The organism is Lentzea sp., from assembly GCF_036380075.1.
In the GTDB taxonomy this organism is placed as follows: domain Bacteria; phylum Actinomycetota; class Actinomycetes; order Mycobacteriales; family Pseudonocardiaceae; genus Lentzea.
Window position 1 is genome coordinate 55,608 of the sequence record NZ_DASVFL010000100.1, and the last position, 42,252, is coordinate 97,859.

Annotated in this window: 41 protein-coding genes and 1 pseudogene (1 of these 42 cut by a window edge); 31 read left to right on the forward strand and 11 right to left on the reverse strand. The window is 71.3% G+C overall.

The window, feature by feature from the left end:
- Together efp and nusB are read left to right on the forward strand one after the other, a co-directional pair.
- Window positions 1-171, forward strand: the final stretch of a protein-coding gene (efp, locus tag VF330_RS12090; protein ID WP_330851641.1) for an elongation factor P. 399 nt of this gene lie to the left of the window's left edge; the window shows 171 of its 570 coding nt (coding positions 400-570); its start codon lies off the left edge, out of view; the stop codon is at window positions 169-171.
- Window positions 171-590, forward strand: a complete 420-nt coding sequence (gene nusB / locus VF330_RS12095; protein WP_330851642.1) for a transcription antitermination factor NusB — start codon at window positions 171-173, stop codon at window positions 588-590. The genes efp and nusB overlap by 1 nt, the downstream gene beginning before the upstream one ends.
- 52 nt (window positions 591-642) lie before the next feature.
- Here the strand turns inward: nusB and VF330_RS12100 are convergent, their stop codons facing one another.
- Window positions 643-1,290, reverse strand: coding sequence for an HD domain-containing protein (locus VF330_RS12100; protein ID WP_330851643.1), 648 nt, complete (start codon window positions 1,288-1,290; stop codon window positions 643-645).
- A 121-nt stretch (window positions 1,291-1,411) separates the two neighbouring features.
- Here VF330_RS12100 and VF330_RS12105 point away from each other — a divergent pair, with 121 nt between their 5' ends.
- Entirely contained in the window at window positions 1,412-2,161 is a 750-nt protein-coding gene (locus VF330_RS12105) for an RNA polymerase subunit sigma-70 (RefSeq protein ID WP_330851644.1), read from the forward strand.
- 100 nt (window positions 2,162-2,261) lie between these two features.
- Here the strand turns inward: VF330_RS12105 and VF330_RS12110 are convergent, their stop codons facing one another.
- Window positions 2,262-2,750: a transcriptional regulator gene (locus VF330_RS12110; RefSeq protein WP_030471611.1), complete on the reverse strand. Its 489-nt coding sequence runs from the start codon at window positions 2,748-2,750 to the stop codon at window positions 2,262-2,264.
- Between the two features lie 257 nt (window positions 2,751-3,007).
- Here VF330_RS12110 and pyrR point away from each other — a divergent pair, with 257 nt between their 5' ends.
- From pyrR to VF330_RS12175, 13 genes are all read left to right on the forward strand, one after another.
- On the forward strand, window positions 3,008-3,580 hold the full coding sequence (gene pyrR, locus VF330_RS12115) for a bifunctional pyr operon transcriptional regulator/uracil phosphoribosyltransferase PyrR (RefSeq protein WP_285642317.1): 573 nt from the start codon (window positions 3,008-3,010) through the stop codon (window positions 3,578-3,580).
- Window positions 3,577-4,509, forward strand: a complete 933-nt coding sequence (locus tag VF330_RS12120; protein ID WP_330851645.1) for an aspartate carbamoyltransferase catalytic subunit — start codon at window positions 3,577-3,579, stop codon at window positions 4,507-4,509. Before pyrR ends, VF330_RS12120 begins: the two co-directional genes overlap by 4 nt.
- Entirely contained in the window at window positions 4,506-5,786 is a 1,281-nt protein-coding gene (locus VF330_RS12125) for a dihydroorotase (RefSeq protein ID WP_330851646.1), read from the forward strand. Before VF330_RS12120 ends, VF330_RS12125 begins: the two co-directional genes overlap by 4 nt.
- Complete coding sequence (locus VF330_RS12130) at window positions 5,783-6,289, forward strand: transporter (protein ID WP_330851647.1); 507 nt, start codon at window positions 5,783-5,785, stop codon at window positions 6,287-6,289. Before VF330_RS12125 ends, VF330_RS12130 begins: the two co-directional genes overlap by 4 nt.
- Window positions 6,286-7,398 (forward strand): glutamine-hydrolyzing carbamoyl-phosphate synthase small subunit, encoded by a 1,113-nt coding sequence (gene carA, locus VF330_RS12135; protein ID WP_330851648.1) that lies wholly within the window; start codon window positions 6,286-6,288, stop codon window positions 7,396-7,398. The genes VF330_RS12130 and carA overlap by 4 nt, the downstream gene beginning before the upstream one ends.
- A 1-nt stretch (window position 7,399) precedes the next feature.
- Window positions 7,400-10,702 carry a carbamoyl-phosphate synthase large subunit gene (gene carB / locus VF330_RS12140; RefSeq protein WP_330851649.1) on the forward strand — a complete coding sequence of 1,101 codons (3,303 nt, stop codon included), beginning with the start codon at window positions 7,400-7,402 and terminating at the stop codon, window positions 10,700-10,702.
- Window positions 10,699-11,511 carry an orotidine-5'-phosphate decarboxylase gene (pyrF, locus tag VF330_RS12145; RefSeq protein WP_330851650.1) on the forward strand — a complete coding sequence of 271 codons (813 nt, stop codon included), beginning with the start codon at window positions 10,699-10,701 and terminating at the stop codon, window positions 11,509-11,511. The genes carB and pyrF overlap by 4 nt, the downstream gene beginning before the upstream one ends.
- A gap of 294 nt (window positions 11,512-11,805) precedes the next feature.
- Entirely contained in the window at window positions 11,806-12,123 is a 318-nt protein-coding gene (gene mihF, locus VF330_RS12150) for an integration host factor, actinobacterial type (protein WP_030471603.1), read from the forward strand.
- Window positions 12,120-12,716: a guanylate kinase gene (gmk, locus tag VF330_RS12155; RefSeq protein ID WP_414675369.1), complete on the forward strand. Its 597-nt coding sequence runs from the start codon at window positions 12,120-12,122 to the stop codon at window positions 12,714-12,716. Before mihF ends, gmk begins: the two co-directional genes overlap by 4 nt.
- A gap of 2 nt (window positions 12,717-12,718) precedes the next feature.
- A complete protein-coding gene (gene rpoZ, locus VF330_RS12160) occupies window positions 12,719-12,997 on the forward strand; it encodes a DNA-directed RNA polymerase subunit omega (protein WP_045313812.1) in 279 nt (92 codons plus the stop codon).
- A 215-nt stretch (window positions 12,998-13,212) separates the two neighbouring features.
- Window positions 13,213-14,421 carry a bifunctional phosphopantothenoylcysteine decarboxylase/phosphopantothenate--cysteine ligase CoaBC gene (coaBC, locus tag VF330_RS12165; RefSeq protein WP_330851677.1) on the forward strand — a complete coding sequence of 403 codons (1,209 nt, stop codon included), beginning with the start codon at window positions 13,213-13,215 and terminating at the stop codon, window positions 14,419-14,421.
- Window positions 14,422-14,458: 37 nt separating this feature from the next.
- Window positions 14,459-15,661, forward strand: coding sequence for a methionine adenosyltransferase (gene metK, locus VF330_RS12170; protein WP_330851651.1), 1,203 nt, complete (start codon window positions 14,459-14,461; stop codon window positions 15,659-15,661).
- Window positions 15,662-15,746: 85 nt separating this feature from the next.
- Window positions 15,747-18,638 carry a hypothetical protein gene (locus VF330_RS12175; protein WP_330851652.1) on the forward strand — a complete coding sequence of 964 codons (2,892 nt, stop codon included), beginning with the start codon at window positions 15,747-15,749 and terminating at the stop codon, window positions 18,636-18,638.
- On the opposite strand, the gene VF330_RS12180 is transcribed toward VF330_RS12175, so the two are convergent.
- Window positions 18,625-19,110 (reverse strand): calcium-binding protein, encoded by a 486-nt coding sequence (locus VF330_RS12180; protein WP_330851653.1) that lies wholly within the window; start codon window positions 19,108-19,110, stop codon window positions 18,625-18,627. The two genes, VF330_RS12175 and VF330_RS12180, sit on opposite strands and share 14 nt — an antisense overlap.
- Window positions 19,111-19,492: 382 nt before the next feature.
- Between VF330_RS12180 and VF330_RS12185 the strand changes: the two genes are divergently transcribed.
- Genes VF330_RS12185 through VF330_RS12195 form a run of 3 tightly spaced genes read left to right on the forward strand, consistent with a single transcriptional unit; the run spans window position 19,493 to window position 24,962 of the window.
- A complete protein-coding gene (locus tag VF330_RS12185) occupies window positions 19,493-21,439 on the forward strand; it encodes a phosphocholine-specific phospholipase C (protein ID WP_330851654.1) in 1,947 nt (648 codons plus the stop codon).
- A 10-nt stretch (window positions 21,440-21,449) separates the two neighbouring features.
- Window positions 21,450-22,655, forward strand: coding sequence for a hypothetical protein (locus tag VF330_RS12190; protein WP_330851655.1), 1,206 nt, complete (start codon window positions 21,450-21,452; stop codon window positions 22,653-22,655).
- A 30-nt stretch (window positions 22,656-22,685) separates the two neighbouring features.
- Window positions 22,686-24,962, forward strand: coding sequence for a primosome assembly protein PriA (locus VF330_RS12195; protein ID WP_330851656.1), 2,277 nt, complete (start codon window positions 22,686-22,688; stop codon window positions 24,960-24,962).
- Window positions 24,963-24,986: 24 nt separating this feature from the next.
- On the opposite strand, the gene VF330_RS12200 is transcribed toward VF330_RS12195, so the two are convergent.
- Window positions 24,987-25,454 carry a hypothetical protein gene (locus VF330_RS12200; protein WP_330851657.1) on the reverse strand — a complete coding sequence of 156 codons (468 nt, stop codon included), beginning with the start codon at window positions 25,452-25,454 and terminating at the stop codon, window positions 24,987-24,989.
- 65 nt (window positions 25,455-25,519) lie between these two features.
- Here VF330_RS12200 and ggt point away from each other — a divergent pair, with 65 nt between their 5' ends.
- Window positions 25,520-27,289 (forward strand): gamma-glutamyltransferase, encoded by a 1,770-nt coding sequence (gene ggt / locus VF330_RS12205; protein ID WP_330851658.1) that lies wholly within the window; start codon window positions 25,520-25,522, stop codon window positions 27,287-27,289.
- A gap of 13 nt (window positions 27,290-27,302) precedes the next feature.
- Here ggt and VF330_RS12210 read toward each other — a convergent pair whose 3' ends face one another.
- From VF330_RS12210 to VF330_RS12220, 3 genes are read right to left on the reverse strand one after another with little or no spacing between them, the layout of a single operon-like run.
- The gene (locus tag VF330_RS12210) at window positions 27,303-27,821 is read right to left on the reverse strand and encodes a DUF664 domain-containing protein (protein ID WP_330851659.1); all 519 of its coding nucleotides are present in this window, start codon (window positions 27,819-27,821) and stop codon (window positions 27,303-27,305) included.
- Between the two features lie 10 nt (window positions 27,822-27,831).
- Window positions 27,832-28,959: a hypothetical protein gene (locus tag VF330_RS12215; RefSeq protein WP_330851660.1), complete on the reverse strand. Its 1,128-nt coding sequence runs from the start codon at window positions 28,957-28,959 to the stop codon at window positions 27,832-27,834.
- Window positions 28,959-29,552, reverse strand: a complete 594-nt coding sequence (locus VF330_RS12220; protein WP_330851678.1) for an RNA polymerase sigma factor — start codon at window positions 29,550-29,552, stop codon at window positions 28,959-28,961. The genes VF330_RS12215 and VF330_RS12220 overlap by 1 nt, the downstream gene beginning before the upstream one ends.
- Window positions 29,553-29,681: 129 nt before the next feature.
- On the opposite strand from VF330_RS12220, the gene VF330_RS12225 reads away from it, so the two are divergent.
- The 4 genes from VF330_RS12225 to VF330_RS12240 are packed head-to-tail and all read left to right on the forward strand — an operon-like array spanning window position 29,682 to window position 32,851.
- Window positions 29,682-29,831, forward strand: a complete 150-nt coding sequence (locus VF330_RS12225) for a hypothetical protein (RefSeq protein ID WP_330851661.1) — start codon at window positions 29,682-29,684, stop codon at window positions 29,829-29,831.
- A 47-nt stretch (window positions 29,832-29,878) separates the two neighbouring features.
- A complete protein-coding gene (gene def, locus VF330_RS12230) occupies window positions 29,879-30,427 on the forward strand; it encodes a peptide deformylase (protein WP_330851662.1) in 549 nt (182 codons plus the stop codon).
- 2 nt (window positions 30,428-30,429) lie between these two features.
- On the forward strand, window positions 30,430-31,356 hold the full coding sequence (fmt, locus tag VF330_RS12235) for a methionyl-tRNA formyltransferase (protein WP_330851663.1): 927 nt from the start codon (window positions 30,430-30,432) through the stop codon (window positions 31,354-31,356).
- Window positions 31,357-31,414: 58 nt separating this feature from the next.
- A complete protein-coding gene (locus tag VF330_RS12240; protein ID WP_330851664.1) occupies window positions 31,415-32,851 on the forward strand; it encodes an RsmB/NOP family class I SAM-dependent RNA methyltransferase in 1,437 nt (478 codons plus the stop codon).
- Window positions 32,852-33,065: 214 nt separating this feature from the next.
- On the opposite strand, the gene VF330_RS12245 is transcribed toward VF330_RS12240, so the two are convergent.
- Complete coding sequence (locus tag VF330_RS12245) at window positions 33,066-34,061, reverse strand: hypothetical protein (protein ID WP_330851665.1); 996 nt, start codon at window positions 34,059-34,061, stop codon at window positions 33,066-33,068.
- Window positions 34,062-34,148: 87 nt separating this feature from the next.
- Between VF330_RS12245 and VF330_RS12250 the strand changes: the two genes are divergently transcribed.
- Genes VF330_RS12250 through VF330_RS12280 form a run of 7 tightly spaced genes read left to right on the forward strand, consistent with a single transcriptional unit; the run spans window position 34,149 to window position 39,140 of the window.
- A complete protein-coding gene (locus VF330_RS12250) occupies window positions 34,149-34,649 on the forward strand; it encodes a flavoprotein (RefSeq protein WP_330851666.1) in 501 nt (166 codons plus the stop codon).
- 26 nt (window positions 34,650-34,675) lie between these two features.
- Window positions 34,676-35,335 carry a ribulose-phosphate 3-epimerase gene (rpe, locus tag VF330_RS12255; protein WP_414675371.1) on the forward strand — a complete coding sequence of 220 codons (660 nt, stop codon included), beginning with the start codon at window positions 34,676-34,678 and terminating at the stop codon, window positions 35,333-35,335.
- A 14-nt stretch (window positions 35,336-35,349) separates the two neighbouring features.
- Window positions 35,350-36,333, forward strand: a complete 984-nt coding sequence (gene ribD, locus VF330_RS12260) for a bifunctional diaminohydroxyphosphoribosylaminopyrimidine deaminase/5-amino-6-(5-phosphoribosylamino)uracil reductase RibD (RefSeq protein ID WP_330851679.1) — start codon at window positions 35,350-35,352, stop codon at window positions 36,331-36,333.
- A gap of 8 nt (window positions 36,334-36,341) precedes the next feature.
- Window positions 36,342-36,962, forward strand: coding sequence for a riboflavin synthase (locus VF330_RS12265; RefSeq protein ID WP_330851668.1), 621 nt, complete (start codon window positions 36,342-36,344; stop codon window positions 36,960-36,962).
- Window positions 36,959-38,221: a bifunctional 3,4-dihydroxy-2-butanone-4-phosphate synthase/GTP cyclohydrolase II gene (locus VF330_RS12270; RefSeq protein ID WP_330851669.1), complete on the forward strand. Its 1,263-nt coding sequence runs from the start codon at window positions 36,959-36,961 to the stop codon at window positions 38,219-38,221. The genes VF330_RS12265 and VF330_RS12270 overlap by 4 nt, the downstream gene beginning before the upstream one ends.
- On the forward strand, window positions 38,218-38,715 hold the full coding sequence (ribH, locus tag VF330_RS12275) for a 6,7-dimethyl-8-ribityllumazine synthase (RefSeq protein ID WP_236219976.1): 498 nt from the start codon (window positions 38,218-38,220) through the stop codon (window positions 38,713-38,715). The genes VF330_RS12270 and ribH overlap by 4 nt, the downstream gene beginning before the upstream one ends.
- A complete protein-coding gene (locus VF330_RS12280; RefSeq protein WP_330851670.1) occupies window positions 38,712-39,140 on the forward strand; it encodes a PH domain-containing protein in 429 nt (142 codons plus the stop codon). Before ribH ends, VF330_RS12280 begins: the two co-directional genes overlap by 4 nt.
- On the opposite strand, the gene VF330_RS12285 is transcribed toward VF330_RS12280, so the two are convergent.
- The 3 genes and pseudogenes from VF330_RS12285 to acnA all read right to left on the reverse strand — a co-directional run.
- Window positions 39,141-39,566 (reverse strand): DUF1761 domain-containing protein, encoded by a 426-nt coding sequence (locus VF330_RS12285; RefSeq protein WP_330851671.1) that lies wholly within the window; start codon window positions 39,564-39,566, stop codon window positions 39,141-39,143.
- Window positions 39,567-39,699: 133 nt separating this feature from the next.
- Window positions 39,700-41,409 carry a VWA domain-containing protein gene (locus VF330_RS12290; RefSeq protein WP_330851672.1) on the reverse strand — a complete coding sequence of 570 codons (1,710 nt, stop codon included), beginning with the start codon at window positions 41,407-41,409 and terminating at the stop codon, window positions 39,700-39,702.
- A 176-nt stretch (window positions 41,410-41,585) separates the two neighbouring features.
- Window positions 41,586-42,252: pseudogene (acnA, locus tag VF330_RS12295) on the reverse strand (aconitate hydratase); the annotation flags it as partial.

Below are 42,252 nucleotides of genomic sequence, written 5' to 3' on the forward strand. Positions count from 1 at the left end.
CAGCACACCGACCCGGGCCTGCAGGGCGACCGCTCCACCGGCGGCACCAAGCCCGCGACGCTGGAGACCGGCGCCGAGATCCAGGTTCCGCTGTTCGTGACGACCGGCGAGAAGATCAAGGTCGACACCCGCGACGGCCGCTACCTCGGCCGCATCAGCGACAAGTCCTGATGGGTGCTCGGAGCAAGGCCCGCAAGCGCGCGGTCGACTTCCTCTACGAGGCCGACCTGCTGGGCACCGACCCGGTGACGCTGCTGGCCGAACGAGTCGGCTCGCCGGACGTCCCGCCGGTGAACGACTACACCGTCTCCCTGGTCGAGGGCGTCACCGCGCACCGCTCGCGCATCGACGACCTGATCTCGGAGCACGCCGAGGGCTGGACCCTGCAGCGCATGCCGGCGGTCGACCGCGCGGTCCTGCGCATCGGTCTCTACGAGCTGCTGTGGGCGGCCGACGTGCCGGACGCGGTGGCCATCGACGAGGCCGTGGAGCTCGCCAAGGGCCTCTCGACGGACGACTCGCCGAGGTTCGTCAACGGCGTGCTCGGCCGGATCGCGGTCATCGCGGACCAGCTGCGCGCCGTCCTGTAGTTTCGACCGGACGGCCGCTCCTCCCGCAACGGGAGGGGCGGCCGTCCGTCACCTAGCGCGTGGTGCGCGCCCAGCCCCGCCGTTCGCCCTCGTCGATCAACCGCTGAGCCGCCTCCCACAACGGCGCCGAAGCGTCACCGATCACCGCCTTGCGCGCCCGCACGTCGTCCGCCGTCACGCCGGGCGTCCGCCAGGTCCCGCCGCGCGCCATCCAGTTGAGCAACAACGGCTGGAGCCGGTCCATCGCCTTGGCGAACCGCGCTTCCGGCGTCTCGCGCGCCTCGAACTCGTCGAACAACGCCCGCATCGCGCGTCCCGCGTCCTCGGGCAGCAGGCCGAACAACCGGTCCGCGGCGGCGTCCTCGCGTTCCTGCTGGCTCACGCCCGCCTCGGTGTCGTAGAGCGGTGTGTCGCCCGCGTAGATCTCGACGAGGTCGTGGACGACGACGAGCTTGACCGTGTGGCCGACGTCGATCGGCTCGTCGGCGTACTCGGCGAGGGTCATCACCATCAATGCGAGGTGCCAGGAGTGCTCCGCGTCGTTCTCGCGCCGGTCGGCCGCGGCGAGAGGTGACTGGCGCAGCACCGTCTTGAGCTTGTCGACCTCGATCAGGAACGTGAGGTGGTCGAGCAGCCGGGCGTCCAGACCGGACGGCAGCGGGTTCGAGTCGGCGAGGAGTTCCGTGTCGGAGGTGGTCACGGTGCCGGGAGACTACCTGGCCGCGCTTATTCCGTGAGGATCACCACCGCCGTTCCGGGCACATCCCCAGCCTGCCGGGTGTCGTACTGAACGGGCGCTCGGACGAAGGGGGACCAGCGGCGTGGACCAGGAGGACAGGCTCGCCTACCGCATGCTCGGCCGATTCAGCGAGGCCGCCGACGCCGTGCGGGAGGCCAGGCGCAAGATCGAGAAGACCGGGGAGCCGGGCTGGCTGAGCACCGTGGTGGCGCGGGTGAGCCTCACGATGCTGCGCGTGCGGGCCCGGCGCGGCTTCGAGATGCCGGACCCGGTGGTGAGCCCCGGCCCGAACGACGAGGTGGGCCTGGGGGTGCTGACGGCGCTCGACGCGCTGACGCCGGACGAACGCGTGGCCTACGTGCTGCACGACATGTTCGGCGAGGGGTTCGAGCGGGTCGCGCCGCTGATCGGCCGCACGCCGCTGGGCGCGTCGCAGGTCGAGGCTCGGGCGCGGCAGCGGGTGGCGGGCCGGCCGGTGTCCGATGTGGACCTCGACGGCCAGCGCGGCGTCGTGGACGCGTTCGTGGCGGGAGCCGAGGTGCTGGACGCGGACGTGACGCTGCGGTCGGAGGACCTGTGGCTGCGCGGCGCCGAGATGGTCGCGCCCAAGGCGCGGCTGCTGCAGGCGCCGTGCATGGTGCCCGCGGTGGTCGGCGGCGAGGCCGGGCTGATGTCGGTGGTCGACGGCAAACCGGTCGCGCTGGTGTCGTTCACGGTGCGCGAGGGGCGTATCGCGGCGATCCACGCGATCACGGACCGAGAGCACGTCCGCAGGCTGACGGCAGCGCACCACACACACGCGCCAGCCGGGTTCCCCCAGTTCCGACACTAGTGAGCAGGTCTGACACCAATGGAGCAGTGGCTCCCCCGACGTCCTCAGGGCGACTGGCAGGACGTCGGGGGAGCCACTGCTCCAAGTGGGTGCCGGAAGTTCAGTCTTCCTTCGCGGGCCGCGCCTCGGGAGGCAGCACACCCCAGTCGATGAGCTGCTCGGTGAGCTCGCCCGGCGTCATGTCGTAGATGATCGCGAGCGAACGCAGGTCCTCGGTGCGGATGGAGAGGACCTTGCCGTTGTAGTCACCGCGCTGCGACTGGATGGTCGCCGCGTAGCGGGCGAGCGGGCCGACCTTCTCGACCGGCAGCTGCTGCAGCCGTTCGAGGTTGATCACGATCTTGGTGGCCGGCTCGGCACCCGACGGCACGCGGCCCTCCGGCAGGAGCTCGGCGACGGGAACGCCGTAGAAGTCGGCCAGCTCGGCCAGCTTCTGCACGGTCACCGCGCGGTCACCGCGCTCGTACGAGCCGACGACCACGGCCTTCCAGCGACCGCCGGACTTCTGCTCGACGCCGTGCAGGGACAGGCCCTGCTGCTGGCGGATAGCGCGGAGCTTGGCCCCCAGCGCCTTGGCGTAGTCGCCCATGTGGCGGTTCTCCGTTCATTCGCCCCGTCAGCAGTACTGGCGTGCTGCGGGGAGGCTTAGATCGATACGCAGAGTAATGATTACTCGCCGTGGTCGGCAGGTCAAGCTGATCTCGGGACGAGACGCGCGCCACGCCTGGCCCACCACTCGGATGGTTGACCGTCCACAGGTGATACCGTGCAGGTCAGCCCGGCTATAACCGGGTGTCCGACGTCCTTTAAGGACCCGTCCAGTGAGGCGGGGAAGGAGGTCCAGCCGTGGCGTCACGTCAACGTGGCGCGACGGATCCGGCCGGGGATCGCGAGATCCTGTCGGCCGGTGACGTCGCGCGCACTGTCGCCCGAATGGCCCATCAGATCATCGAGAAGACCGCTCTCGATGCACCCAGCGCACCCGACGTCGTCTTGATGGGTATTCCCAGCCGGGGAGCCCCCCTCGCACGTCGCCTGGCCGCTAAGATCGCCGAATTTTCCGGCCGGACGGTGCACGAGGGCACGCTCGACATCACCCTCTACCGCGACGACCTGCGCCGAGGCCCCACGCGGCCGCTGGAGGCCACGAAGCTGCCCGAGGGCGGCATCGACGACAAGCTGGTCGTGCTCGTCGACGACGTGCTGTTCTCCGGCCGCACCATCCGCGCCGCGCTCGACGCCCTGCGCGACCACGGCCGTCCCCGCGCGGTGCAGCTCGCCGTGCTGGTCGACCGCGGCCACCGGGAGCTGCCGATCCGCGCGGACTACGTCGGCAAGAACCTGCCGACGTCGAAGAACGAGGACGTCGTCGTGAACCTCGAGGAGTTCGACGGCCGCGACGGAGTGGTGCTGAAGTGAAGCACCTGCTCTCCACCGACGGCCTCGACCGCGACCAGGCGATCGCGATCCTCGACACCGCGGACCGGCTGAAGCAGGCGCTGCTCGGCCGCGAGGTCCGCAAGCTGCCGACGCTGCGCGGCCGCACCGTGATCACGATGTTCTACGAGAACAGCACCCGCACGCGGGTGTCGTTCGAGATCGCCGGCAAGTGGATGTCCGCCGACGTGATCAACGTCAGCAGCTCCGGTTCCAGCGTCAGCAAGGGCGAAAGTCTCCGGGACACCGCCCTGACGTTGCAGGCCGCGGGCGCCGACTGCGTCATCGTGCGCCACCCGGCGTCCGGTGCCGCCCACCGGCTCGCGGGCTGGCTCAGGCACACCGGCACGTCCGTGGTGAACGCGGGCGACGGCATGCACGAGCACCCGACGCAGGCGCTGCTCGACGCCGCCACGTTGCGCGACCGCCTCGGCAGCCTCGACGGCCGCCGCGTCGCGATCGTCGGCGACGTCCTGCACAGCCGCGTCGCCCGGTCGAACGTGCACCTGCTCACCACGCTCGGTGCCGAGGTCACCCTGGTGGCCCCGCCGACGCTCCTGCCCACGGGCGTGGAGAAGTGGCCGGTCACCGTCTCGCACGAGATCGACTCCGAGCTCGCCTCGCAGGACGCGGTGATGCTGCTGCGCGTGCAGGCCGAACGCATGACCGGCGGGTTCTTCCCGAGCTCCCGCGAGTACTCGATCGCCTACGGCCTCAACGAGCGGCGCCTGAAGCTGCTGCCCGAGCACGCCGTCGTGCTGCACCCCGGCCCGATGCTGCGCGGCATGGAGATCGCCTCCGTCGTCGCCGACAGCCCGCAGGCCGCCATCACCGAGCAGGTCCGCAACGGTGTCCACGTGCGCATGGCCGTGCTGTACCACTTGCTCGCCCACGAGGAGGAAAACGCGTGAAACCCTTGCTGCTCAAGGGAGTTCGTCCCTATGGCGAGGGGGAACCGATCGACCTGCTGATCCGCGACGGCGTGATCGCGGAGGGCTCGGACTCCGATGCCGAGGTCATCGAGGGCAACGGCGCGATCCTGCTGCCGGGCTTCGTCGACCTGCACACCCACCTGCGCGAACCCGGCCGCGAGGACACCGAGACCATCGAGACGGGTTCCCGGGCCGCCGCTCTCGGTGGCTACACGGCGGTCTTCGCGATGGCCAACACCGACCCGGTCGCCGACAACGCCGTCATCGTCGAGCACGTCGCCCGCCGTGGCCAGGAGGCCGGTCTCGTCGACGTCCACCCCGTCGGCGCCGTCACCGTCGGGCTCAAGGGCGAGAAGCTCGCCGAGCTCGGCACGATGGCCAAGTCCAAGGCGAACGTCCGGGTGTTCTCCGACGACGGCCACTGCGTGTACGACCCGCTGATCATGCGCCGCGCCCTGGAGTACTCGAAGGCGCTGGGCGCCGTCATCGCCCAGCACGCCGAGGAACCGCGCCTCACCATCGGCGCGCAGGCGCACGAGGGCGAGAACGCGTCGCGCCTGGGCCTGCAGGGCTGGCCGGCCGCCGCCGAGGAGTCGATCGTCGCCCGCGACTGCCTGCTCGCCAAGCAGGTCGGCGCGCGGCTGCACGTCTGCCACGTCAGCACCACCGGCACCGCCGACGTCCTGAGGTGGGCCAAGGCCCGCGGCACCCAGGTCAGCGCCGAGGTCACCCCGCACCACCTGATCCTGACCGACGACCGGCTCTCCACCTACGACCCGGTCAACAAGGTCAACCCGCCGCTGCGCACGCAGACCGACGTCGACGCGCTGCGCCAGGCGCTCGCGGACGGCACCATCGACTGCGTCGCCACGGACCACGCCCCGCACGCCGTGCAGGACAAGGACTGCGAGTGGTCGGCCGCGAGGCCGGGCATGCTCGGACTGCAGACCGCGCTGAGCATCGTCGTCGAGACGATGGTCAAGACCGGCCTGCTGGACTGGCGCGGCGTCGCGCGGGTGATGAGCGAGAAGCCCGCCGAGATCGCCGGCCTGACCGACCAGGGCCGTCCGATCGAGGCCGGCGAGCCCGCGAACCTCGTGCTGGTCGATCCGGACGCGACGTGGACCGTGAACGGCGCTCAGCTCGCGAGCATCGCGGGCAACACCCCGTTCGAGGGGATGGAGCTGCCCGGCGCGGTGACGGCCACCATCTTCCGTGGCCGGGTGACCGCCCTGGCGGGAAGGATTGCGGAATGACCCGCGTACTCCTCTCCGTGGCGGTCCTCCTCTTCTTCGCGTTGTGCGTCTACGGCATGTGGCACGGCTGGAAGCGACGCCAGCGCGCGCAGGCCGGCCTGCCGCAGTTCCCCGCGACACCGGAGAACCTCGGCGCGGCGACCCTCGCGACCACGGGTGTCTACATCGGAACGACGAACGCGGGCAACTGGCAGGACCGCGTCCAGGTCGGCGACATCGGCCACCGCGCGGAGGCCACGCTGAGCCTCGTCCCCGAAGGCGTCGCGATCGACCGCGTCGGCGCCACCCCGATCTTCATCCCCGCCGGGTCCATCCGGGACGCCCGCACCGACCGCGGGCTCGCCGGGAAGGTCATGTTCAGCGAGCAGGGACTGCTGGTCCTCCAGTGGGAGAACCAGGGCCACCTCTTCGACACGGGCTTCCGCGGCGACGACAAGGACGTTTACGACGACTGGCTCGCGGCACTCGGCCAGGAGCAACCGAACACGGAGGGCAAGGCGTGACGAACGCGGCATTGGTGCTGGAAGACGGTCGCGTCTTCCGCGGTGAGGCGTACGGAGCGACCGGCGTCTCGCTCGGCGAGGTCGTGTTCTCCACGGCCATGACCGGCTACCAGGAGACCCTGACCGACCCCTCCTACCACCGCCAGATCGTGGTGCAGACCGCGCCGCAGATCGGCAACACCGGCTGGAACGACGAGGACGACGAGTCGTCGAAGATCTGGGTCGCGGGCTACGTCGTCCGCGACCCCGCGCGCACGCCGTCCAACTGGCGGTCCCGCCGCGGCCTCGACGAGGAGCTCGCGAACCAGGGCGTCGTCGGCATCTCCGGCCTCGACACCCGCACCCTGACCCGCCACATCCGCGAGCAGGGCGCGATGCGCGCCGGCGTGTTCTCCGGCGCCGGGCTCACCGACGACGCGTCGATGGTCGAGCAGGTCAAGGCGAGCGCGCAGATGGTCGGCGCGAACCTCGCGGTCGACGTCACCACCGACGAGCCGTACGTCGTCGAGGCCATCGGCGAGAAGAAGTTCACCGTCGCGGCGCTCGACCTGGGCATCAAGTCGAACACCCCGCGGATGATGGCGGCGCGCGGCATCGAGGTGCACGTGCTGCCGTTGACGAGCAGCTTCGACGACATCCTGAAGGTCAGCCCGGACGGAGTGTTCCTGAGCAACGGCCCCGGCGACCCGGCCACGCAGGACCACGCCATCGCGCTCACCAAGGAGGCGCTGGGCCGCAAGCTGCCGCTGTTCGGCATCTGCTTCGGCAACCAGATCCTCGGCCGCGCGGTCGGCCGCGGCACGTACAAGATGCGCTACGGCCACCGCGGCATCAACATCCCGGTCATCGACGTGACCACCGGCAAGGTCGCCATCACCTCGCAGAACCACGGGTTCGCGCTGGAGGGCACGCCGGGGGAGGAGTTCTCCTCGGAGTTCGGCCGCGCCGTGCTGTCGCACTACTGCCCGAACGACGGCACCGTCGAGGGCGTCCGGCTGCTCGACGCGCCGGCGTTCTCCGTGCAGTACCACCCGGAGGCCGCGGCCGGTCCGCACGACGCCGCGCCCCTGTTCGACGAGTTCGTGACCATGATGAACGGCGGCCGCTGACATGCCCAAGAGGACTGATCTCAAGCACATCCTGGTCATCGGCTCCGGCCCGATCGTCATCGGTCAGGCCTGCGAGTTCGACTACTCCGGCACCCAGGCGTGCCGGGTGCTGCGGGAGGAGGGCATCAGGGTCAGCCTGGTGAACTCCAACCCGGCGACGATCATGACCGACCCCGAGTTCGCCGACGCCACCTACATCGAGCCGATCACGGCCGAGTTCGTGGAGAAGGTCATCGCGCAGGAGCGCCCGGACGCGATCCTGGCGACGCTGGGCGGCCAGACCGCGCTCAACACCGCGATCGCGCTGCACGAGCGCGGGGTGCTGGAGAAGTACAACGTCGAGCTGATCGGTGCGAACGTCGACGCGATCCAGCGCGGCGAGGACCGGCAGATCTTCAAGGACCTGGTGCGCAAGATCGGCGCCGAGGTGCCGCGCTCGGCCGTCTGCAACACGATGGACGAGGTCCGCAAGACCGTCGCCGAGCTGGGCCTGCCGGTCGTCATCCGGCCGTCGTTCACCATGGGCGGCCTGGGTTCCGGCATGGCCTACACCGCGGAGGAGCTGGAGCGGCTCGCGGCCATCGGCCTGGAGGAGTCCCCGGTCACCGAGGTGCTGATCGAGGAGAGCGTGCTCGGGTGGAAGGAGTACGAGCTCGAGCTGATGCGCGACCGCAACGACAACGTCGTCGTCATCTGCTCGATCGAGAACATCGACCCGATGGGCGTGCACACCGGTGACTCCGTCACGGTGGCGCCCGCGATGACGCTGACCGACCGCGAGTACCAGCACATGCGCGACGTCGGCATCCAGGTCATCCGCGAGGTCGGCGTCGACACCGGCGGCTGCAACATCCAGTTCGCGATCCACCCCGAGAACGGCCGCATGGTCGTCATCGAGATGAACCCGCGCGTGTCGCGCTCGTCGGCGCTGGCGTCGAAGGCGACGGGCTTCCCGATCGCCAAGATCGCCGCGAAGCTCGCGATCGGCTACACGCTCGACGAGATCACCAACGACATCACCGGCGAGACCCCGGCGTCGTTCGAGCCGACGCTCGACTACGTGGTCGTGAAGGCGCCGCGGTTCGCGTTCGAGAAGTTCCCCGGAGCGGACCCGACCCTGACGACGACGATGAAGTCGGTCGGCGAGGCCATGTCCATCGGCCGCAACTTCGTCGAGGCGCTGGGCAAGGCCCTGCGGTCGCTCGAGACGAAGTCGGTCGGCTTCTGGACCCAGCCCGATCCCGAGGGCGTCACGCTGGAGTCCACGCTCAAGCAGCTGGAGCGCGGTCACGACGGCCGGCTCTACACGGTCGAACGGGCGCTGCGGCTCGGTGCGTCCATCGAGGACGTTCACCAGGCATCGGGCATCGACCCGTGGTTCGTCGAGCAGATCGCCTGGCTCGGCACCCTGCGCACGGAGCTGCTGGACGCGCCGGTGCTCGACGAGGCGTTGCTGCGCAAGGCGAAGCGCGCCGGCCTGTCCGACCGGCAGATCTCCGTGCTGCGGCCGGAGCTGGCCGGCGAGGACGGCGTGCGCGCGCTGCGCCACCGCCTCGGCGTGCGGCCGGTGTACAAGACGGTCGACACGTGCGCGGCGGAGTTCAAGTCCGAGACGCCGTACCACTACTCCGCCTACGAGCTCGACCCCAACGCCGAGTCGGAGGTCGCGGAGCAGCGGGTGAAGCCGAAGGTGCTGATCCTGGGCTCCGGCCCGAACCGCATCGGCCAGGGCATCGAGTTCGACTACTCCTGCGTGCACGCCGCGATGGCGTTGCGGGAGGCCGGCTACGAGACCGTCATGGTCAACTGCAACCCCGAGACCGTGTCGACCGACTACGACACCTCCGACCGCCTCTACTTCGAGCCGCTGACGTTCGAGGACGTCCTGGAGGTCGTGCACTCCGAGCAGCGCTCCGGCGAGGTCGCCGGCGTGATCGTCCAGCTGGGCGGGCAGACGCCGCTGGGCCTCGCGAAGCGCCTCTCGGACGCCGGTGTGCCCGTCGTCGGCACGACCCCGGAGGCGATCCACCTCGCCGAGGACCGCGGCCAGTTCGGCAAGGTGCTCACCGAGGCCGGGCTGCCCGCGCCGAAGTTCGGCACCGCCACCTCGTTCGGCGAGGCCAAGGAGATCGCGGACGAGATCGGCTACCCGGTCCTCGTGCGCCCCTCCTACGTCCTCGGCGGCCGCGGCATGGAGATCGTGTACGACGAGGAGTCGCTGTCCGGGTACATCGCCCGCGCGACCGAGGTCACCCCGGAGCACCCGGTGCTCGTCGACCGGTTCCTCGACGACGCCATCGAGATCGACGTCGACGCCCTGTGCGACGGCGACGAGGTCTTCATCGGCGGTGTCATGGAACACATCGAGGAAGCCGGCGTGCACTCCGGCGACTCGTCGTGTGCTCTGCCGCCGATCACGCTCGGCGCCTCCGACATCGAGAACGTCCGCCGTTCCACCGAGGCCATCGCCCGCGGAATCGGCGTCAAGGGGCTGCTGAACGTCCAGTACGCGCTCAAGGACGACGTCCTCTACGTCCTGGAGGCGAACCCGCGTGCGTCGCGCACGGTGCCGTTCGTGTCCAAGGCCACCGCGGTCTCGATGGCCAAGGCGGCGTCCCGCGTCATGCTGGGCGCCACGATCGCGGAGCTGCGCACCGAGGGCCTGCTGCCCGCCACCGGTGACGGCGCCCGGCTGCCCGAGCACGCGCCGGTCGCGGTCAAGGAGGCGGTCATGCAGTTCCACCGCTTCCGCACGCCCGAGGGCCACGGCGTCGACTCGTTGCTGGGCCCGGAGATGAAGTCCACCGGCGAGGTCATGGGCATCGACTCGTCGTTCGGCAAGGCGTTCGCGAAGTCGCAGACGGCCTCCTACGGCTCGCTTCCCACCGCCGGCAAGGTGTTCGTGTCCTTCGCGAACCGCGACAAGCGCGCGATGATCTTCCCGGTCAAGCGCCTCGCCGACCTCGGCTTCCAGATCCTCGCCACGTCGGGCACCGCGGAGGTGTTGAAGCGCAACGGGATCCCGTGCACCGAGGTGCGCAAGCACTTCGAGGGCGAGGGCAACGTCGTCGACATGATCCTGGCCGGCGAGATCGACATGATCTTCAACACGCCGTACGGCAACAGCGGCCCGCGCGTGGACGGCTACGAGATCCGCACCGCCGCCGTCGCCAAGGACATCCCTTGCGTCACCACGATCCAGGGCGCCGCCGCGGCCGTGCACGGCATCGAGGCGCTCATCCGCGGTGACATCGGCGTCCAGCCGCTGCAGGCGCTCCAGGCCGCGCTGCGGGGTGACGCGTGACGTTCGGGAAGAGGCTGACCGAAGCCGCCGAGGCGCACGGACCGCTGTGCGTCGGGATCGACCCGCACCCCGGCCTGCTCGACGCGTGGGGCCTCTCGCGGACCGCCGAGGGCCTCGAACGGTTCGCCCTGACGGCCGTGGAGGCGTTCGGCGGCAAGGTGTCGATGGTGAAGCCGCAGGCGGCGTTCTTCGAGGCCTACGGGTCGCGGGGCGTCGCCGTGCTGGAGCGGGTGATCGCGGACCTGCGCGACTCCGGCACGCTCGTGCTGGTGGACGCCAAGCGCGGCGACATCGGCTCGACCATGGCCGCCTACGCCGAGGCGTACCTGGGCGAGGGCTCGCCGCTGGCCGGTGACGCGGTGACGGTGTCGCCGTTCCTCGGCTTCGGGTCGCTGCAGCCCGCGCTCGACACGGCCCGGGCGAACGGCCGGGGCGTGTTCGTGCTCGCGCTCACCTCCAACCCCGAGGGAGCGGAGGTCCAGCGGGCCGTTGCTCCGGACGGGCGAACCGTGGCGCAGACGATCATCGATTTCGGAGCCGCCCGGAATTCCGGCATTTCCCCGTGCGGCGATGTCGGTCTCGTCGTAGGGGCCACGATCGGGGAAACGGATGCGGACCTCTCCCGGTTCAACGGACCGGTTCTGGCGCCCGGTTTCGGCGCTCAGGGAGGCTCCGCGGCCGATCTAAAACGGCTCTTCGGACCCGACATGCGCAACGTCTTTCCGACTTCTTCACGAGATGTTCTCAAGCACGGACCGGACGTGTCTTCGCTGGTCAGCGCCGTGCGGAGGGTTCAGGAGAGCCTCTGAGGAGGGGCGCGCCACGACTTTTGGGGTGTGGCGCGCTCACCTGGGGAAACATGTGTTGGTAGGGTCCACGCCACCGGCTGCCCCGCTGGTCACCGGCCTCATAGCACACGTAACGTGGGCGACGAGTTGCCGGAGGCAGTGATCAGGCCGCCGGAGGGTGTTGGTACTACTACCACCCGCCGCCTCACTCATGACCGCTGAAGATTTCTTGACTGGGTCGCGTTGTACTCAGGCAATTGCGGTCGGTACGGTCGCGGCACCGATCCGAAAAGAATCCACACCACGGAGGAAATCGTGGCTCTTCCCCAGCTTACCGAGGAGCAGCGAGCCGCAGCGCTGGAGAAGGCTGCTGCCGCTCGTCGCGCTCGGGCTGAGCTCAAGGAGCGCCTCAAGCGCGGCGGCACGACCCTGACGGACGTGCTCAAGGCCGCCGAGAGCGACGAGGTCCTGGGCAAGATGAAGGTGTCCGCGCTGCTCGAGGCCCTGCCGGGCGTCGGCAAGGTGCGCGCGCAGCAGATCATGGAGCGCCTCGAGATCGCTCCCAGCCGTCGCCTGCGCGGTCTCGGTGACCGTCAGCGCAAGGCCCTGCTCTCCGAGTTCAGCGGAGAGTGATTGGCAGCGAGGCGGGGACGGGCGCTGCCCGTCCCCGCCTCACCGTCTTGTCCGGGCCGTCCGGCGTTGGCAAGTCCAGCGTCCTGGCGGAGCTGCGCAGGCAGCAGCCCGACGTCTACTTCTCCGTCTCGGCGACCACCAGGAAGCCGAGGCCGGGCGAGGTCGACGGGGTGCACTACCACTTCGTAGACCACGCGAAGTTCCAGCGGATGGTGGACGCGGGCGAGTTCCTCGAACACGCCGAGTTCGCCGGGAACCGCTACGGAACGCCTCGCAGGCCCGTCGAAGAAGCTCTGGCCACCGGCCGCCCCGCCCTGCTCGAGATCGAGCTCCAGGGCGCCAGGCAGGTCCGCGTGGCGATGCCGGAAGCCCAGCTGGTCATGCTGATGCCCCCGTCCTGGGAGCACCTGGTCGACCGGCTGACCGGCAGAGGAACCGAACATCCGGACGTCGTCGAACGCCGCCTCGAGATCGCCCGCGAGGAGCTGGCGGCCGAGAAGGAGTTCGACGAGGTCGTCGTGAACGCCGACGTGCAGTCGGCCGCCGCCGACTTGCTATCCTTGATGGTCGGACCACGAATTTCAGGAGTCTGATAGTGATCACCCACACCGAGCTCGGTCACCTGACCGGTTCCCCGGAGGGCATCACCAACCCGCCGATCGACGACCTGCTGGAGCAGGTGAGCTCGAAGTACGCGTTGGTGATCTACGCAGCGAAGCGTGCCCGCCAGATCAACGACTACTACGCGCAGCTCGGCGAGGGCCTGCTCGAGTACGTCGGCCCGCTCGTCGAGCCGGGTCCGCGCGAGAAGCCCCTGTCGATCGCGCTCCGCGAGATCCACGCGGGTCTCCTCGAGCACACCGAGGGCGAGTGACCGACGAAGTCGCCGGGTGAGGTGTGCCTGCGGAAAGCGCAGGCCATCGCGCCTTCGAGTGTCTTGTGGGGGCCGAGCCCCCACACCCCACGCCGGGGCGAGCCCCGGACCCCCAGCGGGTTCCTCCCTAGTGGGCGTGACCTCGCGGTCGTTGCTCACAGGGAGAGGCTTTGAACCCCGCTGCACGTGACACTGATGCCCCCGACAAGCCCAGGATCGTTCTGGGTGTTGGCGGGGGCATCGCCGCGTACAAGGCTTGTGAGGTTCTGCGCCGGCTGACCGAATCCGGCCACTCCGTGCGGGTCGTGCCCACCGAGGGCGCCCTCAAGTTCGTGGGCGCCGCCACGTTCGAGGCGCTGTCCGGTCAGGTCGTGTCCGCGGACCCGTTCGACGACGTGCACGAGGTGCCGCACGTCAAGCTCGGCCAGAACGCCGACCTCGTCGTGGTCGCCCCGGCGACGGCGAACCTCATCGCCAAGGCCGCGCACGGCCTCGCCGACGACCTGCTGACCAACACCCTGCTGACCGCGCGCTGCCCGGTCCTGCTGGTGCCCGCGATGCACACCGAGATGTGGGAGCACCCGGCCACCCGGCACAACGTGGAGCTGCTGCGCTCGCGGGGCGTCGTCGTCGCGGAGCCCGCGTCCGGCCGCCTCACCGGCAAGGACACCGGCAAGGGCCGCCTGCCCGACCCCGCCGAGATCGTGGAGCTGGCCCGGCTGCTGCTCGTCCAGGGCCAGGCCCTGCGGCGCACGCTGGAGGGCGTGCACGTCGCGATCTCGGCCGGCGGCACCCGAGAACCACTCGATCCGGTGCGGTTCATCGGCAACCGGTCGTCCGGCAAGCAGGGCTATGCACTCGCACGGGTGGCGGCGCAACGGGGTGCGAGAGTGACTTTGGTCGCCGGCAACACCGCCGACCTCACCACGCCGGCCGGTGTCGACCTGGTCCGCGTGGGCTCCGCCGTGGAGTTGCGCGACGCGATGCACGAGGTCGCCGCGGACGCCGACGTGGTCGTCATGGCCGCCGCCGTCGCCGACTTCCGGCCCGTGTCGCTCACCGGCCACAAGATCAAGAAGACCGACGCCGACCCCGACCCGATCGCGCTGACGAAGAACCCCGACATCCTCGTGGAGCTCGTTTCCGCACGTCGGGACGGTCAGGTCATCGTCGGGTTCGCCGCGGAGACCGGCGACGAGACGACGTCGGTGCTCGACTACGGCCGCGCCAAGCTCCGGCGCAAGGGCTGCGACCTCCTGGTGGTGAACGCGGTCGGCGACGGCCAAGCGTTCGAGCAGGAGGACAACGCCGGGTGGCTGCTCTCCGCCGAGGGGGCCGAGACGCCTATCCCGCACGGGCCGAAAACACAAGTGGCGTCCGCCGTGTGGGACGCGGTTACCGTTCGCTTGCCCGAGTCTCAGTAGTATTTTCCGGAGTCCAACCCGCAACGAAGGAGTGTCCGTGAGCCAGCACAGCAGCAGGCTGTTCACGAGTGAGTCGGTGACCGAGGGACACCCGGACAAGATCTGCGACGCGATCAGCGACTCGATCCTGGACGCCTTGCTGGCCAAGGACCCCCGCTCCCGGGTGGCCGTGGAGACGCTGGTGACCACGGGCCAGGTCCACGTGGCGGGTGAGGTCACCACCGAGGCCTACGCGGACATCCCCACGATCGTCCGCGAGAAGATCCTGGAGATCGGCTACGACTCGTCCGCGAAGGGCTTCGACGGCCACTCGTGCGGCGTGAACGTGGCGATCGGCGCGCAGTCCCCGGACATCGCGCAGGGCGTCGACACGGCGTTCGAGGAGCGCGTCGAGGGCGCCGCGGACGAGATCGACAAGCAGGGCGCCGGCGACCAGGGCCTGATGTTCGGCTACGCGTGCACCGACACGCCCGAGCTCATGCCGCTGCCGATCGCGCTGGCGCACCGCCTGTCCCGCCGCCTGACCGCGGTCCGCAAGGACGGCACCGTGCCGTACCTGCGCCCGGACGGCAAGACCCAGGTCACCATCGAGTACGCGGGCGACCAGCCCGTGCGCCTCGACACGGTCGTCATCTCCACGCAGCACGCCGACGGCATCGACCTCGAGAAGCTCCTCGGCGTCGACCTGCGCGAGCACGTCGTGGCCCCCGAGCTGGCCGAGCTGAGCCTCGACACCGCGAACGTCCGGCTGCTCACCAACCCGACCGGCCGCTTCGTCATCGGCGGCCCGATGGGTGACGCCGGCCTGACCGGCCGCAAGATCATCGTCGACACCTACGGCGGCATGGCCCGCCACGGCGGCGGCGCGTTCTCCGGCAAGGACCCGTCGAAGGTCGACCGCTCCGCCGCGTACGCCATGCGGTGGGTCGCGAAGAACACCGTCGCCGCGGGTCTTGCCACCCGCGTCGAGGTCCAGGTCGCCTACGCGATCGGCAAGGCGGCCCCGGTGGGCCTGTTCGTCGAGACCTTCGGCACCGAGACCGTCGACCCGCAGAAGATCCAGCAGGCCATCACCGAGGTGTTCGACCTCCGGCCCGCCGCGATCATCCGCGACCTCGACCTGCTGCGCCCGATCTACGCCCCGACCGCCGCGTACGGCCACTTCGGCCGCACCGACGTCGACCTGCCGTGGGAGTCCACGGACCGCGCGGAGGCCCTGCGCAGCGCCGCCGGCGCCTGATCCCGTTCCACGCGCACGGCCCGCTTCCCATCTTGGGGAGGCGGGCCGTGTCGTATTTCAGGACCGGTCGCCGTCTCCGTTCCGCGTGGGGGACAACACGACCGGACTCAGCGCGGTACCGCGACCGCTCGACGTCGAACTGCCGCGCCCGCACCTCGTCGACCGCCTGCGATCCCGCTGGTGCCGCCCGGTCACGCTGGTGACCGCCGGACCGGGCTTCGGCAAGACCACCGCGCTGGCCCAGGCCGTCCGCGCCAACCTCCTCGAGCCGCGCGGCCTCGACGCCTGGGTGAGCTGCGGCCCCGACCACGAGGACGCGACCCGGCTGGCCGGGGCGATCCTGGACGCGCTCGGCGGCGGGAGCCCCGAACCCGGTGCGGCGGACGTCCTCGACGCACTGCGGCGGAAAGCCCCGCTCGACGTCTGCCTGACGCTCGACGACGTCCACGAGATCCCGGACGGCTCACCAGGGGCACTGCTGCTCGAAGCCGTGGTGCGCGCCCTGCCCGGCACCGCGCACCTCGTGCTGTCGGGCAGGTGCGCGCCGCCTCTTCCGCTGGCCAGAAGGGAAGCGGCGGGGGAGGTGGGCTCCGTCGGCACGGACGACCTCGCCTTCACCGGCGCCGAAACCGCCGCGCTGGCACGGAGGTTCGGCCGGGAGCCCACCGAGGACCTGCACGGCTGGCCCGCGCTCGTCAGGCTGTCGCTGACGGCGGGACGCACCGCGTCGTGGCGCTACGCCGCGGAGGAGGTGCTACGCGGTCTCGACGGACCGGCGCGGACGGCGTTGGCCGCCCTGGTGCTGCTGGGATGTGCGACCGAGGACGAGGTCGGCGCGGTCACGGGAGCCCCGGCGGACCTGGAGCGCCTGGTCGAGGAGGTCCCGCTGGTCAACCGGCTCGACGACGGCAGGTACCGCGCTCACGACCTGTGGGCCGGTCTGGCGCCCGCGGACCACCTGCGCGCGAAGGCGGTCGACGTCCTGGTCGCGCGGGGCGAACTGGCGGGAGCCGGGCGGATCGCGTGCCGTGCGCGGGACTGGCCGCTCCTCGGCCGGCTGGCGGTCGAGCTCGTGCGGACCACGTTGTCCGTGCTGCCCTGCACGACGGCCGAGCGGTGGCTGACAGCGGTTCCCGAACACCTGCGCCAGGAACCCGCGTTCCTGTTGCTCGCCGCGGCCGTGGCGCACGCCGGGGACTTCACCGACCCGTCCCTCGACGGCCTGGTCGACCGCGCCTGCGCCGGGATGCTCGAAGCCGGCGACCTCGACGGCGCCGCGGTGGTGCTGGGACAGGCGGTGATCACCGCGCACTCCAGGGGCGACCTGGCCCGGCTTGTCCAGGTGGCGTCGAAGGCCCAGTGGATCGACGCGGAGTCGCCGGTGCTGCGGCTGCTCAGGCACAGCGTCGCCGCGGTGGTCGCCGAGCTCGCGGGAGATCCGGAGGAGGCCCTGGTCCACCTCGCCCAGGCGCCCACCACCGAGGTGCCCCGGGCACTGGCGGTGTCCACCACGCGGTTCCACGTGCACTGCCTGGCGATGTGCGGACGCGGGCAGGACGCCGCCGAGCTCGCCGGACGCAGGCTGAACGACGACCTGGCCCTCCGCCACGTCGCCACCGCGCGGTGGTTCGACGGCGAAGTCGTCGACTTCACCGGGGATGACCCGGACAGCACGGCACGCGACGAGTTCGTGGCGCGCGCTCTGCACACCGTCATCGCCGCGTCGTTCGGGGAGACCACGACCGAACTTCCTGGCGAGCAGGACAATCCGCGCGACGCCGTGCTGGCGTGTGCGTCGCACGCTGCCGTTGCCGTCACGCGCGGAGAGGAGGAGTTGGCGCGGGACGTGTACAAGCGGCACCTGGCGAGGTGGCCGGTGGACGTCAAGGTCGCCGAACGGCACCTGCGCAGGTTCCTGACGCTGGGCTACGTGCTCAGCGACGAGCTGAGAGAACGTTGGGACGCCGCGGATCTGGGGCCGTCGCACCGCAAGGCGCGGGCGGCCGGCCGGGCGTTGCTCCGTGCCAGGCGAGGAGATCTGCGAGCGGACCTGCCGGAAGCACACGCGCTGTGCTTCCTCCCGCTGCCGTGGTCGGTCGAACTCGCGTGCCGCCAAGCGGCGACGGGGAGGACGAAGCTGGGGTCGTGGCTGGCCGAGCGCGTCGGACCCGCGGTGCACCGGCAGTTCCGGGAGCTGGCAGGGGATCCGGACCTCGCCACGGGTGCGGCCCGGCTGCTCGCCACCGTGCCGACGCCGCCGGACCACCCGATCGGCATCGAGGTGCTCGGGCCGATGCGCGTGACCAGGAACGGCATCGCGGTCGACGCCCCGGAGCTGCGGCGCGCACGCGTCCGACAACTGCTGGGACTGCTCGTCCTGCGCCCGGTGGTGACCCGAGACCAGGCGGCGGACCTGCTCTGGCCCGAGCTCGACCCCGCCAGTGCCGCCAGGAACCTGCGGGTGACCACGACGCACCTGCGGCGGCTGCTGGAACCCGGCCGCGCGGCCGGCGAGGCCAGCTACTGCGTGCGCAGCGACGGCGACACGATCAGGCTGGTCCGGGGCGGTCTGCTGACCGCGGACCTGTGGTCGTTCCACGACCTGGGCGACGCGGACCTGCTGGAGCGGGCGGTGGCGTTGTGGCGCGGCGAACCGCTGCCGGACCTGGCGGAGCTGTGCGAGGCCGAGGTCGGCCACATCCGGGCGAGGCACGTCCGGAACCTGGTGGCGCTGGGCGAGTCCAGGCTCGTCACGTCGGACCCGGCCGAGGCGGGCCGGCTGGCCGAACGGGCGCTGGAGCTGGAGCCGTTCGACCCGCGCGGGCACCGCCTGGCGCTGGCCGCCGCACTGCGCGCACGGAACCCGCGGAGAACCGCGGAGGTCCGTGCGCGCGTGCTGGAGTCGTTGCGGGAGCTCGGGGCCGAACCCGACGCCGCGACGCGGATCCTGTTGCGGCAGACCGTCACGGGCAGCTGACGGCGACCTCGGTGGACGGCGGGCACCAGTCGACCCCGGCCTGGCCGTTGCCCCTGTCCCAGCCGGCGTCGCCGGACAGCAGGTCCGTGCCGTCGTCACCCAGCATCCGGTCGTCGCCGGGCTCGCCGTAGACGGTGTCGCGCTGCGGACCGCCCTGGACCTCGTCGTCGCCGCGGCCGGCGCAGACCAGGTCGTCGCCGGGACCGCCGTAGATCACGTCGTCGCCGTCCAAGCCGATGATGACGTCGTCGGCGCCCAACCCGAAGATGGTGTCCGGTCCGGGGCTGCCGAGGATGACGTCCGGGTTCACCGTCCCGACGATCACTCCGGCGCCGACGATCGTGGGCGCGGCGTTGTAGCAGTCCGCCTGGGTGGGTCTGTTCTGGAACTCCGGCGGGACGTCGTCCGCTTGGGCGACACCGGCGGTGCACAGACCGATGGCGAGCGCCGCGGCAGCGATGCGCAGTTTCATGGTGGGTTCCCCTCGTCCGTGTGGTGCTTGCGGATCGAAGAGTTGCAACCGAGCGTTGCCCGAACGCTAACCAGACGACGAGGCCGATGTATCAAGTGCGGCCGTGCGGACTCCGCTCGTGCGTAGGCCACCGCACGTCCGCCTGTCCGGCCCCCCCATGTCACCGGTCAGGCGGCGTGCCGCGCCACGCCGGCACGCGCCAGCACACTCCCTCCTGGCGCTGCCGGTGTCGCGCGGCCCCTCGGTGCCCCACGACGCGGCCGAACCGCCCGTCGTGGGGCACCGAGCCTTCTGTGAGTGTGAAGAAGGCCCTGGTCATCCGGGACCTTTGTTCATACGGGAGTTGGTTCCGCGACACGTCCTGCGACTAGAAACTCGGTTCATGTCGCTCTCTCGTCGTGGGTTCATGGCTGCGGTCGCTGCTGCTGGTGCGGGCACTTTGCTGCCGCCGTCGGTATACGCCACATTGGCTCGTGAGCCTCGCGCGGGAGGATTGCGCGCGATAAAGCACGTAGTGCTGCTGATGCAGGAGAACCGTTCGTTCGACCACTACTACGGAACTCTCCGTGGAGTGCGCGGGTTCTCCGACCGCAACGCACTGAGGGGTGTCTTCAACCAGTCCGGCGTGCTGCCGTTCCCGGTGCGTGAAGCGGCGTCGGGGCGTGACATCCAGTACATCGGCGACCTCGACCACAGCTGGAACGGCGGCCACTCGGCGTTGCGCGGCGGGTGGAACGACAACTGGGTGCCGGCGAAGACCGCGGCGACCATGGCGTTCTACACGCGCCAGGACATCCCGTTCCACCACGAGCTCGCGGACACCTTCACGCTGTGCGACGCCTACCACTGCTCGGTGCCGTCCTCGACCTCGCCGAACCGGAACTACTGGGTGTCCGGGTACACCGGGTTCGAGCCGTCCGGCGGCCGGGCGACCGGCAACGCGGCCTACGACGAGGACAACCACGCCGGGTACACGTGGAAGACCTACCCGGAACGCCTCGAGGCGGCGGGCAAGCCCTGGCGCGTCTACCAGGAGTGGGACAACTTCCAGGACAACAACCTGGAGTTCTACGCGCGGTTCAAGGAGATCGCGCGCAAGGTGCTGCCCGCCGGGTTCCGGTCGCTCGACAGGCTGTACGGGACCGGCGACCCCGCGTTGATCGGGTCGCTGGACCTCTCGCGGTTGTCGGCGGCGGAGAAGTCGTTGTACGACAGGGGACTGCACCGCGTGCGTCCTGGCGGCCTGGGGGAGGCGTTCCGGGCCGACGTGGAGCACGGGCGCCTGCCCGCCGTCTCGTACCTCGTGCCGTCCTCGGTGGACTCCGAGCACCCCGGCGCGTCGTCGCCCGCCGCGTCCGCCTCGATCACCTACCAGGTGCTGGACGCGCTGGCGTCGAACCAGGACGTGTGGGAGTCCACGGTCCTGTTCATCACCTACGACGAGAACGACGGCTTCTACGACCACGTGCCGCCGCCGCGCCCGCCGTTGTCCGTCACCGACGAATACGTGGGCGACCGGCCGTTGGGGCTGGGTGCGCGCGTGCCGATGACCGTCGTCTCGCCGTGGTCCGTGGGCGGTTACGTGTGCTCGCAGGTGTTCGACCACACGTCGATGACGCAGTTCCTGGAGAAGTGGACGGGAGTGCGGTCGGAAGAGATCTCCTCGTGGCGTAGGACCGTCACCGGTGATCTGACTTCCGCGTTCGACTTCGACCGGCGGCGGACATGGCCCGAGGTCGGTGAGCCCGCTGCCGTGCCGCCCGCGACGCCGCGCTGGCGTCCCGCGCCGCCGTCGACGCAGAAGATGCCGGAGCAGGAGGCCGGACGCCGCCGTGCGCGCGCACTGCCGTACCAGCCGGATGCGTCGTTGCGCGGTTCCCGTCTGGAGATGTCGAACTCCGGTGCGTCGTCCGTGCACCTCGCGCTGTACCCGTACTCGGGACAGTTCGACGTACCGCAGCACTTCGACGTCGCGTCGGAAGCGGCGCTCGACGTCGTCGGCGACCACGATCTCGTGTTGCTGGGGCCCAACGGTTTCCGCCGTGAGTTCGCCGGCACGTCATCGGACCGTGCGCGTGTCTCGTCGTCGGTGCGCGGATACAGCCGTGTGCTGACGTTGACGTTCGAGAACACCGGATCTTCGCGGCTGACGTTCATGCTGGGAGGCCGCAAGTACTCCGTGCGTCCGGGACACCGCCACGTCATCCCGTGGCTGACCGCCCTCAACTCCGGCTGGTACGACCTCACCGTGACGGTGGAGGAGGAGCCCGCGTTCCGCCGGCGGCTCTGCGGTCACATCGAGAACGGCCGCGAGTCGATCTCCGGCTAACGTCTTTCCCGTGGAGATCACGGGGGATGAGATCCGGCGGCGGATGATCGATCACGAATCGCTGGACCCGGGAGGCCTGAGGATCGTCGGTGCGACGATCACCGGCCGGCTGGACCTGTCCGACGTCGTGGCGAAGCGCCCGCTGGTGCTGGTGGACTGCAAGGCCGAACTGCCCGTGGTGCTCAGCCGCGCGCACTTCTCCCTGCTGGACCTGAGCGGGCTGGTGGCGCCGTCCCTGCAGGCGCGCGGCCTGACCGTGGACCACCACCTGAAGCTGAGCGGCGCGAGGCTGACCGCCGAGGAGTCGGTGGACGCGCTGCACATGCGCATCGGCGGCAGCGCGTACCTGGACGAGGGGTTCCAGGCGTCGGGGACGGTGACGCTGAGCGGGTCGCAGGTCGCCGGGGTGCTGATGTGCGGTGGCGGGCGGTTCGACAACGGGCTCTTCCTGGTGGACCTGCGGGTCGGCGACGGGATCTTCCTCAACCAGGACTGCCGGATCTCGGGCGGTGGCGTGCACGCGTCCGTGCGCCTGCGCGGCACTCGGGTGGACGGGCAGCTCCTGCTCAGGGGCGTCCGGATCACCTCCGCCGGCGTTGCGCTCGACCTGCGGTACGTGCGCGTGGGCAGGGAGCTCTTCCTGCCGTTCGACGGCATCGAGGGCAAGGCGCAGCTCGAAGGGCTCACCTACGAGGGACTGCCGCGGGACGCCACTGTGGACGAATGGCTGGCGTTCCTCGCGGACCGCACGCTGCGCTACTCGGCCCAGCCCTGGGCCCAGCTCGCCACCGCGCACCAGGCGGCCGGCCACGAACGCGACGTGCGGCGCATCCGCGTCGCCCAGCAACGCGACCTGCGCCGGCGCGGGCAGCTGTCGCGGTGGGGCCGCCTGTGGCACCTGGTGCGCGGCGTGACCGTCGGCCACGGCTACCGGCCCGGCCTGGCCCTGGTGTGGCTGGCCGGCGTGCTCGCGGTGTCGGTCGGGGTGGTGCTGGTCTCCGGCGGCGTCCGCTGCTCGGTCGTCGAACAGGTCGGCTACGCCCTGAACGTGGCGGCACCGCTGCTCAAGGCGGACGCGGCCCGCTGCACGGTCGACGCCGGCTCGGGCGCGGGCAGGCTGGTCCTGGCGTCGACCTGGCTGCTCCAGGTGCTGGCCTGGGCGTTCGCCACCCTGTTCGTGGCGGGCTTCACCGGTTTGGTGAGGCGCAACGCGTGACTGTCGGGGCCGTCTGATACACCAGGAGGCATGAGCGCGAAGACCGGAGCGAGAAAAGGGGAGCGAGTCCCCGCGGCGTCGCTGCCGGTCGCGCGGATCGTGGTGGACGTCCCGCTCGCCCACCTGGACAGGCCCTTCGACTACCAGGTTCCGTCCGAACTGGACGATGCCGCCGTACCGGGCTGCCGCGTCCGCGTGCGCTTCGCTGGCCAGCTGGTCGACGGCTACCTCCTGGAGCGCGCCGAAACCTCCGAGTACGGCAAGAAACTCACCTACATCGAGAAGGTCGTCTCACCGGAACCGGTGCTGGCACCGGAGATCGCGGCGCTGGCCCGCGCCGTCGCCGACAGGTACGCGGGCGGCATGATCGACGTGCTGCGCCTGGCCATCCCACCCCGCCACGCCCGAGCGGAGGCCGCGCCGTCCGGCACCCCGGCCCCGCTGCCGCAGGTGCCCGCGTGGGTGACGTCCGCAGACCCCGGAAGTCCGGCCGCACAGGCGGATTCCGCCGCCGACGCACACGGCACCGCGCTCTACGGCGATGCCGAATCCCCGGGCCCGGCCACGACCTCCGACTCCGCGGCACTCGCAGAACCTCCGGGCTCCGAACCCGATCCCGCCCCCTCGCCTGCCCGACCCGCCACCCAGTCCGCGGATCCCCCGGCGGCGTCCAATCCCGAGACGTCAGCCGCGTCGGTCACCTCGCCGTCGCCGGATCTCCCCGCCCGGTCCGAGCTGCCGCCCGTCCCCGCCGACGCCTGGTCCCGCTACCCCCGCGGCCCCAAGTACCTCGAAGCCCTCCGCGAAGGCCGCCCCGCCCACGCCGTCTGGCAGGCGCTGCCCTCCGAGGACTGGCCCGCCCGCCTCGCCGAGGCCGCGGCCGCCGTCGCCTCCACCGGGCGCGGCGTGGTCATCGTCGTGCCGGACCACCGCGACTCCGCTCGCGTGGCCGAGGCGTGCGGCCGGCTGATCGAAGGCGTGGTGACGCTCGCGGCCGACCTCGGGCCGTCGGAGCGCTACAAGCGTTGGCTGTCGGTGCGCCGTGGCGTGGCGCGGGTGGTGGTGGGCACGCGTGCGACCGCTTTCGCGCCCATCCGCGACCCCGGCCTGCTGATCGTGTGGGACGACGGTGACGACCTTCACGTCGAGCCGCGGTCGCCATACCCCAACGTGCGCGACGTGCTGGTGCAGCGCGCGCACATGACCGGGGCGGCGTTGCTGGTCGCCGGGTTCGCCCGCACCGCGGAGGCGCAGCTGCTGGTCGAGACCGGGTGGGCGCACGAGATCGTGGCGTCGCGCGAGACGCTGCGGGCCGTCGCGCCGCGGGTGGTGTCGGTGGGCGACAACGAGTGGCAGGACGTCAAGGACCCGGCCGCCCGCACGGCACGGTTGCCGTCCATCGCCTTCGACGCCGCCCGGTTCGCCCTCGCCGACTCGCCGGTGCTGATCCAGGTGCCGCGGCGCGGGTACGTGCCGGCGCTCGCGTGCGGGCAGTGCCGCGGGCCCGCGCGGTGCCGGCGGTGTGCCGGGCCGCTGGCGTTGCCCGGCGGCACCGAGGACGGGGCACCCAAGCCCGCCTACTGCCGGTGGTGCGCCGCGACGGAGGCCGGGTTCCGGTGCCCGACGTGCGGGTCGCGGAGATTGCGCGGGCAGATCATCGGTGCCCGGCGCACCGCGGAGGAGCTCGGCAGGGCGTTTCCCGGCTACCCGGTGCGGACCAGCGGCGCGGACGAGGTGCTGGCCGCGGTGCCCGGCAAACCCGCGCTGGTCGTGGCGACGCCCGGTGCCGAGCCCGTGGCCGAGGGCGGGTACGGGGCCGTGCTGCTGCTCGACGGCTGGGCGTTGCTCGGGCGGGCCGACCTCCGGGCGTCCGAGGAGGCGCTGCGGCGGTGGATGACCGCGGCCGGGCTCGTGCGTCCCGGCACCGGGCGCGTGGTCGTCATCGCCGACTCGGCACTCACGCCCGTGCAGGCCCTGGTCCGCTGGGACCCGGTGTGGCACGCCGCCACCGAGCTCGCCGCGCGCACCGAGCTGGGCTTCCCGCCCGCAGTGCGGATGGCGACCGTCGACGGCACCCCCGACGCGGTCAACGCCCTGCTCGACGAGCTGCACCTGCCGCCCACCGGGGAGGTCCTCGGACCGGTGCCGCTCGGGGAGGACGAGTCGAAGGAGCGGGCGCTGGTGCGGGTCGCGCGCGGCGAGGGACGTCAGCTGGCCGCCGTGCTGGCCGAGGCGCAGGCGGTGCGGACGGCGCGCAAGGAACAGGACCTCGTGCGCATCAAGCTCGACCCGCTCGAGGTGCTCTGACCCGGTCGTCCAGGGCGGTGGGCCTCAGCTCTCGTAGTAGGAGCGCAGGCCGGCGAGGTGCTCGCGGATGTTCTCGTCGGTGAGCTTCTCGTAGCCGAGGTACTCGGACATGTACGCCATCAGCTCGGCCCGGTCCGGGTGCTCGGTGGCCGCGATCACGTGCGCCGTCGTGCCCGCGACGCCCGCCGGGAACAGCAGGAAGCCGTCGAGGCCCGCCATCGTGTCGAAGGAAGCGTTCTTGGCCTCCCACAACGTCCAGACGTCCTCCTCGCGGCCGCACTCCGCGAGCAGCAGCGCCGCCAGGCCCAGCGCCTCGCTCAGGCCCCAGCCCTCGCGGTGGGCGGCCGTCTCCTCGGCGAGCAGGTGGCGCAGCAGGTCCGCGTCGCCCTCGCGCCGCTCGCGCAGCAGGAGGTGCAGCGCTTCCTCGCGGTCCGCCTCGTCGAGCGGGGTGTTCGCGAAATCCGTTCGCAACTGGTCAAGATCGATCGACACGCCCGCACCTTAGGCCTTTCTCAAGCAGTGTTGCCATCCGGTCGCAACGGAGTAGAAGTCTTCGCATGTCGCGAACGGTTGCCGTTTTGACGCTCTCCGTCGTACTGGTCGTTCCTGCGCAGGCAGGAGCGGCGGAAACACCACCGCGCGTACCCGAACAGACCGGCTGGGGCGGCGCGGTCACCAGCGTCGACCCCGACGCGTCCCAGATCGGCATCGACGTCCTGCGCCGCGGCGGCAACGCCGTCGACGCCGCCGTCGCCACGGCCGCCGCGCTCGGCGTCACCGACCCGTTCTCCGCGGGCATCGGCGGCGGCGGGTTCCTCGTCCACTACGACGCCCGCACCGGTCGCGTGTCCACTCTGGACGGCCGCGAGACGGCGCCGCGCTCCGCCACCGAGCAGCTCTTCGTCGAGAACGGCAAGCCGTTGCCGTTCGCCGAGGCGATGACGAGCGGCCTGTCCGTCGGCGTCCCCGGCACGCCCAAGACGTGGCAGGTCGCGCTGCGCAAGTGGGGCACGCTGAACCTGCGCGAGGCCATGGCGCCCGCGGAAGCCTTGGCACGGCGCGGTTTCGTCGTCGACCAGACGTTCAACACGCAGATCGCGAACAACGCCGCGCGGTTCGCCGACTTCACCTCGACCCGCGACCTCTACCTGCCCGGCGGGCAGCCTCCCGCGGTCGGCAGCACGTTCCGCAACCCGCAGCTCGCCGACACCTACCGCGAGCTGGCCCGCACCGAGCTCGCGTCCCTCTACGGCGGCGCGGTCGGCCGCGACCTGGTCAACGCCGTCCGCAAACCCCCGGTGGTGCCGGGCTCGACGCGCACCGTCCGCGCCGGCGACCTCAAGATCTCCGACCTGACGCGCTACCAGGTCGAACGCCGCGACCCGACGCGCACGAGCTACCGCGGTCTCGACGTCTACGGCATGGCCGCGCCGTCGTCCGGCGGCACGACCGTCGGCGAGGCGCTCAACATCCTCGAGTCGACCGACCTGGCGAAGGCCTCCGACGTCGAGTACCTGCACCGCTTCATCGAGTCGACGAAGCTCTCCTTCGCCGACCGCACGCGCTGGGTCGGCGACCCGGCCTTCACCCGCGTGCCGACCGAGGGCCTGCTGTCGCAGAAGTTCGCCGACAGCCGCGCGTGCCTGATCAAGCCGGACGCCGTGCTGCCCGCCCCGCAGCCCGCCGCCGACCCGCGGAACCCGCAGCCGTGCCAGGCCACCGCCGGTCTCTCGCCGCTGCGCGAGGACGCCGAACGCACCACGCACCTCACCGTCGCCGACCGCTGGGGCAACGTCGTCTCCTACACCCTGACCATCGAGGCCGAGGGAGGCAGCGGCATCGTGGTGCCCGGCCGCGGCTTCCTGCTGAACAACGAGCTCACCGACTTCGAGTTCGTCGCCCCCACCCCCGGCGTCCCGCACCCGAACCTCCCCGGCCCCGGCAAGCGCCCGCGGTCGTCGATGGCGCCCACCATCGTCCTCGACCACGGCAAGGTCGTGCTGGCCGTCGGCTCACCGGGCGGCGCCACCATCATCACCACGGTCACGCAGATCCTGACCGGGCGCCTGGACCGCAAGCTGTCCCTGCTCGACGCCGTGGCGGCTCCGCGCGCCTCCCAGGGCAACGCCGCGACGACGCCGGCCGAGGCGGAGTTCCTCGCCGCCGCGACGACCGCGGGCCTGCAGGCCATCGGCCACCGGTTCAGCCAGAACGCCGAGATCGGCGCGGCGACCGCCATCGAACGCACCCCCGACGGCCGCTGGCGCGCGGTCGCCGAACCGACCCGCCGCGGAGGTGGTGCCGCCCGCGTGGTGAAGGTGGGCTGACGTCGCCGGCCCCCTACTTGTTCGTGCGTCCGTCGATGCGCTCGCGCAGGAGGTCGGCGTGGCCGTTGTGCTGCGCGTACTCCTCGATCAGGTGGAGGTAGAGCCAGCGCACCGACATGTCTCCCACCCGCTCGTGCACGAAGGTGTCGTCCAGGGCCCGCGTGGCAGCCGCCGCGCGGGCCTCGGCCATCTCGGCGACCAGCTCCACGTACTCGGTCTCGGCCCTGGCGGGGTCGAGGTCCTCGAACTCGGGGTCCCGGTCGCCCTGCGCGCGGTAGCGGGCCTGGACGTCCTGGCCCGCGAGCCGGACGCGGAACCAGACGCGTTCGACGTCGCCGAGGTGGCGGATCAGGCCCAGCAGGCTCAGGTTCGACGGCTCCGCGGAGACCGCGGCGAGCTGCTCGCCGGTGAGGCCGGCGCAGTTCCGCAGGAACATCGCCCGGTGGCGGTCGAGCAGCGCCTCCAGCATCGGCCGCTCGTCTCCGAGGACCGGTTCGTCGGTCAGTTCCACTTCCGGTGCTGTCCACGTCATGGAGTCATGATCAGCGCATCATGTCCTCCCGCACGACCTCTTTGAACGCGTTGCGCGCGACGACTCCCAGTTCGGGCCTTCCGGTGCTGGTCTGCCTCGTGACTGGGACGGTGGCGATGAAGAAGCCGTCGGACACGTCGGCGACGGCCACGCGGACGTTCTCGTCGTAGAGCTCGACGGTCCTCGCGCTCCGCTCGGTCAGCCCCACGAAGGTGTAGTCCGACCCGACGAGGAACCCGCTGAACATCAGCGTCCTGGGCGAGTGGGCGGAGAAGGAGTTGTCCTCGGACAACACGTCGGCGCCGAGCGAGGAGAAGGAGCAGATCCCCCACCCCCGGTGGCTGCGGTGGGCCACCAGCGCCCCGTTGACCCCGCCGGTGTCGGTGGTCATCAGCGGTTCCCACCCGGTCAGCTCACCCGCCGGGCGACCGTGGGTGAAGGAGTTGTCAATGCACCTGGCCAGGAGGTTCACCGGGGTGCGGGGGTTGCTGTCACCGCTCTCGAAGCTGTCGACCGCCGTGGCCGGCTCCGGGGCGGTGCCCGCCGGCACGGGGACCGTGCGGTCGTCGAAGACCATCTCGGTGACCCCGGTGCCGGCCGGGCTGTAGGTGACGAAGAAGTCCTGGGTGACCACGGACGCGGTGGAGCCGCGGTCGGCTTGACCAGGGGCGATCTCACGCGCCACGACGTTGCGGGTGCCGAGCGGAGGCACGCCCGCGGTGATGTTCTCGGAGCGGAAGACGAGGGAGCCGGCTGCCAGCGGGAGCGGGCGCGCGCCGGGTTTCATGACGATCGCCTTGGAACCGGTCAGGACGCAGAAGCGGCCGTCGTCCCCGGCGAGGACCTTGTGCAGACCGAAGACCACCATCCTGGAGGAGGCCCAGCCGGGCGCGCCCAGCGCGGCCCGGCACCGGTCGACGTCCTGGCCGGACGGGCTGACGACGCGGCTCGCCGCCGGTCCGGCGTCGCGGAGCGCCTGCTGGGTGGCGGTGACGCCGCCCGCGACGAGCAGCGCCACGCCCGCGGCCACCGCCAGTGGCGTGCGGGAGCGGCGGGGACGGAACTCGGCGGTGCTCGGGCGCATCCGCTCCTTGACGTCGGCGGGAAGTGCGCGGCGAGGCGGCATCTCGATGGTCATCACCACACCTCCGGGGTGTCGTCGGTCAGTTGCTTGCGCAGCCGGGTGCGGGCACGCGAGATGCGCGAGCGGACGCTCACCTCGGCCACGCCCAGCGCCTGGGCGGCCTCCGCGGTCGTCAGCTCGCCGAGCAGGACCAGCTCCACGGCCTCGCGTTCGGCGCGCGGGAGCCGTTCGACCGCCTCCAGCACCTGGCGCAGGCGGTTCTCGACGTCGACGGACGACGCGACCTCGTCGGCGTGGTCGCGCTCCACGTCGTGCCTCGGGACCCGGTGCAGCAGCCGGCTGAACCTGGCCCTGCGGCGGTACTCGGACCGCGCCAGGTTGCCCGCGACGGTGAACAGCCACGGCAGCGCGCTGTCCCGCACCAGGGTCATCTGGGCGCGGCGGCGCCAGGCCGTCAGGAACGTCGCCGACGTCAGGTCCTCGGCCGTCGACCACGACGCGGTCAGCCGGTAGGCGTGGTTCCACACCGCCTCGGCGTACCGGTCGTACAGCTCGCCGAACGCCCGCTCGTCTCCCCGCGCCCACAGCTCGGCGTCCGGAGGGGCGTCGTCGGGCACGGTGACCGTCCCCTCCCGGCTCGGTCGCATCAGCCTCATGACCTGGAGGTGTCCACCTTCCGGACGACCGTTGCACCCGATCTTCCTACCTCGGGCCGATACGAGGTCAAGACCGCGAGCCGATGTGCGCTGACCTGGGCGAACGGCACAGTGGACACCATGACGACCACCACTGTCCCCCATGCCCCGGCAGCCCACCTCGACTTCCACGCGCTGCTGCGGCCGGTGCTGACGGCCCTGCGCTTCACCGGCCACTTCCTCGTGGCGCTGGCAGGCGTGATCTTCCTCGGCAGCGCGTCCGAGCACTGACCGCGCTGCTCGTAGACTGGCCTCCAGTCCACCACGAGGAGCACTGCGTGACCGTCCAACCCATCCGCCTGTTCGGCGACCCGGTGCTGCGCACCCGCGCCGTCGAGGTCGTCGACTTCGACAAGGAACTGCGCACCCTGGTCAAGGACCTGTGGGACTCGATGCAGGACGCGGCCGGAGCGGGACTCGCCGCACCTCAACTGGGCGTGGGACTTCGCGTGTTCACCTACCACTGCGACGGCTTCGCGGGACACCTCGTCAACCCCACGTGGGAGGTAGTCGGCGAGGAGACGCAGGAAGGCCCCGAGGGCTGCCTGTCCATCCCCGGCATGCAGTGGGACTGCAAGCGCCACCTGCACGTCGTGGCCAAGGGCTGGAACATGCACGGCGAGCCGGTCGAGGTCGAGGGCACCGAGACCCTGGCGCGCTGCATCCAGCACGAGACCGACCACCTCGACGGTGTGCTGTTCCTCGACCGCCTCGACACCGAGACGCGCAAGCAGGCGATGAAGGAGATCCGGCGCGCCGACTGGTTCGACGGTGCGGTCCCCGCCTTGAAGCAGAGCCCCCACCCCCTCTTCGGCAGGTCGAGCTGACCATGCGCCTCGTGTTCGCCGGCACGCCCGAGGCCGCTCTTCCCTCGCTGCGCGCCTTCATCGACTCCCCGCACCACGACGTCGTCGCCGTGGTCACCCGCCCCGACGCCCCCTCCGGCCGCGGCCGCCGGCTCGAGCGCTCCCCGGTGGCCGCGCTCGCCGACGAGCACGGCATCGAGGTGCTGACGCCCGCGAAGGCGGGCGACCCCGACTTCCTCGACCGCCTGCGCGCGCTGGAACCCGACGTCTGCCCGGTCGTCGCCTACGGCAACCTGCTGCCGCAGCGCACGCTGGACATCCCGAAGCACGGCTGGGTCAACCTCCACTTCTCCGTGCTGCCCGCGTGGCGCGGTGCCGCGCCGGTGCAGGCCGCCGTCCGCAACGGCGACGACATCACCGGCGCCTCGACGTTCCGCATCGTCAAGGAGCTCGACGCGGGCCCGGTGTTCGGCGTCGTGACCGAGAAGGTGCGCGACCGCGACACCTCCGGCGACCTGCTCACCCGCCTCGCGATCTCCGGCGCGGACCTCCTCCTGTCCACTGTGGATGGCATCGGGAACGGCACGCTGCGCGCCGTGGAGCAGCCCTCCGACGGCGTCAGCTACGCCCCGAAGATCAGCGTCGAGGACGCGCGCCTCGACTTCACCACGCCCGCCGCGGCGGTGGACCGCCTGGCGCGCGCCGTGACGCCGGAACCCGGCGCGTGGGCCGAGTTCCGCGGCGAACGCCTGAAGCTCGGCCCCGTCACGCCCGTGGACGACGTGACGCTGCCCGCGGGCGAGGTGCTCGTCGAACGCAAGCGCGTGCTCGTGGGCACGGCGACCACCGCCGTGGCCCTCGGCGAGGTCCAGGCGCAGGGCAAGAAGCGCATGGCCGCCACCGACTGGGCACGCGGCGTCCGCGTCGAGGCGGGGGAGCGCGTCGTATGAGGTGTTCACCTCCTTTCCGTGTCGTCGCAGGAGAACTCGAAGTAGTGGAGTACAACGCATGACCGACCACTCGCGAGGCGCCTCCAAACCGTCGCGTCCCCGCCGGCCGCACCCGCCGCGCCGGCGCACCGGTCCCGCCCGGCCGCCCGTGGAGGACCCGGCCCGCCTCGCCGCGCTGGAGACGCTGCGAGCCGTGCGGCAACGCGACGCCTACGCGAACCTCGTGCTGCCGCAGATGCTGCGCGACCGCCGCATCACCGGCCGCGACGCGGCCCTCGCCACCGAGCTCGCCTACGGCGCGGCGCGCGCCCAGGGACTGCTCGACGCCGTCATCGAGGCGTGCTCCGACCGCCCCCTGTCCGAAGTGGACGGGTCGGCGCTCGACGCGTTGCGGCTCGGCACGTACCAGCTGCTGCGCACCCGCATCCCGTCGCACGCCGCGGTCGCCTCGACCGTCGACCTCGTCCGCGCCGAGCTCGGCTCCGGCATCGCGGGCTTCGTCAACGCCGTCCTGCGCCGGGTCGCGGAGCAGGACGAGGCGGCGTGGGTCGACGAGCTCGCGCCCGACCCGGACACCGACCCGATCGGCAACCTCGCCTTCACCCACGCCCACCCGCGCTGGATCGCGCAGGCGTTCGCGGAGGCCCTCGGCAGCCGCGACGAGCCGTTGAAGCTCGCCCTGGAAGCCGACGACGCCCGGCCGGCCGTGCACCTGGTGGCACGCCCCGGCGAGGTGAGCGCCGACGAGCTCGCCGCCATCACCGGCGGCGACGTGGCGCCGTACTCGCCCTACGGCGTGCACCTGGAAGCAGGGGCGGGCGACCCGGGCGATCTCGAGCCCGTCCGGGAACGCCTCGCCAACGTGCAGGACGAGGGCAGCCAGCTGTGCGCCGTGGCACTCACGCGTGCGCCTCTGGAAGGCACCGACGACCGCTGGCTGGACCTCTGCGCCGGTCCTGGCGGGAAGGCCGCCCTGCTGGCCGCACTGGTCGGCCTCGACGGTGGCGAACTCATCGCCGTCGAGAAGGCACCCCACCGCGCCGAGCTCGTGCGCAAGATCACCTCAGGCCTGCCGGTGACCGTGCACGTGGCCGACGGCCGCGAGACCGACTTCGTCGAAGGGGCGTTCGACCGCGTGCTGGTCGACGCGCCCTGCACCGGTCTCGGTGCACTGCGCAGGCGCCCGGAGGCGCGGTGGAGGCGCCAGCCCGCCGACGTCGGCACGCTCACGAAGCTGCAGCGGGAGCTGCTCACCGAGGCGTTGCGACTGGTGCGTCCTGGCGGCGTCGTGGCTTATGTCGTGTGCTCACCTCATCTCTCGGAGACCGTCGGGATCGTGACGGACGTCGCCCGGCGGACCGGGGCCGAGGTGCTGGACACCCGCGAGCTCCTCCCCGGAGTTCCGGACCTCGGGGACGGGCCGCACGTGCAGCTCTGGCCGCACCTGCACGGAACCGACGCGATGTTCTGCCAGGTGCTGCGACGCCCTGTCTGAGCGCTCGGGAACGACGTTAGCGACGGGGTCCGACACTGCCGGGCCCCATCGTCGTTCCTGGGGCACAACGGGATCGGGGTTCACCGGTTCGGGTGACGGCGCACGCCTGTATAGACGAGCGCGTCGTCCGCCCCAGGCGAGAGTCCTGTGTGGACACCCAGTCGAGGGGCACGAAGGCCGGACGGGCGAAGAGCACCCACCCGGCCCGTTCGCATCAGGCGCTCAGCACGTGCAACGTCGCCGGAGAGCCGAACCGGTTGCCCACCGCGTACAGCCAGCGGCCGCCGGGACCCCACGCCAGGCTCGCCTGGTGCAGGTGCGGCACCTCGTACGCGCGGGACTGGTCGAGCGACCCCGCCGGGTAGATGCGCACGGACGTGTCGCTGTTGACGCCCGCGGCCAGAGCACCGGAGTCGGCGCTCGTCGCCACCGCCACCGGGTACGGGCCGGTGTTGTAGCTGCCGCGCACGGCGAGGGTGTCGCTCGTGTACGACTGGATCTGGTACGGCGCGCCACCGGCCACGTGGACCTGGCTGCCGTCCTTCGAGAACTCGACGTCGGCCAGGTTGCTGCCGGCGTCACGCGACGCCTGGAGCACCAGGCCGTCGCCCTCCTCGCGCAGCACCCGCAGGTCGGACGGCGACAGGCTCGGCTGGCCCGCCGCCAGCAGACCGGGCCTGGCCGGGGACGTCGCGAGCTGCCGCGGGCTGTAGTGGCCGAACGCGAGGCCCGTGCGGGCGCCGGTGCCGTCCAGGCCGACGCGGCCGATGCCCGCACCCCAGGTGGTGCAGCCGTAGCTGAAGTACAGGCGGTTACTGGTGATCGCCAGGTCGGACGGGCACACCTCGCCGACCGGGTAGCGCGTCCGTTCGGTGAGCGTGAGCGTGTCCACGGCGGCGATCGCGCCGAACTGGGACAGGGCCACGAACACCGTGCCGCCGTCCGGGCTCAGCGCCAGACCCGTGGCGCCGGGCAGGTTGGACAGCTTCGCGACCGCGTTGCCGGACAGGTCCGTGACGGCCACGGCGTTGTCCAGCTTGCTGCTCACGAAGACGTGGCCGAGCGTCGGGTCGACGGCGATGTCCGAGAACGACGTCAGCGCCAGGTCGACGGTGTGCTGCGGCGGTTCGGCCACAGCGGGCAGGGCGGTGGCCGCTATCAGGGCGGCCGTCATCGCGGTGGCGGTGAGCCACCGGTTCAGCTTGCGCATCTTGCTCCCCTCAGTGCGCGGGCGAACACCCGCGGTGGGGACGCTATCGGCGAGGTCTGACATTTCGGACCGCCTACCATCGCAGCGGTGACGACGCGTGGGTTGCTCGGGTTGGTCGCCTCCGGATGCGGCGGCGTCGAGACGTGGTTCCGGACGGAGCTCGCCGAACCGGCGGTGCGCCGGGGCTGGCAGCTCGTCATCACGCTGACGCCCGCCGTCGTGCCGTGGTTCGAGGAGGCCGGCGAGCTCGGCAAGCTCCAGGCCCTCAGCGACTACCCGATCCGCTGGGAGCCGCGCATGCCCAGCCAGCCCAAGCCCCACCCGGCGCCCGACGCGTTCGTCTTCGCGCCCGCCAGCGCCAACTCCGTGGCCAAGCTGGCGCTCGGCATCGGCGACAACCAGGCGCTGACCGCCCTGAACGAGGCGATGGGCGTCGAGAACTGCAAGGTCGTCGTGATGCCCCAGGCCAACGCCGACAAGCGCCGTCACCCGATGTGGGAGACGCACGTCACGACCCTCACCGGTGCGGGTGTCGTCGTGGTCACCGACGTGGCTCCCGGCAGGCTGCTCGACCTGCTGGACACCTAGACTTCACCCTCGTGGTCCACACGCCGATGATCGCCCCCAGCATCCTGTCCGCCGACTTCGCGCGCCTCGCCGACGAGCTCGCGTCGGTGCCCACGTCGGACTGGATCCACGTCGACGTCATGGACAACCACTTCGTGCCGAACCTGACGCTCGGCCTGCCCGTGGTGAAGTCGCTGCTGAAGGTCACCGACATCCCGGTCGACTGCCACCTCATGATCGAGGACCCGGACCGCTGGGCGATCGGGTACGCCGAGGCGGGCGCGTACAACGTGACCGTCCACGTCGAGGCCGCGAACGACCCGGTGAAGCTCGCCAAGGACCTCAGGGCCGCGGGCAGCAAGGCCGGCCTGAGCATCAAGCCGGGCACGCCGCTGGAGCCCTACGTCGAGGTCCTCAAGCACTACGACACGCTGCTCGTCATGTCGGTCGAGCCCGGCTTCGGCGGCCAGAGCTTCATGGCCGAGGTGCTCGACAAGGTCCGCCAGGCCCGCCACCTCGTCGACACCGGCCACCTGAAGCTGCTCGTCGAGATCGACGGCGGCATCAACGCCGACACGATCGAGCAGGCCGCGCAGGCCGGTGTGGACTGCTTCGTCGCCGGGTCCGCCGTGTACGACGCCGCCGACCCCGCCAAGGCCGTCGAGGCACTGCGCGCCCAGGCCGCCCAGGCAGCCGGTACGCGGTGACTCCCGAGGACGCGATGCGCCTCGCCATCGCGGAGAGCGAGCGGGTGCGGGGCACCACGAGCCCCAACCCGCCGGTCGGGTGCGTCGTCCTGGACCGGAACGGCGAAGCGGTCGGGTTCGGCGCCACGCAACCGGTCGGTGGCCCGCACGCCGAGGTCATGGCCCTCAAACAAGCCGGTGCCAGAGCACAGGGCGGCACGGCCGTGGTCACCCTCGAGCCGTGTGCGCACTACGGCCGTACGCCGCCGTGCACCGAAGCGCTCCGCGAAGCCGGCATCGAGCACGTCGTCCACGCCGTCAGCGACCCCAACCCGCGGGCGGCGGGCGGCGCGAAGGTCCTCACCGACTCCGGCATCACGGTCGAAAGCGGTCTGCTGGAACGGGAAGTCAGCCGGGGCCCTCTCCGCGCGTGGCTGCACTACGCGCGCACGGGCCGTCCCCACGTCACGTGGAAGTACGCGGCGTCGCTGGACGGACGGACCGCGGCGCAGGACGGCACCAGTCAGTGGATCAGCTCGGAGACCTCCCGCGCGGAGGTGCACGACCAGCGCGCGAAGCTGGACGCCATCATCGTGGGCAGCGGCACGGTCCGGAAGGACGACCCCGCGCTCACGGCCAGGGACGCGGGAGGAATTCCGCTGGCCCGCCAGCCGTTGCCGGTGGTCGTGGGCATGAGCGACCTGCCGGCCGGGGCCAAGCTCCGGCACACCGCGCTGCACCTGCGCACGCGCGTCCCGGACGAGGTCCTGGACGCGCTCGCCGCGAGGGGAGTGGTCGACGTGCTGCTGGAAGGCGGTCCCACGCTGGCCGGCGCGTTCATCGGCGCCGGCAGGGTCGACCGCGTGCTCGCCTACATCGCGCCCGCGCTGCTCGGGGACGGTCCCGCGGCGGTGCTGGGGGCAGGCGTGTCAACCATCACGGACGCTGTCCGGTTGACCGTCGAAGACGTCACCATGAGCGGGCCGGACGTGCGGATCAGCGCGGTTCCGCGAACTTAGGAGGAGCGGTGTTCACCGGGATCGTCGAGGAACTCGGCCACGTCGTCGCGACGGAGGACCTGCCCGACGCGGCACGGATCCGCGTCGCGGGCCCGATCGTGACCAGCGACGCCAAGCACGGCGACTCCATCGCGGTGAACGGCGTCTGCCTCACCGTCGTGGAGGTCGCGGACGGCACCTTCACCGCCGACGTGATGCGCGAGACGCTCGTGCGCAGCAGCCTCGCGGGGGTCGCCGAGGGCGACCGGGTCAACCTGGAGCGCGCGGCCGCGGTCGGCCAGCGCCTCGGCGGCCACATCGTGCAGGGCCACGTCGACGGCACGGGCACGGTCCTCGCGCGGGAGAAGGCCGAGCACTGGGAGATGGTCCACATCGGACTTCCGCCCGCACTCTCGCGCTACGTCGTCGAGAAGGGCTCCATCACGGTCGACGGGGTCTCGCTGACGGTCGTGTCCGTCTCCGAGGACCAGTTCACCGTGAGCCTGATCCCGACGACCCTCGAACTCACCACGCTCGGCCACCGCGCGCCGGGCGCCGTGGTGAACCTGGAGGTCGACGTGCTGGCGAAGTACGTCGAACGACTGGCGATCCCGCACCTGCGGGCCATCGCGGGCGAGGAGGCCCAGTGAGCACGGAGTACGCCGAGATCGAGCGCGCGATCAAGGACATCGCCGCCGGACGGCCCGTGGTCGTGGTCGACGACGAGGACCGCGAGAACGAGGGCGACCTGATCTTCGCCGCCGAGAAGGCGACGCCGGAGCTGCTCGCGTTCATGGTCCGCTACACGTCCGGGTACGTCTGCGTGGCGCTGACGGACTCCGACTGCGACCGCCTCGACCTGCCGCCGATGTACCACACGAACCAGGACCAGCGCGGCACCGCGTACACGGTCACCGTGGACGCCCGCGAGGGCATCAGCACCGGCATCTCGGCCGCCGACCGGGCGCGCACGATCCGGTTGCTGGCCGACCCGACCGCGAAGGCCACCGACTTCAACCGCCCGGGCCACGTGGTGCCGTTGCGCGCCAGGGACGGCGGCGTGCTGCGCCGCCCCGGTCACACCGAGGCCTCCGTCGACCTCGCGCGGCTCGCTGGCCTGTCGCCCGCCGGCGTGCTCTGCGAGATCGTGTCGCAGAAGGTCGAGGAGGACATGGCGCGCCGCGAGGAGCTGGAGGTGTTCGCGGCCGACCACGACCTCGCGCTGATCACGATCGCCGACCTCATCGCCTACCGCCGCCGCGTCGAGACCCAGGTCGAACGCGTCGCGGAGGCGCGGATCCCCACGGCGCACGGCGTGTTCCGGGCCGTGGGCTACGACAGCCTGCTCGACGGCATCGAGCACGTCGCGCTGGTGTACGGCGACATCGGCGACGGCGAGGACGTGCTGGTGCGCGTGCACTCCGAGTGCCTCACCGGCGACGTGTTCGGCTCGCTGCGCTGCGACTGCGGCCCCCAGCTCGACGCGGCACTGGAAGCCGTCGCGGCACAGGGACGGGGCGTCGTGCTGTACATGCGCGGTCACGAGGGCCGCGGCATCGGCCTGATGCACAAGCTGCAGGCCTACCAGCTGCAGGACCAGGGCGCGGACACCGTGGACGCGAACCTCGTGCAGGGCCTGCCGGCCGACGCGCGCGACTACGGCACGGGCGCGCAGATCCTCGTCGAGCTCGGCATCAAGTCCATGCGCCTGCTCACGAACAACCCGGCCAAGCGCGTCGGGCTGGAGGCCGGATACGGTCTCCGCGTGCTCGACCGGGTGCCGCTGCCGATCTCCCCGAACCCGGAGAACCTGCGGTACCTGCGCACCAAGCGCGACCGGATGGGCCACGAGCTGCACCAGCTGGAGCAGTACGAGGCCGTCGTTTCCGCTACGGAGGAACAGGAATGAGCGGCGAGGGCCGTCCAGAGCAGACGAAGCTCGACGGCAGGGGCCTGAGCGTCGCGATCGCGGCGACGCGCTGGCACACGAAGATCACCGACCAGCTCGTCGAGCGCGCGCTGAAGGCCGCCGAGGACGCGGGCTGCGTGGACACGACCGTCGTGCGCGTTGCGGGCGCCATCGAGCTGCCCGTCGTGGTGCAGGAGCTCGCGCGCCACCACGACGCCGTGGTCGCGCTGGGCGTGGTCATCCGCGGCGGCACCCCGCACTTCGAGTACGTCTGCGACTCGGTCACGGACGGCCTCACGCGCGTCGCCCTCGACGAGTCGACCCCGGTCGGCAACGGCGTGCTGACCACGAACACCGAGGAGCAGGCACTGGCCCGCGCCGGCCTGCCGGACTCGGTGGAGGACAAGGGCTACGAGGCGACCGTCGCCGCGATCGACACCGCCCTGGTGCTGCGCGGCCTGCGTCAGCCGTGGACCGAGCGAGGTTTCGAATGACCCGGATCGTCTTGCGCCCGAAGAAGATCCGCCGTGTCGCGTGGGCGTGCGCGGTCGGTCTGGTCGTCGTGTTCACGGTGGTGGGCCTGCTGCTCGGCAACACCCCGACCGGCGTGATCTTCCGGACCTCCGACCAGGTCGCCATGATCCTGCTGGGCTTCCTGCTCGCGGGCGGTGTGCTGCTGCTGACGCGTCCGCGCGTCACGGCCGACGCCGAGGGTGTGGACGTGCGCAACGTCGTGACGTCGCACCACTACGACTGGAAGGACGTGCTCTCGGTCAGCTTCCCCGACGGCGCCGCGTGGGCCCGTCTGGAGCTGCCGGAGGACGAGTACGTCAGCGTTATGGCTGTGCAGGCCGTCGACCGCGAGTACGCCGTGTCATCGGTGCGTGCGTTGCGCGAACTGCACAAGGCAGCGCACTAGTCAGGTCCACTGGCCGAGGATCGCTCCCGCGAGCGCGAGGCCGACGACGTGGTAGCCCGCCCCGATGGCCGCGAAGGTCAGCGGGGCGGGCTTCGTCATGTCGTAGGACCCCGTCACGAACCGGACCGGCAACGCGATGCCGACACCGATGACGAGCCCCAGCAGGATGCCCTCCATGATGGTGTCGGTGTCCGACGCGGCCCCGATCATCGCCGTGACGAGCGTGAGCACGAAACAGGTGGCCAGCGGCACGACGAAGACGGCGGGACTCGTCTTCTCCGGCTTGTTGAGGTCCCAGCCGGACGCCCGCTGGTAGGCCCTGCCGAAGGCGTACTCCGCGTACCACACCGTTCCCAGGGCGAAGTAGGCGATCGCAGCCACGACGACGGCCACCCAGTTCAGGTCGCCCAGCACGCTCAAGCTCATCAGGTTCTCCCGCGGTGATCAGGGTGACTTGGCATCGCGGAGCGACAGTTAGGTGTTACCGGTGGTTCGGGTTTCGGCATCACGATGACGAATGGACCGCCCGTCCCCCCGAGAACGGGCGGTCCACCTCACGTCACTTCGGCGGTGGCGGGACGTTGCACCGCACGGGCGCCGACTCGTTGCCGGACGCGTCCTTCGCGCTCACCAGGGCGTCACCCTTGATCGTGATCTTCCAGTCGATGTCACCGGTGCCGGGTTTCTGCGCCGGCGTCGCCCCCGGCGCCTGCACCAGCTTGATCTTGGTGCCGCTGGGGAAGCCGCCGAACACCGCGGTGCTCGCCGTGTCGCGGACGTAGATCCGCGGGTTCGGGTCGACGGCGTCGGTCGCGCTCAGCCGGTAGAACCCGTCCTCGTTGTTCGCGGGCGGGACGTTGCCGCCGCTCGGGTTGTTGGTCGGTGTGCACGTCACGACCGGTGGCGTGGTGTCCACCCAGTCCTTCGTGACGTCGTCGCACACCTCGGTCCCGTTGGCGTGCGTGAAGCAGCCGCGGATGGTGTCGGTGCCGAGGCCCGCGAGTCCCTGCGTGCCGGGATAGGTGAAGTCGGTCAGGCCGTCGGCAGCCGTCCTGCCGTTGCCCGCCGCTCCCGTGTTCGGGCCGGACAGCACGCTGAACGCGACACCGGTGCCGGGCACCGGGTCGCCGAAGTCGTCGGTGACCTTCGCGGTGACGGTGTGGGTCTGGCCGGGCGTGCCCAGCTCGTTCACCGCGTGCTCGGGCTCGACGTCGATGTGTGCCGCGCAGCCGTGCACCTTCACGGTCGGGTTGGGGAACGCGACGGCGTGGCCCTCCGTGTCGCTGTAGGCCACGGCGGGGTTCACGGCGAGCGTGCCACCACCGGCGGCGGGCAGGTGCGTGGCGGTGAACGTCAGCGTGACGCTCTCGGTGCGCAGCTCGCCGAGCGTCCACGTGAGCTGGTTGCCGCTCTGGGAGACGCTGCCCTTGGACACGGCGGCGCCGCTCACCGAGAACGCGGCCCCGACGGTGTCGACGACCTTCACGCCGGTCGCGGCCGGCACGACGATCGCCGCGCCGATGTTCGCGAAGATCTGCTGGAGCTGGGTGGAGTCCGGCGCGAAGAAGTAGTGCACGCCGTCGTCGGGGTCGGTCGTCCAGTCCCTGATCTCGTCCTGGAAGCCGGTCGTGCCCAGGCCGATGCCGAAGACCTCGGTGCCGGCGGCGCGGACGGCCGCGGCGGCGGGGCTCGCGTCACCGCCGACGGTGGTCTCGCCGTCCGTGATGATGATCATCTTCTTGGCGTTGCCCGGCACCGATCCGGCGAGCTGGGACTGGCCGGTCGTGAAGGCGTCGGAGTGGTTGGTGTTGCCTCCCGCCGACAGCGAGTCGATGGCCGATTTCACCGCCGCGGCGTCACCCGTCAGTCCGACGTCGACCGAGGCGCCGGCCGCGAAACTCGTCACGCCGACGCGCGACCCGTTGGCGATCACGCCGTTCAGGGAACCGTCGGTCGCCTGGTCGATGATGTCGACGAAAGACTTCGCCGCGGCTTTCAAATCGGCGATCGGTTGTCCCTGCATGCTGCCCGACCGGTCGAGCACGAGCTCGATGTCCGCCGGGTTGCCCGCGATTCCGGTCGCGGCCGTCAGTGTGACGGTCACCGGGACGCTGCCCCCGCACTGGATGTCGGTCGCGCCCAGCGACTTGTCGCCGGTCACGGTGCCGTCGGCCGCTGCTCCGGCCTGGCCGGCGAACGGAACGGTCATGGCCGCCACGAGCGTCACCACGGTGATCCCGGCTCTTCGTCTGAGTTTTCTCGCTTCCACTGGAATACCTCCTCTTGGCCCAATGGCGATGGGTCAGAAGAGGCTAAGCCCGGCTGAACCCGCTGGCGACGACATTCACCCGGGAGCAGCAGCGAAAAACGTTAGCCGCATTTATTCAACCGTGACGAAAGGCCCGCCCGGAACGTGTCCGGACGGGCCTTTCGCATTGATTGGTATTAGCTGCGGACCATCTTGCGCAGCACGTACTGCATGATGCCGCCGTTGCGGTAGTAGTCGGCCTCACCGGGGGTGTCGATGCGGACCACGGCGTCGAACTCGACCGTGCCGCCGTCGGCCTTGGTCGCGATGACCGTGACCGTCCGCGGGGTGTCGCCGTCGTTGAGCACGGTGACGCCGGTGACGTCGAAGGTCTCGGTGCCGTCCAGGCCGAGGGACGCCGCGTTCTCGCCCGCGGGGAACTGCAGCGGCAGCACGCCCATGCCGATCAGGTTCGAGCGGTGGATGCGCTCGAACGACTGGCACACCACGGCGCGGATGCCGAGCAGCAGCGAGCCCTTGGCCGCCCAGTCGCGCGAGGAGCCGGTGCCGTATTCCTTGCCGGCGAACACCACCAGCGGCACCTTGTCCTGCTTGTACTTCATCGCCGCGTCGTAGATCGGCATGCGCTGCTTCGACGGATAGTGCACGGTAACGCCGCCCTCGACGCCCGGCACCATCTGGTTCTTGATGCGGATATTGGCGAAGGTGCCGCGCATCATCACTTCGTGATTGCCGCGCCGCGTGCCGTACTGGTTGAAGTCCGCGGGCTTCACCTTGTGGTCGACAAGATACTGGCCCGCCGGAGAGGCGAGCTTGATCGAGCCGGCCGGCGAGATGTGGTCG

Bases quoted from the DNA above. Each gene is read 5' to 3' on its own strand.
- VF330_RS12280 (WP_330851670.1), top strand. From the start codon at position 38,712: ATGACCCGGATCGTCTTGCGCCCGAAGAAGATCCGCCGTGTCGCGTGG.
- carB (WP_330851649.1), top strand. From the start codon at position 7,400: ATGCCCAAGAGGACTGATCTCAAGCACATCCTGGTCATCGGCTCCGGC.
- VF330_RS12210 (WP_330851659.1), bottom strand. From the start codon at position 27,821: ATGACGTGGACAGCACCGGAAGTGGAACTGACCGACGAACCGGTCCTC.
- VF330_RS12240 (WP_330851664.1), top strand. From the start codon at position 31,415: ATGACCGACCACTCGCGAGGCGCCTCCAAACCGTCGCGTCCCCGCCGG.
- VF330_RS12130 (WP_330851647.1), top strand. From the start codon at position 5,783: ATGACCCGCGTACTCCTCTCCGTGGCGGTCCTCCTCTTCTTCGCGTTG.
- ribH (WP_236219976.1), top strand. From the start codon at position 38,218: ATGAGCGGCGAGGGCCGTCCAGAGCAGACGAAGCTCGACGGCAGGGGC.
- VF330_RS12285 (WP_330851671.1), bottom strand. From the start codon at position 39,566: ATGAGCTTGAGCGTGCTGGGCGACCTGAACTGGGTGGCCGTCGTCGTG.
- VF330_RS12245 (WP_330851665.1), bottom strand. From the start codon at position 34,061: ATGCGCAAGCTGAACCGGTGGCTCACCGCCACCGCGATGACGGCCGCC.
- VF330_RS12195 (WP_330851656.1), top strand. From the start codon at position 22,686: ATGAGCGCGAAGACCGGAGCGAGAAAAGGGGAGCGAGTCCCCGCGGCG.
- ggt (WP_330851658.1), top strand. From the start codon at position 25,520: ATGTCGCGAACGGTTGCCGTTTTGACGCTCTCCGTCGTACTGGTCGTT.
- nusB (WP_330851642.1), top strand. From the start codon at position 171: ATGGGTGCTCGGAGCAAGGCCCGCAAGCGCGCGGTCGACTTCCTCTAC.
- VF330_RS12225 (WP_330851661.1), top strand. From the start codon at position 29,682: ATGACGACCACCACTGTCCCCCATGCCCCGGCAGCCCACCTCGACTTC.
- ribD (WP_330851679.1), top strand. From the start codon at position 35,350: ATGCGCCTCGCCATCGCGGAGAGCGAGCGGGTGCGGGGCACCACGAGC.
- rpe (WP_414675371.1), top strand. From the start codon at position 34,676: ATGATCGCCCCCAGCATCCTGTCCGCCGACTTCGCGCGCCTCGCCGAC.
- VF330_RS12110 (WP_030471611.1), bottom strand. From the start codon at position 2,750: ATGGGCGACTACGCCAAGGCGCTGGGGGCCAAGCTCCGCGCTATCCGC.
- fmt (WP_330851663.1), top strand. From the start codon at position 30,430: ATGCGCCTCGTGTTCGCCGGCACGCCCGAGGCCGCTCTTCCCTCGCTG.
- VF330_RS12215 (WP_330851660.1), bottom strand. From the start codon at position 28,959: ATGACCATCGAGATGCCGCCTCGCCGCGCACTTCCCGCCGACGTCAAG.
- VF330_RS12180 (WP_330851653.1), bottom strand. From the start codon at position 19,110: ATGAAACTGCGCATCGCTGCCGCGGCGCTCGCCATCGGTCTGTGCACC.
- VF330_RS12185 (WP_330851654.1), top strand. From the start codon at position 19,493: ATGTCGCTCTCTCGTCGTGGGTTCATGGCTGCGGTCGCTGCTGCTGGT.
- VF330_RS12220 (WP_330851678.1), bottom strand. From the start codon at position 29,552: ATGCGACCGAGCCGGGAGGGGACGGTCACCGTGCCCGACGACGCCCCT.